Below are 57671 nucleotides of genomic sequence, written 5' to 3'. Positions count from 1 at the left end.
CACCATGGCCGCGCCCGAACATGACGAAGCCTCGGGTCATGCCCTGGCCGAAGCGCAGCATGCGTTTGAACTTGCCGACGGCTACACCGCCCGCGCCCGCGCCGAAGCCTTGCTGCTCGGCCTGGGGTTCAGCATGGCCGAGTTGCGCAAGCCGGTAATGCAGTTCTCCGGCGGTTGGCGTATGCGGCTGGCCTTGGCGCAGGCGCTTTTCGCGCCCAGCGACTGTCTGCTGCTCGACGAGCCGACCAATCACCTCGACCTGGACGCCCTGGTCTGGCTGGAGCAATGGCTGGCGCGCTATCCCGGTCTGCTGCTGGTCATTTCGCACGACCGCGAATTTCTCGACGCGGTGTGCCGCGTCACCGTGCATCTCGACGGCGGCAAGCTCACCCGCTACGGCGGCAATTACACCCTGTTCGAAGAGCAGCGCGCCGAAAAACTCATGCAGCAGCAGGCGGCGTTTACCCGCCAGCAGCAAGACATCGCGCGGCTGACGCGCTTTGTCGAACGCTTCCGCGCCAAAGCGACCAAGGCGCGGCAGGCGCAGAGCCGCATGAAAGCGCTCGAGCGCATGGAGCGGCTGGCGCCGGTCTATCTGAGCGGGGCGCTGCGCATTGAACTGCTGGAGCCGCTGAGCCTGCCGCAGCAGTTGCTCACCTTGAGCGAGGCCGACTGCGGCTACGGCGATCCGCCGGTGTTGCGCTTGGTGGCGCGCGAAATCACCGGTGGGCTGCGCATCGGCATTCTGGGGGCGAACGGGCAGGGCAAGTCCACGCTGGTGAAAACGCTGGCCGGGGTGTTGCCCCTGCGGGCCGGGCACCGCCGAGAAGGCAAGGGGTTGGTGATCGGCTACTTCGCGCAGCAGGAAGTTGATGTGCTGCGGCTGGATGAGTCGCCGCTGCAGCACATGCAGCGACTGGCGCGCGACATCGCCCCCAACACCACGGAGCAGGAATGGCGCAACTGGCTCGGACGCTATCAGTTCGACGGCGACATGATGACCCGCGCCTGCGGCAGCTTTTCCGGCGGTGAAAAAGCGCGGCTGGCGCTGGCCCTGGTGATCTGGCGCAAACCCAATCTGCTGCTGCTCGACGAGCCGACCAACCACCTCGATCTCCCCACTCGCGAAGCACTCGCCATGGCCTTGCAGGACTTCGCGGGCACAGTGCTGCTGGTGTCGCACGACCGGGCCTTGCTGCGCGCCACCTGCGACGCATTCTGGCTGGTGGCCGACGGTCAGGTTCGAGATTTCGACGGCAGTCTCGACGACTATCAGCAATGGGCGCTCTCGCGCACCGCGCAGCGGCAAAGCGCGGCGCAGGACAAGCCGAAGCCGCCCGGCGCCGCCGCAGAAGAACCCTTGCCCGCCGCCGACCGCAAAGAAGCGCGCCGCCAGCAGGCCGAGCAGCGGCAGCAGCGCGCGCAACAGCTCAAGCCGGTCAAGGCCGAGTTCACTCGGGTCGAACAAGAGCTGCGTCAGCTCGAAGCCGAACGCACCGCTATCGAGGCCGCGCTGGCGCGCCCGGATACGCCAGCCGCCGAACGGGTAGAGCAGGGGCGGCGGCATCACGCCCTGGCCGAGCGCATCGGCGCGTTGGAAGAGCGCTGGCTCGAACTGGGCGAACAGCTGGAGTCTTTGCAATCGGTTTGAGAGCCCCCAGACCTGTCGCTTTCGCGCCAGGCCCCCCGAGGGGGATGAGGCCCGCGGCTCCAAGCTGCCCTGCGGCAGCTTGGACGGAGCCGAATCCGAGCGGCTTGCAAGCCGCGAGGCGGAGAAAACTTGGGACGGCCCTACGTTTTCTCATGCGCGCCCGCCGCGAAATTTGATCCATGCTGATATGCGAACGTTTCTATCCGAGTAAATTACTCGGTTGTTCATTCACCTCAGCGCTGACCTGTCTGCGCGCCATCCCGGAGTTCCCATGAAACAAACCCTGCTGCAGGAAAAATATCCCGTTTACGTTGCCGAAGTTTCCAAATCCGAAACGCGTTACACCACGGTCGATGAAGTGGTGGCGTATTTCAAGGAAAAGATCGCGGCCAACCCCAAGGTGAAATTCATCGCCGTGTTCGACCATTTCGAACACACCACCAACATCGGCGGCACCATTGCGCCGGAGATCAAAGCCGCAGCCGAAGTGATTTTCTGCTTCGGCATCGCGCTGCCCAACCCCATGGTGCTGGCGGTGCGTCCCCGTTCCATCGGCATTGCCGATATGGGCGACAAGTTTGTAGTCACCTTCCTCGAAGCGCCGATGGCTCCTGCCAACGAAGCCATGGAAGCCTGGACCAAGGGCCTGCACAACAAAGATTGATGCCGGCTCCGGCCCTTTCAGCCTGACCAAGGCGCCGCGCGACTGCGAAGTCCGCGGCGTTTTTTTGTGTGCCGAAAAACTACCCTGGAGCCCTGCGAGCAGCGCGCCACAACAGCACGGCAAAGCAGCTTGCCGCGATCGCCAATCCCGTGGTGTTGCCCATCCAGAATCCGGCGGCGCCTTGTAGCGCGGGCGGGGTGATACCTAGCGTGTTGAATCCCAGCAGATAGCCGCCCCCCAGGCCGACGCCCCATAGCGACAGCGCGTACAACATACTGGGCAGCAGAGCGATGTGATATGAGCGCAGGATGAAGGCGCTGGTGGACTGCACCGCGTCGAACACCTGATAGAGCGCGATGAACAGGAAAAGGTGATAAGCCACGGCCTGCACCTGCGGGTCGGAGGTGTACCAGCCGATGATGCGCCCGCGTTCCAGCCAGACGACCAGACCGATGATGACGGAGAGCAACGCAGCAGCCCCCACGCCGCTCCAGGCCGTGTGCCGCGCGGCCCGGGTATGGCCGGCGCCCAGATGCTGGGCCACTACCGAGCCCGTAGCGATGGAAATGGACAGCGGCAACATATAGAGCACGGTGGCGAAGTTGGCGGTGATCTGGTGGGCCGCCAGCACGGTGTCTCCCAGCCGTGCGATGAACAGCGCCATGAAGGTGAAGGCCGACACTTCGACCAGCAGGCTCAAGCCGATCGGCCCGCCCAGACGCAGCAGATGGGCTTGCGCCTTCCAGTTTGGCCACTCCCAGCGCGAGAGGGCGGCATAGGGGCGCAGCGCGGCGCTGTAGCGGTGCTGCAGCAGCGCCACGGCAAGCAGCCCATATTGAGTCAGCACGGTGGCGGCGGCGCAGCCCTGCGCGCCCAGCGGCGTCATGCCATGCAGGCCAAATTGCCCGGGCAGTAGAAACACGGCATTGAGCAACAGCTTGACGCCCAGGCCCCCGATCTGCAGCGCGGCGGTGAGCAAGGGGCGCGAAATGGCTTGGCTGAGCGCGGCGTGCACCCGAAAGGCGAGAGCCGCCGGCAGGCCGAGAGCGAGAATCGCCAGATAGCGATCAACCGTCGCATCGCGCGCCTGCCCGGTCAACGCCAGCAGTGGCTGCGGCCAGAGCAGCACCGCGATACCCAGAGCGCAAAGACCTCCGGCCAGCCAGAGTCCCTGGCGGAAACTGGCCCCCACCGCGCCGGGCTGACCCGCCCCGAATCCGCGCCCGAGCGTGGGCAAGAGGGATTGGGTGACGCCGGAGAGCGAGACGAATAAGGTGATGTAAATTGCCTGCCCGATGGACAGAGTGGCCAGACTGGCCGTGGAGGCGAAGTGCCCCAGCATCACCGTATCGGCCACACCGAAGCCGATGACGGCAAGCTGGCCGATGAGCACACTCACCGCCAGCCGAAACAGATTGCGCAGAGGACGCATGGGAAGCGACTCAGGGGCGTGAAGGCGCGAGACGTTGGTACAGATAGAGCGTGCCGCCGCGATCCCCCGGACGGCCGCCGCGCCAGATCAGACGCCACTGCGACGCAGGCAGCGGCGCGCGGGCGCCTAGCGCATAGGTGCATTGCGCCGTGCGCGAGGCGGAGAAATCGAGTCGGCTCCAGTAGCCGATCAGCGCCTGCGTGGTCAGATCGATGGCCACAGGCTGCAGGCAGGGCGAGCCGACCTGCATCGATAGCGCGCTGGCGCTCTGCACCGCATGCGCGACCTCGCGCCCCACGTTGCGGTAGGTGCTGGCATAGTTCAGAACCGGCATCCACAAGCTGCCCACCAGCACCCAGGCCAGGGTCACGCCGCTGGCCGACAACACCATGCCCTTCCACAAGGGGTGACGGTGGCGGCCGGTACGCCAAACAACCACCGCACCCCAGGCCAGAGTGGCGAACAGCGAGATCGTCAGGGCGACGGGGTCGAGACTGAATTGAAAGCCCGGCGCCAGCCGTGCAATATTGGCGGCCGGCTTGGCCGGCCAGCCGATAAACATGGCCAGCCACATGACCCAGACCACCAAGGCCAGCAGGCTGTAGAACAGCACGGCAAACCAGTCGATCGCTGCCAGGCCCGCGCGGCGCAACACCGGCAGCGCGAATCCCGACAGAATGGCCAGGGGCGGCAGGGCCAACAGAAAAACCTTGTCGTTGTTGCCCAGCGCCAGTGCGCTCAGCAAGGCCAGGGCTGCAAGAGCCCAGGCGGGCCGCAGATGCCAGGCCATCAGGGACTCACGCCAGCGCCACAAACCCCATGCGGCCAGCGGCCAGGCCGGCCAGGTGAACCACAGCCCGATGCGAAAGAAGTTGGCCAGAGTATCCAGATCAGGCCATTTGCCTCGCAGCATCCACCCCATCTGCGATTCGGCCCACAGTGCTGACAACACACCGATCGCCAACGCCAGCATGAGTGCCCAGTTGGCGCGGCGTAGACTGCCCCACAGCACGAGACCGAGCGTAAAACTCAGCAGCAGGGCAAACCATCCCGCCGCCGTCAGCGCCAGACACAGCAAGCCCGTGGCGATCAGACTGGCCGATTTCCAGGGTTTCCGCGGCAGCAGTGATACCCCCAGCAAGATGCCGCTCACCGCGGCGAGTTGCACGACCTGGGTCGAGGCTTCGTGACCGCGCCCCAACAGCCCCAGTGTGGCCAGCAAGGTCAGCAGCACGCCATCGGCAATGGCGCGGGCATAGTCGTTGGGAGCGATGGGCGGACCAAACGCGGGCCGCACCGGTTGGGCGTCGTCGTGGCGGGCGAAGTGAAAGGCGGCGTACCACGTCAGACTCATGCTCGCCGCTAATGCCAGCATGAACGGCAGCCGCGACGCGAGCACCGGTCCCAGCCAGGAACCCAGGAGTTGTATCGATCCCGCCCCCAGCCAGTGGGCCAGCCAGCCGCCACTGACCGCCTGCCCGTAAAGCGTGGGATGAAACCAGGACGTGAGACCCTGCGCCATCTGCCACATCACCGCAAAACTCAGGCCATCCGTGCGCCAGGGATCGCGACCGATGAATCCCGGAAGAAGGTAGGCCGCACACAGAAGCAGAAGCAGCGGCCGCGACAGTTTGCCCACCGCACCGGGCTGCAGCGAGGGGCGCGCCGGCGGTCTGCGGGTCTGTCCGTGAGAAAACGGCGAACTCATGGCGAGTGCGGTAGCGGATGAGAAGGGCGGATGCGTGGGAAACAACAACGGGCAGCCAGGCTGCCCGTTGTGCGGTGAAACTCAGGGGTTGCTGCGTACAACCCCGTGGCGCGAAAGGCGCGCGATGCGCCTCAGGCTTTGCCCGCGGCCTTGGCGAACTTCTGGCGGAACTTCTCGACGCGGCCGCCCAGCGTATCGATGCTCTTTTGTTGACCGGTATAGAACGGATGCGATTCGGCGCTGGTTTCCACCTTGTACAGGGGAACCTCACGGCCGTCGTCGAGCTTGATGGTTTCGCGGGTCTGCGCGGTGGACGAGATGAGAATCTGCGAACCAGTGGACAGGTCGAGGAAGCAGACTTCGCGGTACTGGGGGTGGATTCCTGATTTCATGGGGGTTCCTTGGGTAACGATCTTGACGATCAAACGCTAGCCGCCGACGCCTGGGCTTGTTGCAAACGAGCGCTGCATGCGGCTGTTGCAAACTGTCGGTACTTGGCAAAACGCAATATTGTCGCAGATTTTTCGGGCGATCAACCGCCTCGGCGCATCAGATCGAAGAATTCGGCGTTGTTCTTGGTCTGCTTCATCTTGTCGAGCAGAAATTCCATCGCCTGAATCTCGTCCATGGGATAGAGCAGCTTGCGCAGAATCCAGGCTTTTTGCAGGATTTCGGGCTTGAGCAGCAGTTCCTCGCGGCGTGTGCCCGAGCGGTTGATGAGCATGGCGGGATAAACGCGCTTCTCCGACAGACGGCGATCCAGATGGATTTCCATATTGCCGGTGCCCTTGAATTCTTCGTAGATCACTTCGTCCATGCGGCTGCCGGTATCGACCAGCGCGGTGCCGATGATGGTCAGCGATCCACCCTCTTCGATATTGCGTGCCGCGCCAAAAAAGCGCTTGGGGCGTTGCAGGGCGTTGGCATCGACCCCGCCGGTCAAAATCTTGCCGGAGGTTGGAATGACGGTGTTGTATGCCCGCGCCAAGCGAGTGATGGAGTCGAGCAGAATGACCACATCTTTTTTCAGTTCCACCAGACGCTTGGCTTTTTCGATCACCATTTCGGCGACCTGCACGTGCCGCACGGCGGGCTCGTCGAAAGTGGAACTGACCACTTCTCCCCGCACCGAGCGCTGCATTTCGGTCACTTCTTCCGGGCGCTCGTCGATCAACAGCACGATGAGCACCACTTCAGGATGATTGTTGGTGATGGCATGCGCAAGCGCCTGCAGCATCACGGTCTTGCCGCTTTTGGGCGGGGCGACCAGCAGGCCGCGCTGCCCCTTGCCGATCGGGGCCACGATGTCGATCACACGGCCGATGATGTTCTCTTCCCCCTTGATGTCGCGCTCCAGACGCATGTGCTCCGTGGGGAACAGCGGCGTGAGGTTCTCGAACATGATCTTGTTCTTGTTCTCCTCCGGGGTCACGCCGTTGACGCGGTCGACCTTCACCAAGGCAAAGTAACGCTCGCCATCCTTGGGCACACGCACCTCGCCCTCGATGGAGTCGCCAGTGTGCAGATTGAAGCGGCGGATCTGGCTGGGCGAGATGTAGATGTCGTCGGGTGACGCCATATAGCTCGACTCGGGCGCCCGCAGAAAGCCGAAGCCGTCCGGCAGAACTTCAAGGCAGCCGTCGCCGAACACCTGCTCGCCAGTGCGGGCGTGCTTTTTGAGGATGGCAAACATCAGTTCCTGCTTGCGCAGGCGGCTGGCGTTTTCAATCTCGAACGACTGCGCCATTTCAAGCAGCTTGGAGACGTGCGTCGCTTTGAGTTCGGACAGATGCATGATGAAAAACTCGGGAAGGGGAGGCTGCGCAATATCCGTCGTCAGACGGTGCGTGCATCAGAGCAGCACGCGCAAGCAGCTAAAAGAATCGTGAGGGAATGTGGGCCGTGCCTAGGGTGCACGGCGGGGTGTCACGGCGATTGAATTGCCTGGCGCGGCGGTTCAACCTGACTGTTGCGCGGTGCGATGCTTGAGGATTGCGAACTGCACCGCGCGATAAAAATTATAGATGGGCGTCGACGAAAGCCGTCAATTGGGACTTGGAGGCAGCGCCCACTTTGTTGCCAGCCAGTTCGCCGTTCTTGAACAGCAGCAGGGTGGGAATGCCACGAATGCCGAACTTGGCGGGGATGCTGCGGTTCTCGTCCACATTGACCTTCATGATGGCGAGCTTGCCCTGGTATTCGCTGGCCATCTCGTCGAGCGTGGGCGCGATCATGCGGCAAGGCCCGCACCACTCGGCCCAGAAGTCCACGAGAACGGGAACGCCGGACTTCAGCACGTCTTGCTCGAAATCGGCGTCATTGGTGTGTTTGATCAGTTCGCTAGCCATGGTCACCTCGATAGAAAGATTTGATGGGGATTTTGACACAAGTTGCCGCTGTGGCGCTGAACGCGTGTGGTGGTTACGGAATCAGCGCTGCGACAAAAAGCCTTTGGGTTGCCGATGAACAAGCGCGCATCAGACGCAGCGGGCAGGCAAGAGTGTTGGGGTGACGAGCCGTTCCCCCGGCACTCACGGTGAACGGCTGTGGCTGCTCCGTTCCCGACCTGACCAAGTTCACCGCGCCGCGATGCGAGGCGGCCCGTCAATTGACATTGTAGGGGTAATCGCAGGGCCATCACTGCAGCGCGTGTGGCGGGGCGCTGAGTCAATCGCCCGTTTCTTCCATCAACGCCCGCGCCTGGGCGATTTGGCCGCGATAGGCCTCGAAAATCTTGCGCAGTGCGGTCTGCATGTCGGCCTTGGGCGCCCAGTCGAGGTCGCGCATAGTGTTGGTGATTTTGGGCACGCGGTTCTGCACGTCCTGATAACCCGCGCCGTAATACGCGCCAGAGCTGGTTTCCACCACCTTCACGTTTTTGGCCGATTCGGCGTATTCGGGCATGTCGGCAGCTAGGCGCAACATCATGTCGGCGAGTTCGCGCACCGAATGATTGTTGGCCGGATTGCCGATGTTGTAGATCTGGCCGCTGGCCACGCCGTTTTTGTTTTCGATGATTTTCATCAGCGCGTCGATGCCGTCGTCAATGTCGGTAAAGGCGCGTTTCTGGTGGCCGCCATCGACCAGGCTGATGGTTTCGCCGCGCACGATATGACCCAAGAACTGGGTGACGACGCGGGAGCTGCCTTCCTTCGCCGAAAAAATATTGTCCAGTCCGGCGCCGATCCAGTTGAACGGGCGGAACAGGGTGTAGTTCAGGCCGTCCTGCTGGCCGTAACCGGCAATGACGCGATCCATCAACTGCTTGGAGCAGGCGTAGATCCAGCGCGGCTTGTTGATCGGGCCGTAGACCAGCGGCGAATTCTCCGGGTCGAATTCGGCATCTCCGCTCATGCCGTACACCTCGGAAGTGGACGGGAACACCAGATGCTTCTTGTGTTTCACCGCGGCGCGCACGATGGGCAGATTGGCCTCGAAGTCGAGCTCGAACACCCGCAGCGGCGCCTTCACGTAAGTGGCCGGCGTGGCGATGGCCACCAAGGGCAGGATCACGTCGCACTTGCGCACGTGGTACTCGATCCACTCCTTGTTGATGGTGATGTCGCCTTCGAAAAATTTGAAACGCTTGTTGGCGGTGAGGTCTTCCACGCGGTCGGCGTTCATGTCCATGCCGTACACCTGCCAGTCGGTGGTGGCGAGGATGCGCATGGAGAGATGATGACCGATGAAGCCGTTGACGCCGAGGATGAGGACTTTTTTCATGATTGCTGTGTTGCGAGTTCCGAAATTTGTAGATCGTTCAGGGGAATGCCAGGTTGATCGGCATCCCATAGTTCGACGATGTGGAGTGCACCGCCATCGCCGGTTCGGGCCAGGAGTTGCCCCTCTGCGATATGCAGGCCGACCGTACTTTTGTCGGCGATTCGCGCACGCAGTGATGGTGATGCGATGCGGGCGCGCGCCACGATGAAACGCCGGCCCAGGTGATTGAAAAATGCGCCGGGGTAGGGCGGGGCCACGGCGCGGATGAGGTTGTAAACCGATTGAGCTGACTGGTTCCAGTCGATGCGACCGTCTTCGGGCTTGCGACCGCCGAAATAACTGCCGACGGACAGATCGTTGCGGCGACGCGGCACTTCCCCGCGCATCAACTGCGGCAGGACGTTCCACAGCGCGATTTCGGCGGCCACGGTGAGCTTGTCGAACACCTCCTTGGCGGTGTCGTCAGGCAGGATGGGTACGGCCTGCTGCGCGACGATGTCGCCCGCATCCGGCTTGGCTTCCATCAGATGCAGGGTGGCGCCGGTCTCGGTTTCGCCGTGCAGCACGGCCCAGTTCACCGGAACCCGGCCGCGGTATTTGGGCAGCAGCGAGCCGTGCATATTGAGCGCGGCGATTTTTGCGGCGGCCAGCAACCGCGCGGGCAGCATGCGGCGGAAGTAGAAGGAAAACAGATAGTCGGGCGAAAGCGCCGCGACCCGGTCGATCAGGGCCGCGTCAACTACGTCGTCCACATAGACCACGGGAATGCCGGCTTCTGCCGCCACGTCGGCCACGCGATCGAACCACAGGGTTTCGGTCGGGCTGTCCGGGTGGGTGACGACCAGTTGCACCTGCACACCCCGCGCGAGCAGCGTTTTGAGGCAGCGCACGCCGACGTTGTGATAGGCGAAGACGACGGCGTTCACGGCAGCGGGGCGGGGGTTTGTTGCGCGGCGTTGGCCGCCTGCGCGATATGCGGCACGAACACGCCGGGCTCGGGGGGCAGATCCTGCAACACGGCCTGCACCAGATAACGCGGACGTCCGCGCACCTGCTCATAAATGCGGCCGATGTATTCCCCCAGCAGGCCGATGCTGAACAGCACCACGCCGAGCAGGAAGAAGGTAATGGCGAACAGGGTGAATACCCCCTGTACCTGCGAACCTTCGACGAAGCGCTGCACCATGAGGTAGAGGAATAGCGCGCCCGAAGCGAGCGACAGCAAGATGCCGGAGTAAGACATGAGCTGCAGCGGCACCAGAGAAAACCCGGTGACCAGATCGAAGTTCAGCCGGATGAGCTTGAACAGTGAGTATTTGGACTCGCCCGCCTGCCGCTCTTCGTGCGCCACTTCGATTTCGGTGGGTTTGAGGGCGAAGGTGTAGGCCAGCGCGGGCACGAAGGTGTTGGACTCGGTGCAGCGATTCACCGTGTCCACGACGTCGCGGCCGTAGGCGCGCAACATGCAGCCCTGGTCGGTCATGCGCACGCTGGTGATTTTTTCGCGCGTCCAGTTCATCGCGCGGCTGGCATAGCGGCGAAACCGGCTGTCCTGGCGCATGCGGCGAATGGTGCCGACATAGTCGTAGCCCTCGCGCATTTTGGCGACGAGTTTGCCGATCTCTTCGGGCGGGTTCTGCAGATCTGCGTCGAGGGTGACGACGATAGGCGCGCGGGTGTGCTCGAAGCCCGCGAGGATGGCCATGTGCTGACCGTAGTTGCCGTTGAACAGCACCACGCGGGTGACATCCGGGCGCAGACGTTGCTGCGCGGCCAGCAGCGCGGCCGAGCGGTCGCGGCTGCCGTCGTTGACGAACAGAATTTCGTACGGCTCGTTCAGCGCATCGAGAGCGGGGTAGAGGCGGGCGAACAGCGCGGCGAGTCCGGCCTCTTCGTTGTAGACGGGAACGACCACCGAAACGGCGGGGTGAGCATGCAGAGTCATAGGCCGAATTGTCGCAGCACGGCGTCGAGGGCGTCAGTTACCCGGGTCACATCGCTGTCTTGCATGCCGGGAAAAAGCGGCAAGGTGAGAATGGAAGCGCCCACGGTTTCGGCGTGTGGAAAGTCGCCGGGTTGGAAGCCGCGCTTGCGGTAAAGGCTGAACAGGTGGATGGGCGGATAGTGCACGCCGGTGGTGATGCCGCGGTCTTTGAGCGCCTGCATCAGGGCGGCGCGTTGCACTCGCGGCGGCGGCACGATCTGGAACATATGCCAGTTGCTCTGAATGAAATCACGCGGCGGCAGTTGCACGCCCCTGGCCTCGACGCCCAGCGCATCGAACGCTGCGAAATAACGCTGCGCCAGATCGCGGCGGCGGGCGTTGAAGCGTTCGACGTGCTGCAACTGCCCCCAGCCCACGCGCGCGGCCACGTCGGTGAGATTGGACTTGCCGCCAACCACATCGACGTCCATGCCGTCCAGGCCGCTGCGCTGCACGCCTTGCAGGCGCAGGCGGCGGGCCAGATCGACGTCGGCGTCGGCAGGAAGCACCAGACAGCCGCCCTCGATGGAGGTGATGTTTTTGTTCGGATGGAAGCTGAACGAGGCAAAGTCGCCAAAGCTGCCGATGCGCTGGTGTTTCCACAGACTGCCGATCGCCTGAGCCGCGTCTTCGATGACGCGCAGACCGTGGCGGGCGGCGATGGCATAGATCGCATCCAGGTCGGCGGGCAAGCCGGCGAGGTGAACGGGCAGGATCGCCCGGGTGCGCGCCGTGATGGCCGCTTCGATGCGGTTGGCGTCGATATTGCGGGTGGCGGGATCGATGTCGACAAAAACCGGCGTGGCGCCCACCGCCAGGACCACATTGCTCGTCGCCACCCAGGACAGCGGCGTGGTGATGACTTCATCGCCCGGGCCGACGCCCAGCAGCCTGAGCGCGATCTCCATGGTGACGGTGCCGGAGGTATAGGCGAGTACCGGGCGTCCGCCGAAGTAATCGGACAGCGCCTGCTCGAAGCGAGCGCACCAGGGGCCGGTGGTGATCCACCCCGAACGCAGCACTTCGACGACACCGGCAATGGTGTCTTCGTCGATTTCCGGGCGGGTGAAGGGAAGCATGTCTTGCGGATTCATACAGTTGAATTCAGGCTCGGGCGACGATGATGACACCCACGATGATCACGGCAATGCCGACGAGTTTCTGCGCGGTGAGCGCTTCGCCGAACAGCCACCACGCGGCAAAGGCGGTCACCACATAGCCGAGCGACAGCATGGGATAGGCGATGGAGACCTGCACCCGGGTGAGCGCCAGGATCCACACCACCACGGAGACCGCGTAGAACGTCAACCCCAGCAGAATCTGCCATTGCAGGGCGAAGTGCAGTCCGGCGTGCCAGATATTGCTCGCGGTGAAGCTGAAGCGCCCCACGGTTTCGGCCCCAGATTTGATGAGCAACTGCGCCGCCGCGTTGAGCAGCACGCCGGTGAGCACCAGGCCAAAGGCGACCGCGCTCATCGCTGGGCTCCGGCTTCAGCTTGCGGGGAAACCAGCGACGGCCCTGCGTTCCAGTCTGCGGGCAGCCGCGCCGCTGCCGCTTGGGCGGCCGCGCCGTAGTCTTGCCCCGGTTTGGCGATGACGACGAAGCGGGAAGTGCGATAGATCACCGTCATCGGCATATGCAGCGCCTGCAGCGCGGGCAGGGTGGACGGCGACATCAGCGCCAGAGGCTGCTTGTCCGCGTTCCAGCGCCGGGCGAAATCGGCGTAGGTCGGCACCCACAGACCGGGCTGCTGCGTGATGCCGAAATGCAGCTCGCCCTGATATTCGACCAAGGTGACGGTGCGGTCGAGGTAAAAGGGCAAAGTCTGGTCATAAGTGCCCACAGCGTAGAACGGCTGACCCGGCAGAATCCAGGGCCGGATGGCGTGGACCACATCCTTGGTCGACGCGGTGCGGCCCAGAATCTGGAACTGCTGGATGCCCAGCGAGAACCCCAGCGTCATCGCCACGCTGACCAGCAGCACGGCCGCGGTGCGCCGACCCTGCGCCTCCCAGCGCCAAGCCACAAGCCCGCTGATCAGCGCCGCCGCTGCGGTGCCTTCGAGCCACCAGCCGAACTGCTGATACAGCGCGCCGGGCGTGGTGGCGTTGCCCAGTCGGTGCAATTGCGTGAAGCCGATCACCGCCGCCAGCCCGAGCAGCGCCAGCAGAGCAAACTGCCAGCGCAGGACTCTGGGCCGCGCCCGGTCGAGATAGTCGCCGATCAATAGTGCAATGGCCGGGAAGATGGGCAGGATGTAAGACGGCAGCTTGGATTTGGAGATGCTGAAAAACACAAAAATAAACACCGCCCAAATCACCAGCATGCCTTGTGCATGCAGGGTGCGCCCCTGTGCGCTGCCAAATGCCGCACCGCGCTGCGCGGGCCGCGCCGCGCCGCGCCAGAGGGCGGGAACAAGACTGCCCAGCCAGGGCAGCACGCCCAGGATCAGGATGGGAAAGAAGTACCACCACGGACCGGGACGTTTGAGTTCGCTGGTGAGAAATCGGGTGAACTGCTGATAGATGAAAAAGTAGTCGAAAAACTCGGGATTACGCGCTTGCACCCAGACGAACCAGGGCGCGGCAATGGCCAGAAAAATGAGCAGACCGCTGACGATATAGAGCCGCGTCCACAGCTTCCAGTCGCGGTAAATCAGGGTGTAGAGCACCAGCGCGGCGCCGGGCAGCAGAATGCCGATCAGTCCCTTGGACAGCACGGCAAGCGCCATGAAGGCCCAGGTGGCCCACATCCACCAACGGGTCTGGGCGCGACTGGCACCTGGCCGCTGCGCCAGCAGAAAGGCCATCAAACTCGCGGACATGGTGGCTGCGGTGCCCATGTCCAGCGTGTTGATGTGGCTCATCGCGTTCCAGTAAAACATGCTCGCCAGCACGCCAGCGGCAAACACCCCGGTGCGCCGGTTGAACAGCCGTGTTCCGGCCCAGCCGGTGAACAGCACCGTGAGCAGGCCGGTGAGCCCTGTCCACAGACGCGCCTGCCATTCGCCGAAGCCGAACACTTCATAAGTCACCGCAGTCGCCCAATATTGCAGCGGCGGTTTTTCGAAGTATTTGAAACCGTCGAGCCGGGGCGTGACCCAGTCGCCCGTCACCACCATTTCCCGCGGAATTTCGGCGTAGCGGCCTTCGTCAGTCGGAACCAGATCGCGCCAGCCCAGCGTGCCCAGCCAGAGAACGACGAGGGCGGCAAACATCAGCCAGGTCAGGCCGCGGCCGGGGCCGGGGCCGGTGTCTGAATCGGAAAAATCTTGTGTGGATTGCGACATGGAGCAAGCGTGTTCTGTGCAAGGCCGGGAGCCTGGCGGATAGCCGAGCATGGTAACGGGCTGTTCCTTGCGCGCCACTGAGGGTCGGTGCTGCAATGCAGAGCAGACGAAACTGAACCGGAGACTCCCATGACCTGGCCCACCCATGATGTGACCAATCAAGCCCCGCCCTTGCAGGATTACAACCTGTTCACTGCCGATCCCGCGCTGCGCGAGGCGCTCGCCCGTGCTGGCGGCGGCTGGGCGGAGGAGCAACTCACGCGCCAGGGCGCGGAGCTTGGCACCGCCGCCAGCTACGAGCAGGGGCGACTGGCCAACCAGAACACGCCGGTTCTGCGCGCTTTTGATGCCAGGGGCTTTCGCCGCGACCAGATCGAGTTTCACCCGGCCTGGCATGCGCTGATGAGCGACATCGCCCGGCGCGGCCTGCACACCGGCCCTTGGGCGCAGCCGCAGCCGGGGGCGCATGTGGCGCGGGCGGCGGGCTTCATTCTGCAAACGCAGATCGAAGCCGGGTCGATGTGTCCCACCACCATGACCTACGGCGCGATTCCCGCGATGTCGCGCGACGCCTTGCTGGCGCGTGACTGGCTGCCCACGCTGATGCGCCCGGAATACGACCCGCGCGATCTGCCGCTGGCGCAAAAGCGCGGCGGCCTGATCGGTATGGGCATGACCGAAAAGCAGGGCGGGTCGGACTTGCGCAGCAACACCTCCCGCGCCGAACCCGACGGCGCGGGCGGCTACCGCCTGACTGGGCACAAGTGGTTTTTCTCCGCGCCGCAATGCGATGCCCATCTCGTGCTCGCGCAGACCGCGGGCGGCCTGAGCTGCTTTTTCGTGCCCCGCTGGGCTCCGGACGGCAGCAAGAACCCGGTGCTGATCCAGCGACTCAAAGACAAACTGGGCAACCGTTCCAACGCCTCGTCCGAAGTGGAATTTCAGGGGGCTTGGGGGCATCTGCTCGGCGAAGAAGGGCGCGGTGTGCCGACCATTCTGGAAATGGGCACCTACACCCGGCTGGATTGCGTGCTTGGCACCACCGGGCTGATGCGCCAGGCGCTGAGCCAGGCGGTGCACTACGCGCGGCACCGCCAGGCTTTCGGCGCCGCGCTGATCGACCAGCCGCTGATGCGCAATGTGCTGGCCGACATGGCGCTGGAGGTCGAAGCCGCCATCGCGCTGGCCCTGCGGCTGGCGCAGGCCTTCGACTCGCAGCACGACGAGGCGCAGTCGCTGCTGCGACGCCTGCTCACGCCGGCGGGCAAATTTCGCATCTGCAAACGCGGCGCCGAACTCGCAGCCGAGGCGATGGAGGTGCTGGGCGGCAACGGCTATGTCGAAGATGATGTGCAGGCGCGCATCTACCGCGAGATGCCGGTGAACTCCATCTGGGAAGGATCGGGCAATGTGATGTGTCTGGACGTGCTGCGCGCTCTGGGTAAAAACCCGCGCACCGCCGACGCCCTGATGGCTGAACTCGCCCCGGCGCAGGGGCGCAACGCCCATTTCGACGCGCACCTGCAGCGCTTCTCAGCGGCTCTGCGTGATACCGATGCGCTGCAATCGCGCGCCCGGGCGCTGACCCACGACCTCGTGCTGGCCGTGCAGGCCGCTTTGCTGCTGCGTCACGCGCCAGAGCCGATCGCCCAGGCTTTCTGCGCATCCCGGCTCGGGGGTGAGTGGGGTGGGGGCTTCGGCACCTTGAGTAAGGCGACGGATTTCGATCTGCTGCTCAGTCGGGCGCTGCAAACGGCGTGAGCAGAGATCTCAAGAAGCTCGCCGGGCCGCCCCAGAGCTTCTTGCCCCTTGAGGGGAGAGCCGAGCGAAGCGAAGGTTTTCGGGGTGGTCTCAATTCAAAATGCGGAACTTGATCGGCACCAGCACCCAGGACGTGATCGACTGACCGTTGCGCGTGGCGGCCACAAAGCGCCATTGCGCCACGGTGGTTTCGGCGGCTTCGTCCAGCCGCGAATAGCCGCTGGACGACATGAGCTTGATCTGCAGCGGGCGCCCATTCGGGCCCACCTGCACCTTGAGCAGGGCCGTGCCCTCCTCACCCAATTGGCGCGACAGCCGGGGATAAGGCGGCGGCGGATTGTCGAGATACTCCGCCTTGTACGACGCCGCAGTCTCCACGACGGGCTCGGGCGCAGCGGAGGCCGCCGCCGCGGGATGGGGCGGGCCAGGTGCCACTGTCGGCGTGGCGACCTGCGGGGCCGCACTGGGCGCGGCAGTTTTCGCCGGGAGGTCGGGGGCAGGAGGGGCCTCAGACGCTGCGGTCGGCTCGATCGACGGCGTGTTCGCGCGTGGCAACACTGGCTTCGGCGGCTGCGGGCGCTGGGATATCGTTGGAATCTGCGAGGTCGGATGCGGCGGAGCGGGTCGGGTGAAGTGCTTTTTCGGTGGGGCGGGCTGCGTTTTTTCGGGCGGCGGCACGGCCGCAGCCGCCTGGGGTGGCGCAGGGGGCCGCGCGGCAGGCAGCGGTGCTTTCTGCAAGGTGATCCATTCAATCCGCTGTTCCGGCTTGTTGGGCGCCTGGGCGGGCGTGAACACCAGCCAGGCGAGCAGCAAGGCGTGCGCGAGCAGAACGCCGAACGCGAGGGCGAGCAGGGGGATGGGCCGAGGCGGGGGCGTCAGAGAGGGAAGGGTGTTCATTACGACAAGTCGGCGTGTCCGGGCGCTTTGAGCGGCCCCTGGGCCGGGCTAGGCCCAGCCCGCCCCTACGTGGGGATCAAGCGAACTTGGGCGGCCCAGCGTTTCCTTGAGACGCTGCGCAGACGAACCGCATGAATATAATCTGACAAATTTTGTGCGCCTGAAGTGTTGCCGCCCTGCGGTGACCCCCAAGGGGCGTGATGGTCGGGCAAATTGGCCTCACAGCTATTTGCTCGCCGCCCCCAGATTGTCGGCCAGGCTGGCGATCCATTCCAATATCCGGGCGCTCACCGGAGAATTCTCATGCTGTCCATGCTGCCCAAAGCCGTTCTGGTTCTCGCCGACGGCTCGATCTTTCGCGGCCTTTCCATTGGCGCGAGTGGGCAAACGGTTGGCGAAGTGGTGTTCAACACCGCGATGACCGGCTATCAGGAAATCCTGACTGATCCCAGCTACTGCCGCCAGATCGTCACCCTGACTTATCCACATATCGGCAACGTCGGCGCCAATGCACAGGACGTGGAAGCGGCCCAGGTGCATGCCGCCGGGCTGATCATCAAGGATCTGCCGCTGCAGATGTCGAACTATCGCGGCGAACAGACGCTCGACGCCTATCTGCGCCAAAACGGGACGGTCGCCATCGCCGGGATCGACACCCGCAGGCTGACGCGCCACTTGCGCACCGAGGGCGCGCAGAGCGGCTGCGTCATTGCCCTGGAGGCGGGGCAAGACATCACCGATGCGGTGATTCAGACGGCGCTCGAAGGCGCGCGCGGCTTTGCCGGTCTGGCCGGTCTGGATCTGGCCCGCGTCGTCACCACGCCGCAACCCTACGAGTGGACGCAGACCGACTGGTCGCTGGAGCGAGGTTATGGCGACATGACCCAGCCCCTGCGTCATGTCGTGGCCTACGACTTCGGCGTGAAGTTCAACATCCTGCGCCTGCTGGCGGCACGCGGCTGCCGCGTCACCGTGGTGCCCGCGCAAACCTCTGCCGCCGACGTGCTGGCGCTGCGGCCCAACGGCGTGTTCCTCTCCAACGGCCCGGGCGACCCCGAACCCTGCGATTACGCCATTGCCGCGACCCAGAGCATCATCGCCGCTGACATGCCGACCTTCGGCATTTGCCTCGGCCATCAGATCATGGGGCTGGCCGCTGGCGGCAAGAGCTTCAAGATGAAATTCGGTCATCACGGCGCCAATCACCCGGTCAAAGACCTCGATAGCGGCCGCGTGTCCATCACCAGCCAGAACCACGGTTTTGCGGTAGACGCGGCCAGCCTGCCCGACACCGTGCGCACCACGCATGTCTCGCTGTTCGACGGCACGCTGCAAGGGCTGGCCTGGAAAAACAAACCGGCTTTCTGCTTTCAGGGCCACCCCGAAGCCAGTCCCGGGCCGCATGACATCGGCTACCTGTTCGACCGTTTTGTCGCTCTGATGGATCGCGCCTGAGACTGCCCATGGATCACATGTTCGGCGTCGTCAATCTGTGGACCTATGTGCTCGGGGTGATTTTCATCGTCCTGCTGCCGGGGCCGAACTCGCTCTATGTGCTGAGTGTGGCGGCGCAGCGCGGAGTGCGCCAAGGCTATCGGGGGGCGTTCGGGGTGTTTCTGGGCGACACGGTGTTGATGGTGCTGGCCGCAGCCGGGGCAGCCTCGTTGCTGGAAACCAATCTGGCCCTGTATCACCTGGTTCAGGCGGCGGGAGCGCTGTATTTGGGTTGGCTGGGCGTCAATATGCTGCGCGCGGCCTGGAAGCGCTGGCATACGCCTGACACCGGGCTGCATGCCCAGGCGCCGCAGCCTCATGCCCACCCCGCGCAGGCCGGAAAGAGGCTGGAAAACCCGTTTCAAAAAGCCTTGTTCATCAGTCTGCTCAACCCCAAGGCGATTTTGTTTTTTGTGTCGTTTTTCATCCAGTTCGTCGATCCGCATTACCCGCATCCGGCGCTGTCGTTTCTGCTGCTGGGACTTATCGTCCAGTTCTTCAGCCTGCTCTATCTGTCGGTGCTGATCTTTGGCGGCGTGCGTGTGGCGGATGCCTTCCGCCGCCGCCGACGCCTTTCCGCGCTGACGATGGGCGCGACCGGGGCCGGATTTTTCGGCTTCGGCGTGAAACTGGCGCTGGCGGCCACCGCAAGAACACACTGATTTTTCACCTGATTCAACCGCATAAAGAGACTCGCCCATGCCCAAGCGCAGCGACATTAAAAGCATTCTGATCATCGGGGCCGGCCCCATCGTCATCGGCCAGGCCTGCGAGTTCGACTACTCCGGCGCCCAGGCCTGCAAGGCGCTGCGCGAAGAGGGCTACAAGGTCATTCTGGTCAACAGCAATCCGGCGACCATCATGACCGACCCGGAAACGGCCGATGTGACCTATATCGAGCCCATCACCTGGCAGGTGGTCGAGACCATCATCGAGAAAGAACGGCCCGACGCCATCCTGCCGACCATGGGCGGGCAGACCGCGCTGAACTGCGCGCTCGATCTGCATCACAACGGGGTGCTGGGCAAGTACGGGGTGGAGCTGATCGGCGCCAAGCCCGCGGCCATCGACATGGCCGAAGACCGTCAGAAGTTCAAGCAGGCCATGACGCGTATCGGTCTGGGTTCGGCGCGTTCGGGCATTGCGCATACCCTCGAAGAAGCTTGGGGCGTGCAGAAGACCATCGGCTTCCCTGTCATCATCAGACCCAGTTTCACCCTGGGCGGCACCGGCGGCGGCATCGCCTACAACCCTGAGGAATTCGAGACCATCTGCAAGCGCGGCATCGAAGCGTCGCCCACAAACGAGTTGCTGATCGAGGAATCGCTGATCGGCTGGAAAGAGTTCGAGATGGAAGTGGTGCGCGACAGCGCCGACAACTGCATCATCGTCTGCTCGATCGAAAACCTCGACCCGATGGGCGTGCACACCGGCGACTCGATCACCGTCGCCCCGGCGCAGACCCTGACCGACAAGGAATACCAGATCATGCGCAACGCCAGCATCGCGGTGCTGCGCGAAATCGGCGTGGATACCGGCGGGTCAAACGTGCAGTTCGCGGTGAATCCCAAGGACGGACGGCTGATTGTCATCGAGATGAATCCGCGAGTGAGCCGGTCTTCGGCGCTGGCGTCCAAGGCCACGGGCTTTCCGATCGCCAAGATCGCCGCCAAGCTGGCGGTCGGCTACACCCTCGACGAACTGCGCAACGACATCACCGGCGGCGTCACCCCGGCCTCATTCGAGCCGACCATCGACTACGTGGTCACCAAGGTGCCGCGTTTTGCCTTCGAGAAATTCCCGCAAGCCGACTCGCGTCTGACCACGCAGATGAAGTCGGTCGGCGAGGTCATGGCCATGGGCCGCACGTTTCAAGAGAGTTTCCAGAAGGCGCTGCGCGGGCTCGAAGTGGGCGTCGATGGCATGAACGAAAAGACGCAAGACCGCGAGGTGCTGGAGAAGGAGCTGGGCGAGCCCGGCCCCGAGCGCATCTGGTATGTCGGCGACGCCTTCGCGCAGGGCATGAGCCTGGACGAAGTGCACCAGCTCACCCGCATCGACCCGTGGTTTCTGGCGCAGATTCAAGACATCGTGCAGACCGAGCTGGAGCTGGAGCGCAACTTCACCCTCGATCAGCTCGATCGCGAGCATCTCTACGCGCTCAAGCAAAAGGGCTTCTCTGATCGCCGTCTTGCCAAGCTGCTGCACACCACCGAGACGGCGGTGCGCAGCCGCCGTCGTTCGCTGCAGGTGCGGCCGGTGTTCAAGCGGGTCGATACCTGCGCGGCCGAGTTCGGCACGCAAACGGCCTATCTCTACTCGTCCTACGACGAAGAGTGCGAAGCCGCGCCCACCACGCGCAAAAAAATCATGGTGCTCGGCGGCGGGCCCAACCGTATCGGCCAGGGCATCGAGTTCGACTATTGCTGCGTGCACGCGGCACTGGCTATGCGGGCCGACGGCTATGAAACCATCATGGTCAACTGCAACCCGGAGACGGTGTCGACCGATTACGACACCTCCGACCGACTGTATTTCGAGCCGCTCACGCTGGAAGACGTGCTGGAAGTCGTCGATAAGGAGCGGCCGACGGGTGTGATCGTGCAGTATGGCGGGCAGACGCCGCTCAAGCTCGCACTCGATCTCGAAGCCAATGGCGTGCCCATCATCGGCACCAGCCCGGACATGATCGACATGGCCGAAGACCGCGAGCGCTTCCAGCACTTGGTCGAACAACTCGGCCTGCTGCAGCCGCCCAACCGCACCGCGCGCTCGGAAGCCGAAGCGCTGACCAAGGCCGAGGAAATCGGCTACCCGCTGGTGGTGCGTCCCAGCTATGTGCTGGGCGGCCGCGCCATGGAAATCGTGCACGAACAGCGCGACCTCGAGCGCTATATGCGCGAAGCGGTGAAGGTGAGCCATGACTCTCCGGTGCTGCTCGACCGCTTTTTGAATGACGCCATCGAATGCGATGTCGATGCCATCTGCGACGGCACTGAGGTGTTCATCGGCGGGGTGATGGAACACATCGAGCAGGCCGGTGTGCACAGCGGCGACTCGGCTTGCTCGCTGCCGCCATACTCGCTGTCAGCGGCCACAGTGGCACGCATCAAGGAGCAGACCGTCAAGCTCGCGCATGGCCTCAAGGTCGTCGGCCTGATGAACGTGCAATTCGCCATTCAGCAACTCGACGGGGAGGATCGCATCTTCCTGCTGGAAGTGAACCCGCGGGCTTCGCGCACCGTGCCCTTTGTCTCCAAGGCCACGGGATTGCAACTCGCCAAAATCGCCGCACGCTGCATGGCCGGACAGACGCTGGCGCAGCAAGGCATCACCAAGGAAATCACGCCGCCCTACTACTGCGTGAAAGAGGCGGTGTTTCCGTTCAATAAATTCCCGGGCGTCGATCCCATCCTCGGGCCTGAAATGAAATCGACGGGCGAAGTCATGGGTGTGGGCCGAACCTTTGGCGAGGCCTTCGTCAAGTCGCAGCTCGCGGCCGGTACCCGCCTGCCCGATCCGCAGGCCGGTGGCAAGGTGTTTTTGTCGGTCAAGCAAAGCGACAAGCCGGACGCCGTTGAAGTCGCGCGTCAGTTGGTGGCCATGGGTTTTGGCGTGGTGGCTACCCGCGGAACCGCGGCCGCCATCGCCGAGGCGGGGGTGGAAGTGCAGGTGATCAACAAGGTCACCGAGGGGCGCCCGAATATCGTGGACATGCTCAAGAGCAACGAGATCGTGCTGGTGATCAACACGGTGGAAGAGCGCCGCAATGCCATCACCGACTCGCGCGCCATCCGCACTTCGGCGCTGGCCGCGCGGGTTACGACCTACACCACCATTTCCGGCGCACTTGCCGCGGTCGAGGGGATGAAACAACTGCAGAAAATCGCGGTTTACCCCTTGCAATCATTCGCAAACGCGTAAAATCTGTTCCATCTGAGCACCGCACCCAGGCGATTCGACGCCGCAGGCTGCGGTGCTCGTTTTTTTCCTGGTTTAACGGAGGCCCAATCATGGCGACCCCCATGACGCGCAAAGGCGCGGAACAACTCAAGCAAGAACTGCATCGTCTCAAGACCATCGAACGACCCGCGGTGATCCAGGCCATAGCCGAAGCGCGCGCGCAAGGCGATTTGTCTGAAAACGCCGAATACGACGCGGCCCGCGACAAGCAGGGCTTTATCGAAGGCCGCATCGCCGATATCGAGGGCAAGCTCGGCACAGCGCAGATCATCGATCCGAGCGAACTGCAGGCCGACGGCCGCGTGGTGTTCGGCGCTACGGTGGAACTGAGCGACGAATCCAGCGGCGACGAAATCACCTACCAGATCGTGGGCGATGACGAAGCCGATCTCAAGCAGGGACGCATTTCCATCAACTCCCCCATCGCTCGGGCGCTGATCGGCAAAGAGTCCGGTGAAGTCGCGCAGGTCGCCGCGCCGGGTGGCGTGCGCCACTACGAAATTCTTGCCGTGCACTACCGATGAGCAGTCTGCGCACCCGCTGGTTTCTCGCCGCGCTCTGGCTGGGCGGCATGGTGGCCGTCGGCCTCATTGGCGCACCTACGGCGTTCGCCACGGTGCCCGAGAAAATGATCGCCGCCGCCGTGGCCAGTCGCATGTTCTACCTCATGGCGCTGGCCGCCATCGTTTTCGGCGTGCTGATTGCCGCGCTCGAACGGTTTGCCGACAAAAAGGTGATGTCGGCAGATCTGCTGCTGCCGCTGGGTGGCGTGTTTTTTGCCGTCCTGGGCGAGTTCGGCGTAGTGCCTCGGTTGCTGCAGGCCGCCTATAGCCATTCGCCGCAAGCAGGCATGTGGCACGGTATCGCCAGTCTGGTGTTCGCCCTGCAGGCCCTGTGTGTGGCGGCATATGTGTGGCGGCTGCCAACACGCCGCAAAACGGCCTGTAACCTCTTTTGAACGCGTTTCAGCCGCGAGACGATTTTTTCACGCTGGTCTGGCGCGGCTTGGCGCGCTTAACCTTCCCAGTGGCCGAAAGGCGCTGATTGCCCAGCAGGGTGACACGCTTGACCTTGGCCCGGTGTGTCGGGCTGCTGGCAGGCACGACCACTTTGACGGTGCGGGGCGATTTGCCGCGCTTGGCAACTTGCGTTTCTTCTCCAGGCGCCTGCCGGGTTTCTTTCGGGCGTGGCCGGTACAACACCAGCAGTTTGCCAATCGCCTGCACAGGAGCGGCTCCCAACGTGTCGCAGATGGTGTGTTGCATGGCCAGGCGCGCCGCGGCATCGTCACCGAACACGCGCACCTTGATGAGTTCATGCGCCTTGAGCGCCACGTCGATTTCCGCCAGATTGGCCGGATTGAGCCCTTGCTCGCCGATCATCACGACGGGTTTGAGCCCATGTGCCTGGGCGCGCAGGCTGCTGCGAAAGGGCGGAGTGAGTTCCAATGGGGTCATGATTGCCAAGCGCGTCGCAACATCTTTGTGCGCGCATTTTGAAGTCTTAATCCGCTATTGTCCTTGAAGAACCCATGTCGAGTGCGAAGAAAAACAAATTCAGCAAAGCCTGGCTGCAGGATCATCTCAACGATCCCTATGTGAAGATGGCGCAGCGTGAGGGCTATCGAGCCCGCGCCGCCTACAAGCTCAAGGAAATCGACGAGGCCGAGGGGCTGTTGCGGCCCGGGCAGATCGTGGTCGATCTGGGCAGCACGCCGGGCTCGTGGTCGCAATATGCGCGCAACCGGCTGATGCGTGGCGGCGCGGTTCAGGGCACTATTTTGGCGCTGGATTTGCTGCCCATGGAGCCCGTGCCCGATGTGCATTTTCTGCTGGGTGACTTCCGCGAAGAGGCGGTGGTGAATCAGTTGGAGGCGCTTCTCGAAGGGCGCAAGGTCGACGTGGTGTTGTCCGATATGGCGCCCAATCTCACCGGCATTCCGTCGGCCGATGCGGCCCGAATCGAACATCTGAGCGAACTCGCCCTGGACTTTGCGCAGCGCTGGCTGCAACCCCAAGGCGCGATGGTGATCAAGACCTTTCACGGCAGTTATTACAGTCAGATCGTGAAGGCTTTCAAGCTGGTATTCCAGCAGGTGAAGGCGGTCAAGCCGCAAGCATCGCGCGACAAGTCGGCGGAAACTTTCATCCTGGCGCGAACGCTGAAAAAGTCGGCTGCGTAAGCGCTCAACGTGATTGCAGCCACCGCGACAGACTTGCTATTTGTCAAATTCGATCAGATTGACGGAATCAATAGCCCATTTTGTCGGATCGGTTTTCCACAATCGCTGCGCCCCGCCTCTTGAAATGCCTAAAATGCGCTGCATGTCTTGCATCTGCGCTTGCCCTGTTTCAGGAGGTTGGTTTTGAATAATCAATGGTTTTCCAAAATTGCGATCTGGCTGGTGATCGGTCTCGTACTGTTCACGGTGTTCAAGCAGTTCGATCGTCCCCAGCAGACCGCAGATGCCGTGAGCTACACCCAGTTCATGCAAGACGCGAAAGCCGGGCGCATCAAAAAAGTCATCGTGCACCAGAGCGGCATTCTGGACGTCACGACCACGGAAGGGCGTCGTTTCAATCTCACCTCTCCCGGCGACCTGTGGATGGTGGGCGATCTGGTGAAAGACGGTGTCGATGTCGTCGGCGCCCCGCGCCAGGAGCAATCGTTCCTGACGCAGATCTTCATTTCCTGGTTCCCGATGCTGTTGCTGATCGGCGTCTGGGTGTACTTCATGCGCCAGATGCAGGGCGGTGGCCGTGGCGGTGCGTTCAGCTTCGGCAAGTCCAAGGCCCGTCTGCTCGATGAATCGAGCAACAACGTAACCTTTGCCGACGTCGCCGGTTGCGACGAAGCCAAGGAAGACGTGAAGGAACTGGTGGATTTTCTCAAAGATCCGCAGAAATTCCAGAAACTTGGCGGGCGCATCCCTCGGGGCGTGCTGCTTGTCGGCCCGCCCGGTACCGGCAAGACGCTGCTAGCCAAGAGTATTGCGGGCGAAGCAAAAGTGCCGTTTTTTACCATCTCGGGTTCTGACTTTGTCGAAATGTTCGTCGGCGTGGGTGCGGCCCGTGTGCGCGACATGTTCGAGAACGCGAAAAAGCACGCGCCTTGCATCATCTTCGTCGATGAAATCGACGCCGTGGGTCGCCATCGTGGCGCTGGTCTGGGCGGCGGCAACGATGAACGCGAGCAGACCCTCAACCAGATGCTGGTGGAGATGGACGGCTTCGAGACCAATCTCGGGGTGATCGTGATCGCGGCGACCAACCGGCCCGACATTCTCGACCCGGCGCTGCTGCGTCCTGGCCGCTTCGACCGGCAGGTCTATGTCACGCTGCCGGATATCCGCGGTCGCGAGCAGATTCTGCAAGTGCATATGCGCAAGATTCCCGTGGGCACCGATATCCGGGCCGACATTCTGGCGCGAGGCACTCCCGGATTCTCCGGCGCCGATCTGGCCAATCTGGTCAACGAAGCCGCTCTGTTCGCCGCCCGCCGCAGTGCGCGAGTGGTTGAAATGGAAGACTTCGAACGCGCCAAAGACAAGATCATGATGGGTGCGGAGCGCAAGGGCATGGTCATGCCGGAAGAAGAGCGCCGCAATACGGCTTATCACGAGTCGGGCCACGCGCTGGTTGCCATGATGCTGCCTAAGACCGATCCGGTGCACAAGGTCACCATCATTCCGCGCGGCCGCGCACTGGGCGTCACCATGCAGTTGCCTGAGACCGATCGCTACAGCATGGATCGTGACCGCATGCTCAACATGATCTCCGTGCTGTTCGGCGGCCGCATTGCCGAAGAAGTGTTCATGAATCAGATGACCACGGGCGCTTCCAATGACTTCGAACGCGCCACGCAGCTGGCACGCGACATGGTCACGCGCTACGGCATGACCGAGTCGCTGGGCCCCATGGTTTACGCGGAGAACGAAGGCGAGGTGTTCCTCGGACGGTCGATTACCAAGACCACGCATGTTTCGGAGCAGACCATGCAGAAGGTCGATTCGGAGATCCGTCGCATCATCGACGAGCAGTACGCGTTGGCTCGTCGGCTGATCGAGGAAAACCAGGACAAGATGCACGCCATGGCGGCAGCCTTGCTCGAATGGGAAACCATCGACTCCGATCAACTGGCCGACATCATGGCGGGCCGCGAGCCCCGTCCACCCAAGCTGCCGCCCAGCAGCGGCCCGACGTCCGCCCCGCGTACGCCCTCGGCGCCCGCAACCGGCGCTGCGCCTGACGCCCCTTCAGCGACGGCGGCCTGATTTTCGGGCTTCACTGGCGGTATTCATATTCAGCTCGCTACAGCGAGTTCAGCAACGGCCCGGTCTAAAACCGGGCCGTTTTTTTTAGGAATCATCTCCGATGGCAAATCATTGGCAAGCAGGGCGCTTCACCCTGCAATTGCATCGGCCCCTGGTCATGGGCATCGTCAACGTCACGCCGGATTCATTTTCCGATGGCGGGCAGCATGCGGATGCGGTGCTCGCCTTGCGACATGCACAGACTTTGGTGGAGCAGGGGGCCGATATTCTGGATATTGGCGGCGAGTCGTCCCGCCCGGGCTCTCCGCGGCTGAGCCATGCGCAGGAATGGGCGCGCATCGCCCCGGTCTTACAGGAGACCGTGCGCTGGAACGTCCCGGTTTCGGTGGATACTTACCAACCCGAAACCATGCGCCGGGCACTCGATCTGGGCGCGGACATCATTAACGATATTCACGCTTTGCAGCGGCCGGGCGCCCTCGAAGTGGTCGCCGCTTCAAAGGCCGGGGTCTGTCTCATGCACATGCAGGGCGATCCCGCCAGCATGCAGCAGGCGCCGCACTATGCGGACGTTTTAGGCGAAGTCCGGGAATTTCTGTGGAGCCGTGTCGCTGCGGCCGAGTCGATGGGTATCGACCGATCCCGCATCGCCCTCGATCCGGGGTTTGGCTTTGGCAAAACGCTGGAACACAATCTGACTCTTGCGAAAGGTTTACCTGCGCTCGCGCAATCGGGATACCCGCTGCTGGTGGGACTTTCGCGTAAATCGATGATCGGCGCACTGACGGGGCGCGATGTGGGCGAGCGTCTGCCGGGCAGCTTGGGCGCAGTGCTGGCTTGTGTGGCAGCGGGTGCGCAGATCGTGCGCGTCCACGACGTTGGGCCGACATGCGACGCGATTAAAGTGTGGAACGCCATGCGCGCCTGAGTTCGGGCTTGCTCAAGCGCGCACAACAATCGCATAACAACCTTTGGGAGAAGGAATGAGCAGACAGTATTTCGGCACCGACGGCGTCCGTGGCCATGTGGGCAAAAGCCCGATCGTGCCAGAGTTCGGCATGCGCCTGGGGCATGCCGCGGGCAAGGTGTTGCGCAGCCAGGGCGTCGGTCGGCCGACGGTGTTGATCGGCAAGGACACACGCATCTCGGGCTATATGCTCGAAGCTGCGCTGGAGTGCGGCTTCATTGCCGCCGGTTGCGATGTGGTGCTGGTCGGCCCATTGCCTACGCCCGGAGTGGCCTATCTCACCCGGGCGTTGCGCCTGGATCTCGGGGTGGTCATCAGTGCATCGCACAATCCGTTTGCCGACAATGGCATCAAGTTTTTCTCGGCGGGCGGCAGCAAGTTGCCCGATGTATGGGAGCTGGAAGTGGAAGCAACCCTGCCCGAGGCCGAGGGCTGCGTGCCCTCCGAGCAACTCGGCAAGGCCCGCCGACTCGATGATGCCGCGGGGCGCTACATCGAGTTTTGCAAAAGCACATTTCCTAATCACCTCACCCTCAAGGGCCTGCGGCTGGTAGTGGACTGTGCGCATGGCGCGGCCTATCACATCGCGCCCGCGGTGTTTCATGAACTGGGGGCCGAGGTCATTTCCATCGGGGCGCAGCCCGATGGTTTCAATATCAACAAAGAGGTCGGCGCAACGGCGCCGGATGCGCTGATCCGCGCCGTGCGCGCCAACCAGGCCGACTACGGCATCGCCCTTGATGGCGACGCCGACCGCCTGCAACTCGTTGACCGCCACGGCCGCCTGTTCAACGGTGACGAGTTGCTTTATCTGCTGGCGATGGATCGCAAGCCCGCTGGAGTAGTTGGCACGCTGATGACCAATCTCGCGGTGGAAAAAGCGCTTGAGCAGCAGGGCATGGAGTTCGTGCGCGCGGCCGTTGGCGACCGCTATGTGCTCGAAGAACTGCTCGCCCGCGGTTGGCAGCTTGGCGGCGAAGGCTCTGGTCACATGCTGCTGCTCGATCGGCATACGACAGGCGACGGCATCGTGGCCGCGCTGCAGATGCTTGAGCTTGTCGTGCGAACCGGTCGCAGCCTGAGTGAGCAATTGCAGGCCGTCCAACTGTTTTCGCAGACGCTGCTCAACGTCAAGCTGCCGCCCGGGCTCGACTGGAAGACCCACGCCGGCTTTGCCCAGGCCCGCGCCGAGGCGGAACACCAGATCAATGGCAGCGGGCGGATTTTGATCCGCCCTTCCGGAACGGAGCCGGTGCTGCGCATCATGGTCGAGCATCCTGTGCAGGAACAAGGTGCGCGAGTGGCCTCCGCTCTGAAAGCCGCCTTGCTGGAATAAATGGCGGGTGCGGGCTCCTCAGGGCCGGGCTAAGGTATTGATTTTCAATGAACCAGTTGTGAGAGTCGTAACAAGGCACATCACATCACCAAGTTGTCACATTGGACGTCTGAAATGATGCCTAGCCCCGCGATTTTTGAGCGGGAATTGCCACTTCGGAGAAAACAATGTCCTTGAATCTGTCTCGCCGTACCCAGCTCAAAGCCGGTCTGGCGGTTGCTGGTCTGACCCTCGCTTCTGGCCTTTTCGTCGTGCCCGCGCAAGCCGCTCAGGTCACTCTGCTGGAAACCGGCTCTACGCTGCTGTACCCACTGTTCAACATCTGGGTGCCCGATTACACCAAAATGCACTCAGAGGTGAAGATCACCACCCAGGGTACCGGCAGCGGCACCGGCATCGCAGAGGCGATCTCTGGCGTGGCGCAGATCGGCGCTTCCGACGCCTATATGGCCGACGCACAGATCAAGCAGAACCCCAACATCCTAAACATCCCGCTGGCGATTTCGGCCCAGACCATCAACTACAACATTCCCGGTCTGAACAACAAACACCTCAAGCTCGACGGCCCCGTACTGGCCGGCATTTACGACGGCAGCATCAAGAACTGGGATGACCCGGCCATCAAGGCGCTCAACCCCGGCGTCAAGCTGCCCAACCACACCATCGTGCCGATTCACCGCACCGATGGCAGCGGCGACACTTTCATTTTCAGCCAGTACCTGTCGTTCTCCACCCCCAAGTGGAATGACAGCGTGGGCTTTGGTACCTCGATCTCCTGGCCTGCCGTGCAGGGCGGTGTGGGCGCCAACGGCAATCCCGGCATGGTGGAGGCTTCCCAGAAGACGCCGTACTCGGTGGCTTACATTGGCGTGAGTTTCCACAAGGAAATTGCCAAGGCGGGTCTGGGCACAGCGATGATCAAGAACAAGGCGGGCCATTTCCTGCTGCCCACGGCCAAGACCGTCGGCGCAGCCGCATCGGGTCTGATCGCCAAGACCCCGGCGGACGAGCGCATCAGCCTGGTGTTCTCTGAAGGTGCGGATTCCTATCCCATCATCAACTACGAGTACGCCATCGTCAATTCCAAGCAGGCCAATCCAGAAACCGCCAAGGCCATCCGCGAGTTTCTCGGCTGGGCGGTAGAAAGCAAGGGCGGCAATGCGGCCAAGTATCTGGATCAGGTGCGCTTCATCGCGTTGCCGACTCGGATCCAAGAGCTGAGCAAGGCCCAGATCGCCAAGATTCAGTAAGCGGTTGGCGTGTTGCGGCATCCGGTCTGCCTGATCAGGGCAGACCGGATGTCTGTTTTGGTGCTGTTTTGAATCGACTTGCCATGCGCGTCTTTCGTCCCGGATTGCTTGCTGTCTCGACTCTGATTCCTCTGGCCCTGCTGGCGGTATTGGTATTTCTCACCACTTACTCCTGGCCGGCGATCCAGTTCAACGGACTGCATTTCCTGACGACCGAGACCTGGAATCTGGGCAATCTGTATTCCAATCCTGTCAAACGCGACGGCTACGAGGTGGCCGTCGGGGCCACCTATGGCATCTGGGTGTTTATCGTGGGCACCCTGGCAAGTTCGGCCATTGCCTTGATTCTGGCCGTGCCCGTGGGCATTGGCGTCGCCCTGTTTCTGAATGACTATGCGCCGCAGAAATTGCGCGGCGCCTTCGCTCAGGTCGTGGAGCTGCTGGCCATGGTGCCCAGTGTGGTCTATGGCTTGTGGGGTTTGGAAATCCTGGCCCCTCTGGTGCTCACGCACATTGCGCCGTTTCTGGAGAGAGTGCTGGGTTTCATTCCCTTTTTCTCCGGCGCAGCGACCAGCGGCTATGGGTTGCTGACCGCAGGGCTGGTGTTGGCCATCATGGTGCTGCCTGTGATCACCAGCACGCTGGTAGAGGCGCTCAAGCGTGTGCCCAATGAGCTGCGCGAGGCGAGCTTCGGCCTGGGCGCCACCCGGGCAGAGGTGCTGCTCAAAATTCTGTTGCCCGCCGTGCGCGTGCCCCTGATCGGTGCGGTCATTCTGGCGCTCGGCCGTGCTCTGGGTGAAACCATGGCGGTGCTCATGGTCAGCGGCGGTGCCTTGAACTATCTGCCCGACACGATTTACAGCCCCATCACCAGCATGGCGGCTTTCATCGCTTCTCAACTCGACAGTGCTTTGCAAGATCCCAGCGGCATGGCCGTGCGCTCGCTGGCGGAAATTGCCCTGGTGCTGCTCATCATCGCGGTCATCGTCAATGTCATCGCTCGCCTCCTCACCAGCCGGATCCACATCCATCGTGTTTGAACGTGCCCGTCGACTGCAACGTCGGCGCAGTTTGTTCAACGTGTTCTTTGCTGCGCTCTGCGTGGCGGCGTTCGCCATCGTGGTCGTGCCGCTGTTCGACATTCTGTGGATGACCTTGGTCAAAGGCGGGGCGGCGCTTTCGCCTGCGCTGTTTACGCAGGTGACCAACGGCATCAGTGGCGGTCTGCTCAATGCCATCGAGGGCACCTTGGTGCTCAGCGGGGGTGCATTGTTGTTTGCCGCTCCCATCGGCGTGCTGTCTGGAATCTATTTGAGCGAATACGGTAACGGGCGCTGGGCGTACATCGTGCGATTTCTGGCCGACGTGCTCACGGGCGTGCCGTCCATCGTGCTGGGTTATTTCGCCTACGTCACGTTGGTGGTCGGCCTGGGCTGGCAGTTCTCGGCGCTGGCGGGCGCCATCACTTTGGCCATCATGATCATGCCCTACATCGCACGGTTCACCGAACTGGCCATGCGGCAGAATCCCACCAGCCTGCGCGAAGCCGCTTATGCCTTGGGCTGCAAGGAGCATCAGGTCGTGCTGCGCGTGTTGCTGCCCGCCGCGCGTTCGGGGGTGATCACCGGAGTGCTGTTTGCCCTGGCCATCTCTGTGGGTGAAACCGCACCACTGATCTACACCGCAGGATGGTCCAACTATCTGTGGAACGGCCATCTGACGCAGGAGCCGATCGGCTACCTCACCTATGTGATCTGGAGTTTCATCAATCAGCCTTTCGCTTCGGCGCATGCGCTGGCGTATGCCGCGGCGTTCCTGGTGGTGACGATGGTGTTGGCCATCAATCTGGTGGCAAGGGCGTTCCTGACGTCAAAGCGGCCCATCTGATCCCGCGGCTTGGGGTCGATCTGCTCACCTGCGTGACTGACACGAAAATGTCATATTCGTGTCCTAAAGTGACAGCAACCGTCATAAAGGCGCGTTGCTTCAATCACTTCTGCATTACTTTTTGCCTCACCTCAGGGAGCTAACTCAATGAAAATCATCGTCAAAAGCCTGCTGGCTTCGGCCCTTCTGGCTGCCACCTACAGTGCCAACGCGCTGGAAATTTCGGGCGCAGGCGCCACGTTTCCCCAACCCGTCTATGAAAAATGGGCTTATGAATTCAACAAGGCCGGCATGGGCAAGGTGAACTATCAAGGCGTGGGCTCGGGTGCCGGCATCAAGCAGATCAATGCCAAGACCGTTGACTTCGGCGCATCCGACATGCCGCTGACCGATGAAGAACTGGCCAAGGGCGGTCTGATTCAGTTCCCGACCGTGATGGGCGGCGTGGTGCCCGTGGTCAACATTGCTGGCTTGAAGTCCAACGAGATGAAGCTCAGCGGCGCGCTGCTGGCCGACATCTACATGGGCAAGATCACCAAGTGGAACGATCCGGCCATCGCCAAGCTCAATCCCGGCGTGAAGTTGCCTGACGCGCAGATCGCTGTCGTGCGCCGCGCCGATGCTTCCGGCACCACCTTCATTTTCTCCAACTACCTGTCCAAGACCAACACCGAGTGGGCTGAGAAGTACAAATTCGGCACCACGGTCAACTGGCCGGTCGGCACGGGCGGCAAGGGCAATCCGGGCGTGGCGGGCTTTGTGAGCCAACTGCCCAATTCCGTCGGGTATGTGGAGTACGCCTACGCCAAGCAGAATCCCAAACTCGTCGTGGTGGATCTGATCAACAAGGCGGGTAAGGTTGTCAAGCCCTCGATCGACGCCTTCAAGGCCGCGGCTGCTGGTGCTGACTGGTCCAAGACGTTTTACCAAGTGCTAACTGACCAGCCGGGCGACGCCTCCTGGCCGATCACTAACGCCACCTACATCCTGGTGCACAAGACCGCTGACAAGCCGGAGAAAACTGCCGACGTGTTCAAGTTCTTCCAGTGGGCCTACAAGGATGGCGATAAATACGCCGAGGCGCTCGACTACATCCCCATGCCCGAGCAGGTGAAGACTGCCATCTACAAAGAGTGGACGAATGTGAAGTCCGCTAGCGGCCAGCCGGTCTGGAAGTAATTCGGCGAGTAGCAAATCCCTCGCGGTGATCACCGCGGGATGTCACAGGCCCGGGCGGAGTGTTTTGCCCGGGCCGGTTTGATCGAAGGATTTACAGTCATGGCCGCAGGCTATCCCGCAACCCCAATGAACGCAAGCTCCAAAGTAGCTCTCGGCGAGCCCGGTGCAGGCCAGAAGCGCACGCACAGCCCGATCGGCGATGTGCTGTTTTCCGGTATGGCGCGCGCTGCTGCCATCATCACCCTGGCGACCCTGGCGGGCATCATCGTGTCGCTGTTCATCGGCGCATGGCCGGCCATCAAGGCGACTGGTTTCGGTTTTTTCACCAGTTCTACCTGGAACCCGACGGACGAGCAGTACGGCGGGTTCTCCATGATTTACGGCACGCTGATCACCTCGCTCATTGCCCTGCTGATCGCGGTGCCCGTGAGTTTCGGCATCGCCCTGTTCCTCACAGAACTGTCTCCCATCTGGCTGCGTCGGCCTCTGGCTACGGCTATTGAGTTGCTGGCGGCCATACCCTCCATCGTTTACGGTATGTGGGGGTTGTTGGTGTTTGCGCCTTTGTTGGCCAACTATGTGCAGGCGCCTCTACAGAATCTGTTGGGTGGCGTGCCCGGCGTCGGTTTCCTGTTTCAGGGGGCGCCGGTCGGTATCGGTCTGCTGTCGGCGGGCATCATTCTGGCCATCATGATCATTCCCTTCATTGCCTCGGTGATGAAGGATGTATTCGAAATCACGCCGCCCATGCTCAAGGAATCGGCCTACGGCATCGGCTGCACCACCTGGGAAGTCGTGCGCAACGTGGTGCTGCCCTACACCAAAGCCGGTGTGATCGGCGGCATCATGCTCGGTCTGGGGCGCGCCCTGGGCGAGACCATGGCGGTGACCTTCATCGTGGGCAATACCAGCGCGTTCAGCTCGTCGCTGTTCGCCCCAGCCAATACCATCACCTCGGTGCTGGCCAATGAGTTTGCCGAGGCGGGGCCGCTGCATCAGTCTGCCCTGTTCTATTTGGGGCTGGTGCTGTTCTTCATCACTTTTGTCGTGCTGGCGCTGTCCAAGCTGCTGCTGGCTCAACTTGCCAAGGGCGAAGGAACCCGCACATGAGCGCCACTACTTTGCCTCAAACCCCCAGAAGCGACTTTCGCCAGCGTTTTTTCGGTCGTCGCAAGATGACCAATATCGTGGTGCTTACGCTTTCGTTGGCAGCGATGGCGTTCGGCATGATATGGCTGCTCTGGATCCTGTACTCGGTGCTGCAACTCGGCATCGGCGGTCTGAGTCTGGCGACCTTCACCGAGATGACCCCGCCGCCTATGACCGACGGCGGTTTGCTCAACGCCATCTATGGCTCGGTGGCGATGACGCTTGTCGGCACCCTGCTGGGTACGCCGCTGGGCATCATGGCGGGGGTGTACCTGTCGGAATACGGCGCCAACGGCTGGCTGGCCAAGGTGACGCGTTTCATCAACGACATTCTGCTGGCGGCGCCGTCCATCATCATTGGTCTGTTCGTCTATGCCCTGATCGTGGCCAACACCAAGACATTTTCGGGTTGGGCGGGGTCGATCGCTCTGGCGCTGCTGGTGGTGCCCGTGGTGGTGCGCACGACCGAGGACATGCTGCGCCTCGTGCCGGGTTCGCTGCGCGAGGCCGCTTATGCCTTGGGCACGCCGAAGTGGAAGGTGATTTCCGCCGTCATTCTGCGTGCGGCGCGCGCCGGGGTGCTGACCGGCATCATGCTGGCCGTGGCACGCATCACGGGCGAAACCGCGCCGCTGCTGTTCACCGCGCTCAACAACCAGTTCTTCAATGCCGGTTTGTCACAGCCGATGGCCAACCTGCCGGTCACCATCTACAACTATGCGATGAGTCCTTACAGCAACTGGCAGAGTCTGGCCTGGGCTGGCGTGTTGATCATCACCTTCGGTGTGCTTGTCATTAACGTGACCGCACGCATTCTGATTCGTCAAAAACATTGAGAGCCACATCATGAGCGCTGTCGCCGAAACCCTTCAGTCCCCGGCTTGCATGACGGTCAAAAATCTTGATTTCTATTACGGGAAATACAAGGCGATCAAGAACGTCAATATGGAAATCGCCAAGAACAAGGTGACGGCCTTCATCGGCCCGTCCGGTTGCGGCAAGTCCACGCTGCTGCGCATTTTCAACCGCATGTTCGAGTTGTATCCCGAGCAGCGCGCCGAGGGCGAAATCTTGCTCGACGGGCAGAACATCCTCACCTCCAAGGAAGATGTGTCGCTGGTGCGCGCCAAGATCGGCATGGTGTTCCAGAAGCCCACGCCTTTCCCGATGTCGATCTACGACAACATCGCCTTCGGCATCAAGCTGTACGAAAAACTGCCCAAATCCGAACTCGATGACCGGGTGGAGTGGGCGCTGACCAAGACTGCGCTGTGGGGCGAAGTGAAGGACAAGCTGCAGCAAAGCGGCATGAGCCTCTCCGGCGGTCAGCAGCAGCGCCTGTGCATCGCGCGTGGCGTGGCGATCAAGCCGGAGGTGCTGCTGCTCGACGAGCCGACCTCCGCGCTCGACCCCATCTCCACGGCCAAGGTGGAGGAACTGGTGATCGAACTCAAGCGCGACTACACGGTGGCCATCGTGACCCACAATATGCAGCAGGCCGCTCGGGTTTCCGATTTCACCGCGTATATGTATCTTGGCGAGCTCATCGAGTTTGGCGAGACCAATCAAATCTTCCTCAAGCCGAAGAAGCAGGAAACCGAGGACTACATCACCGGTCGCTTCGGTTGATTGATTCGGTTGAATTCTTTTGCTGATTGTTGATGAGCTTCACGCCACTCGCCGTTGCCCAGCGTCTGGCATCACATTTTGTTTACCGGGACCCGCACCATGGATGACAAACCCCATCTGTCGACACAGTTCGACGCTGAAATCAACGCTGTATCCACCCGTGTGCTTGAAATGGGCGGGCAGGTTGAATCGCAACTGGCGCAGGCCATCTATTCCCTGCGCCACCTCGATGTCGAGGCCGCGCGCACCGTGCTTCAGGTCGAGAAGCGGGTGAACCAGATGGAGGTGGATATTGACGCCGACATCACGCAAATCATCGCCAAGCGCCAGCCCACGGCGCGTGATCTGCGTTTGCTGGTGGCCATCTCCAAGGCCATCGCCAATCTGGAACGCGCCGGTGACGAGGCGGCCCGCATCGCCCGCATGGCGCGCGACATTGTCGAATCGGGCACGCCCATGACCATCGGCATCAGCGATCTGCAGCATGCATCTGATCTCGCCATCGAGCAAATGCGCAAATCGCTCGACGCCTTCGCGCGTCTTGACGAGAAGGCGGCGGTTGACATCGTCGAATCCGACTTCCGTATCGACGAGGAGTTTGATGGCTTCACCCGCAAGGTCATCACCTATGTGATGGAAGACCCGCGCGCCATTTCCACCATGCTCGATCTGATGTTCGTGGCCAAGGCCATCGAGCGCATAGGCGACCATGCCAAGAACATCGCCGAGTTGGTGATCTATATCGTGCGCGGCACCGATGTGCGGCACAACAAGGAAGCCTTCCGCGAAGTGGCGGGCTCGCTTGGATCCGCGCTTTGATTCAGCGTTTTGTTCTGAAAAGCACCCTGCCATGAGTCTGTCGAGCAATATTCTGATCGTCGAAGACGAGCCCGCCATCGCCGAATTGCTGGCGATGAATTTGCAGCATGCCGGCCATTGCCCCATTCGCGCTGGCAGTGCCGAAGAGGCGCTGCGGGTCATTCGCGACGTGTTGCCCGATGTGCTGTTGATCGACTGGATGCTGCCGGGCATGTCGGGCGTGGCGCTGGCGCGGGCCTTGCGCACCGATGCGCGCACCAAGGCCATTCCCATCATTATGCTCACCGCCCGCAGCGAAGAGGGCGACAAAGTGCAAGGGCTCGACGCCGGGGCGGACGACTACATCACCAAGCCGTTCTCACCCAAGGAACTGCTGGCCCGCATTCGCGCCGTGCTGCGCCGTCGCGCGCCGCAGCTCACTGCCGAGCAGGTACAGATCGGCGGGTTGTCTGTCGATCCGTCCAGCCGGCGCGCCTTGTTCAAGAAGCCTGGAAGCGAGCCTCTGGAAATCCGGTTGGGGCCCACCGAGTTCAAGTTATTGCACTACCTCATGGCGCATCCCGAGCGAGTGCACAGCCGGGGTGCGCTGCTCGACAAGGTGTGGGGCGACCACGTGTTCATCGAAGAGCGCACGGTGGACGTGCACATCAAGCGTCTGCGCGAAGCGCTGTCTCCGGTGCAATGCGCCGAGATGGTGGAAACGGTGCGCGGAGCGGGCTATCGCTTTACCGCACAGTCGCGCTCACCGCAGGTCTCGGCTGCCTGAGATAGCCACACTCAGGTTCCCCACTGAGGTAGCCCGCCCAGGTCGCCGCTTGATGCCGCCCGGCCGAAACGGGCTTCGTCTGCTTTACAGTGTGATTCGATACAAGTACGACACCTGAGCGCAGCCTTTCGCTCATTTCCCCATGATCTCTGTCGCCTGGCGCATCTCCCTTATTCTGCTGCTGGTTCTGGTGGCCGCAGGGGTTGGGGCTTTGATCGACGGGCGCTCTGGCGCCATGGTGGCGGCGCTGCTGGTGCTCATCGGCGCGGTGGCGCGTGATTCCATCGCGCTGTCGCGATTGATCCGCTGGCTCAAGGCGCCCGAAGTGACACCGGTGCCCAATGGCTCTGGCGCCTGGGCCGAAGTGTTTTACCGGGCATCGCGTCAATTGCGGCTGTGGACGGGGCGTCTGGGCTACGAGGAGTCCAAGCTGCACCGCTTCATCGAGGCGCTGCAGGTCTCGCCCAACGGGGTGATTCTGCTCGATGAAAACAACCAGATCGACTGGTGCAACGCCACTGCGGCGCAGCACTTCGGTCTGGACGCGCAGCGCGATCTTCGCCAACATGCGGTGCACCTGATTCGCACCCCCGAGTTTGTCGCCTATCTCCAGGCGGCGCACTTTCACGAGCCCTTGCACATGCACCGCGCAGGTTCTCGGTCGCAGTTCACGCTGAGCGTGCAGGTCTTTCCTTATGGCGATCAGCAGAAACTGCTGCTGTCGCAAGACATCACGCAGCTCGAGCGCACCGAGTCGATGCGGCGCGATTTCGTGGCCAATGTGTCGCATGAGATCAAAACCCCGCTGACCGTGCTGGGGGGGTTCGTCGAAACCATGCGCGACATGCCGCTCGACGAAACCCAGCGCCTGCGCGTGCTCGACATGATGCAGACCCAGTCCGACCGCATGCGGCATCTGGTGGACGACCTGCTTGCGCTGGCGCGGCTGGAGGGCGATCCCTATCCTCCGACCGAAATGGTCATCGACATGCCGTCGATGATGACGCAGTACCAGAACGAGGCGCTGGCGCTGTCGGGCGGAAGGCATCAGATCAAGATGGAAGCGCGCACCGATCTGTGGGTGCGCGGTAGCCCGCAAGAGCTGCATTCCGCGCTCTCCAATCTGGTCAGCAACGCGGTGCGCTACACCCCGGACGGCGGCACCATCAGCCTGGCATGGGACGCCGTTTTGATCGACGGCCAGCCTCGCTACGCAGAATTCAGCGTGAGCGACACCGGCATCGGCATTGCCGCGGAGCATATTCCGAGGCTGACCGAGCGCTTCTACCGTGTCGATCGTGGACGTTCGCGCGAGTCTGGCGGTACCGGGCTGGGGCTGGCGATCGCCAAGCATGTGCTGGTGCGGCATCAGGCCGAACTGCTGGTGCACAGCACCCCCGGCAAGGGCAGCCGGTTTGTGGTGCGCTTCCCGGCCGCCCGGCTGGCCCCCGCAGGCACACCCTCTGCAGGACGTGCCGCGGAGGTTTCACCTAAAGACGGCGCGCTCAAGGCTGCCTGAAACACCGTCTAATTTTTGCGTTCCAACCGCGAGTGCATCAGCACCTGATGGCAGCTCAGGCGGCTGCGTGAGCCGCGCGGACGGTGGTAATTGCCCTCGCTGTCCATCTCCCAGGCGTTGCCCGGGTGTTGCCACTGCATGCGTAGACCCTCGCGGATGACCTGCGCCTTGATCTTGTTGTCGAGCAAGGGCACGGCGATTTCGACCCGGCGAAGCAGATTGCGCTCCATCCAGTCGGCTGAGGAGATATAGACCTCGGCTTCGCCGCCGTTGTGGAAGTAGAACACCCGTGAATGTTCGAGAAAGCGGCCGATGGTCGAACGCACCCGAATGTTGTCGGACAAACCTTCTACGCCCGGGCGCAGCATGCAGGCGCCGCGCACCAGCAGTCGCACTTCCACACCCGCCTGTGAGGCGGCATAAAGCGCCTCGATCACTGTGGGTTCGAGCAGTGCGTTGATTCGCGCCCAGACGCGTGCGGGCTTGCCGCTGCGCGCATGGTCGGCCTCTCGTGCGATGGCGGCCAGCACATTGGCATGCAGGGTGAACGGGGCCTGCCACAGCCGCCTGAGTTCCTGCGCCTGGCTGGAGCCGGTGATTTGCAGAAACACGCGGCGCGCGTCTTCGCAGATTTCCGGGTTGGCCGTCATCAGGCCGAAGTCGGTGTAAAGCCGCGCGGTGCGGGCGTGATAGTTGCCAGTGCCCAGATGCGCGTACATGCGCAGCACCTTGCGGCCGGTGCCTTCGGCGGCTTCGCGGCGGACGATGAGCAGCATCTTGGCATGGCACTTGAAGCCGACCACGCCAAAGACCACATGCGCGCCCGCCGCCTCCAGCCGCGACGACCAGTTGATATTGGTTTCTTCGTCTAGCCGCGCCATCAATTCCAGCACCACGGTGACTTCCTTGCCATTACGCGCCGCTTCGATGAGGGCGTCCATCAGCTCGGAATTGCCGCCGGTGCGGTAAATGGTCTGCTTGATGGCGACCACGAACGGATCGCGCGCGGCCGTCCTCACCAGATCGACCACGGGAGCGAAGGCATCGTAGGGATGGTGCAGCAGGATGTCGCGGGCCCGGATGCGATCGAAGATCTCGGTATCCACGCCGGGCCAGTCTCGCGGTAGGGCGGGCAGATAGGGGCTGAACAGCAGTTGCGGCTCGTTGACGTAGTCAAGAATTTCCTGCAGTCGCACCAAGTTCACCGGGCCGTCCACCCGGTAGCAGTCTTGCGGCACGATATTGTTTTCGCGCAGCAGGCGGTCGATGACGGCGTGCGGGCAATCGGCCGCCACTTCCAGCCGCACCGCATCGCCGAAGTGCCGGGCGCGTAGTTCGCCTTGCAGTGCGGCGCGCAGATTGGTGATGTCGTCGTCGTCGATGAACAGTTCGCTGTTGCGGGTGACGCGAAACTGATGCACGCCGAGCACTTCGAGTCCCGGAAACAGTTGCCCGGCAAACGCCTGCATGCACGACGACAGCAGCATGAACCCGTATCGCGCGTCGCACAGCTCCGGCGGCATGGGCACGACCCGGGGCAAGGTGCGCGGGGTTTGCACCACGCCCAGCTCGATATTGCGGCCGAAGGCGTCGGTGCCGCCGAGTTGCACGGCGAACACCAGGTTCTTGTTGATGACGCGGGGGAAGGGATGCGCCGGATCGAGGCCGATCGGCGTGAGCAAGGGCGAAACTTCGGTCTCGAAATAATGCTGCGCCCAGGCGCGCTGCGCATCGGTCCAGTCGGGCAGGCGGTACAGGCGGATGCCCTGCTTGTCGAGTGCCGGCAGCACGGCCTGTTGCAGCACGCGGTACTGGTCGGCAATCAGGGCGTGGGCGCGTTCGGAAATCTCGGTCAGGGCTTTGCTGACGAGCATGCCATCAGGCGTGCGTGAAGCCGGGTCGGCTTCCAGCATGTCTTGCAGGGTGGCGACGCGGGTTTCAAAAAACTCGTCCATATTGCTCGACACGATGCTGAGAAACCGCAACCGTTCGAGCAGGGGATTGGTGTCGTCGAGCGCCTGAAACAGCACACGGCGATTGAATTCGAGAGTGCCCAGCTCACGATTGAGCAGGCGAGGTGCGGTGGCGGGATGGGACATGAATGACTCTAGCGGAGAAGCGACTGGCATTTTGCCAGTGCCGGGAACAAACCGAGCGAGAATGACGGTTTAGCATGAAATCTTGATGACATTTTTCAAAAACCTGTCATCAAACCAACGTTCAATTGCTGCTTATGCCCAACCTGCTCAATCAACACCTTGCCGCCGTCGATCTTGGATCGAACAGTTTTCGCATGCTCATCGGACGGGCGCAGGACAGTGCGGCGGGGGTGCAGGTCTATGCCATCGACTCCTTGCGCGAGCCGGTGCGTCTGGCAGCGGGGCTGGACGACAAAAAGTATCTGTCGGAAGCCGCGCAGCAAATCGCGTTGCAAACCCTGCAGCGCTTCGGCGAGCGCCTGCGCCAGTTTCACCCGGACCGGGTGCGGGCCGTGGCCACCAACACGGTGCGCGTGGCCAAGAATGCGCCGCAGTTTCTGCAGCGCGCGCAGGCGGCACTGGGGTTTCCGATCGAGGTCATTGCCGGGCGGGAAGAGGCGCGGCTGGTCTATATCGGTGCGGCGCATTCGGTCTCGGTGGTGCAGGGCAAGCGCCTGGTGGTCGACATCGGCGGGGGCTCGACCGAGTTCATCATCGGCCAGGGCTATGAGCCAGGGATGATGGAGTCGCTCTACATCGGCTGCGTGTCGATGAGCCAGCGCTTTTTTCCGGGCAATCAAGTGGACGAGACCACCATGCGCGCGGCCGAGATTGCGGCGCGCAAGGAGATTCAGATCATCGCCGCCGACTTCAAGCGCAATGGCTGGAACCATGCGGTGGGTTCCAGCGGTACGGCGCGCGCCCTGGCCGACATGATCGGCGGCAGTGGCTTCAACCCGCCCGACCAGCCGGGCGACATCACCTTGCAAGGGCTGCGCGAACTGCGTCGCACCTTCGTGCGGGCGGGCAATCTCAACAAGCTGCGCATGGAGGGGCTCAAACCCGACCGCGTGCCGGTGGCGGCCGGGGGGCTAGCCATCATGCTCGGCGTCTTCGAGGAACTGGGCATACAGTCGATGGAAGTGACGGATGCCGCGCTGCGCCTTGGTGTGCTCTACGACCTGCTCGGGCGCGAGCAGTCGCAAGACATGCGCGAAGTCACCGCCCTGCAGTTCACGCAGCGCTACGGTGCCGATGCCCAACAGGCGCGACGGGTCGCGGAACTGGCCCTGCGGCTCTATTCGCAGTTGCGCCCCAACGCCACCGAAGCCGATCAGCGCCTGCTGCGCTGGGCCGCTCAGTTGCACGAAATCGGCCTGTCGATTTCGCACAGCGCTTATCACAAGCATTCGGCTTATATCGCGGCCAACGCCGATATGCCGGGTTTCTCGCGCGGCGAGCAGGCGGCGCTGGCGCAACTGGTGTTGACTCACACCGGCAAACTGAAAAAACTCAGCGCCACTGATCTTGAAAACATTGATCTCGACGCCGTCCTGGCGCTGCGTCTGGCGGTCATTCTGGCGCGCAACCGCACCACGGTTGACATCGATGGACTGCATCTGCGTTACCAACCGGCTGGAGTGAAGCTTTCCGGCCTGCGGCCGCCGCTCGATATCGTCGCCCCGGAGCCCTGGCTCAAAGGCAATCCGCTGACCGAATACAGCCTGCGGCAAGAGGCCGCCGAGTGGACGCGGCTGAACTGGAACGTCGCGTTACAAAGTCCTTCTTGATCGCGCCATACCTGCCGCGTAATGTTTGAGCACAAGCCGCAAAAGCGGTACTGAGCTACAAACTGGAGCTGACGATGCAGATCATCCTCACACGGCATGGTGAAGTTGAAGGCATTCATCCCGAGCGTTTTCGCGGGCGTATGGAACTGGAGTTGACCGCACTGGGTCGCCAGCAGGCCAAGGCGGTGGCGCAGCGCATTGCGGCCGAGTTTTCCCCGCAGGCGGTTTACACCAGCCCGATGGGACGCTGCCGCGAAACCGGCGCCGACATTGCCGCAGCCTGCGGCCTGAGCGCGCAGGTGCTCGAAGGGGTGAACGATCTCGACTACGGCCAGTGGCAGTGGAAGACGCACGAGGAGGTGAAGGCAGCGCATCCGCAGACCTACGCCTTATGGAAAAGCGCGCCGCAGTGGGTGCGCTTTCCCGGCGGCGAGTCGCTGCAGGACTTGGCGCTGCGCACTGCCGACGGCCTGAGGGCGTTGCTCCCGCGCCATGCCGAGCACACCGTGGTGCTGGTCGGGCACGACAGCGTCAACCGCGCGCTGCTGCTGCACGCGCTCGATCTGCCGCTATCGGGCTACTGGCGCATCACGCAAAAGCCTTGCTGCCTCAATCTTTTCAGCGTGGATGCACAAGGCAAGGTCGCGCTGCAACTCGTCAACGACACCACGCATCTGCGAGGCTTGGCATGAAATCCGGCGGCGATTCGCAGTGCCCGTTCTGCCAGGACATGCCCTGGGTGCTGCGCAACGAACTGGGCTTTGCGGTGTATGACCGCACGCCCGTCAACCCGGGGCATCTGCTGCTCATTCTCTTTCGCCATGTAGCCGACTGGTTCGACTGCACCCCGCAGGAACATCAGGCGCTGCTCGAACTAGCTGCTCAAGGCCGCGCTCTGCTGCTGCGCGAGCACCGGCCGGATGGTTTCAATCTGGGCGTGAATTGCGGTCGCGCGGCCGGGCAGAGCATTTTCCATGTGCATCTGCACCTCATCCCGCGTTACGACGGCGACATGGACGAGCCGCTGGGCGGTGTACGCGGCGTGATTCCGGCGCGGCAGAAGTATTGAGCGATTGCATTTCGAAGCAACCTTGAGCGCCCCGGACATTGACCCTGCGCATTTCATGGCCTAAATTCAAATCAACAAACGGCGATGGAGTTCGCCGTGCAATTGCCTCAATAGGGGTTTCGCCCCAGGCTGATGACTCCTACCCATGTTCCGGTTGACCCGCTGCCCGTGCAGCGGGCGCCGCCTTCAGGGAGGAGTTGCGGATGTTTACATCCCCATTGATCAGGAGTGTCTTGCCGCAGGCGCAAGACGGGGCTTCAGCCCAGCGCCCTCGGTCCGCGCAAAAACAACTCATGCTTCCGCTTTGTTCGCAGCGCCTGTGTCTGCTGGGGCGTCGGTTCGTGCTTGCCAACATCTGAAAGGAGTTCCGTATGTCTTCGATCTCATCCTCTCTTCTTGGCCGGGTTGACGCGCGCCTGTCCCATCTTCCGCTGCCCTGCAGTGTGGTGCTGCCGGGCGGGCAGCGCGTGGGCCCGAGCAATGCGCAAATCGAAATGCGCCTGCGCGACAAACGCGCGCTATGGCACATCACCACCGGGCAGATCGGCAAACTGGCTGAAGATTATGTCGAGGGGATGGTGGACATTCTGGGCAATCTGCGCGACCTCATGCGCATCGCTCCGGTGCTGCTCGACGACGACCCGCGCAACGAGCCTTCGGCCGCCACCGCGCGGATGTGGCACGGCTTGCGCCGCACCCTGTGGGAGCACAGCCACCACAGCCGCGAAAAAGACGCCGCACAGATTCAGAGCCATTACGACGTGTCCGACGATTTTTATGCCCTGTGGCTCGACCCGCGCCGGGTATATTCCTGCGCCTACTTTGCCGAGCCGTCGATGACCCTGGCGCAGGCGCAGGAAGCTAAGCTCGATCACATCTGCACCAAGCTCATGCTCAAGCCGGGCGAGCACTTCATCGACATCGGCGCAGGGTGGGGCGGGCTGCTGTTGTGGGCCGCCGAGCACTACGGCGTGGACGCGACCGGCATCACCCTGTCGAAGAATCAGTACAACCATGTGAACCGGCTGATCGTCGAAAAAGGCTTGCAGGGACGAGTGCGCATGTTGCTGCAGGACTACCGCGATGTGGACGAATCGCAGCCCTTCGACAAGGTGGCTTCAGTGGGCATGTGCGAACACGTTGGCCGCCCGAATCTGCCGCTGTATTTCAGCAAAATCCGCCGCCTGCTCAAGCCGGGCGGGCTGGTGATGAATCACGGCATCACCGCCGGCGGGGTGGACAACAGCCAGCTCGCCGGCGGCATGGGCGACTTCATCGAGAAATACATCTTCCCCGGCGGGCAGCTCGTGCATGTCAGCGTAATGGCCGAGACCATGACGCGCGGCGGCCTGGAGCCGCTTGACCTGGAGTGTCTGCGGCCGCATTACGCCAAAACGCTGTGGTACTGGGTCGATGCGCTCGAAGGCCATCTCGACGAAGCTCGCCGCGTGCTGGGCGAGCATGCGGAGAAGACCTTGCGCGCTTACCGGCTGTACCTCGCGGGATCGGCCATGGGCTTTGAGCAGGGGTGGATTTCGCTGTTCCAGATTCTTGGAAGCCGTCCGGATGGCGTGGTGGAAGACCGCATCGACTGCGACCGCCTGCTGCGGGCCCGGCAGTCCGAGTATCCGTTCAACCGTAGCTACCAGTATGCGGGCAAGGCAAGCGCAGGCTCGGCAGTCGCGGAGAAGCCGCAAGTCGTTGCGGCGCCGGTCGAAGCGCAGACGGCGTAGTTGCGCGTCATTTTGCGAGTGCGGCGGCGCGGTTTCGCGCCACCGATGTCCACCCTTCAGGGAGAGGCCATGCCTGCTTCAGACGCTCTTATTTCTTCGATTCACGCGCAGGAAATTCTCGATTCCCGCGGCACGCCGACCGTCAAGGCCACGATCACCCTGCAGTCGGGGGCGCGCGCCTCGGCGGCGGTGCCTTCGGGGGCTTCCACCGGCAGCAACGAGGCGGTGGAACTGCGCGACGGCGACCCGACGCGCTATTTCGGCAAGGGGGTGCGCAAGGTGATTGCCCATATCGAGGGCGAAATCGCCGAGGCGCTCAAAGGGCGCGACGCGTGCGATCAGGCCGCGATCGACGCGGCGCTCATCGCGCTCGACGGCACGCCCAACAAGGCGCGTCTGGGCGCCAATGCACTGCTGGCGGTGAGCATGGCCGCCGCCCGCGCCGCCGCGCTGGTGCGCGGTGAGCCGCTGCATCGCAGCTTGTGCGACAAGCCGTCGAGCCTGCTGCCCATGCCCATGTTCAACGTGCTCAATGGCGGCCTGCACGCACCGGGCAGCAGCCTGGATTTTCAGGAGTTCATGCTCGTGCCGATGGGGGCGCCGAGTTTCAGTGAGGCCGTGCGCTATGCCGCCGAGACCTATCACGCCATCAAGGAGTTGCTGATCGCGCAAGGACATTCCACCGCGGTGGGCGACGAGGGCGGCTTCGCGCCCAAGCTGATGGGCGGCAATCAGGCGGCCTGCGAGCTGATGGTTCGCGGCATGGAGCGCGCGGGCTATCGGCCGGGAGAAGATCTCGCCATTGCGCTCGACCCGGCCTCGATCTCGTTCTATAAAAATGGCCGCTACCACCTGAGCCGCAGCGGCAATCAGGTGCTCGATAGTCAGGAGATGGTCGAGCTGTATCAAGGTTGGCTCAACGTCTTTCCGATTGTCTCGATCGAAGACGGCCATGCCGAGGACGATTGGACCGGCTTTGCTGCGATGACGCGTCAACTCGGCGGTCAGATTCAGATCGTCGGCGACGACAACTTCGTCACCAATACCCGCATCATCCAGCGCGGCATCGACGAAGGTACGGCCAATGCCTCGCTCATCAAGCTCAATCAGATCGGCACGGTGAGCGAGACCATCGCCGCGGTGCGCCTGTGCCAGAAAGTGGGCTGGGGCTCGGTGATGTCGCACCGCAGCGGCGAGACCGAAGACGCCTTCCTGTCCGACTTTGCCGTGGCCGTGGGCGCGGGGCAGATGAAGTCGGGCGCAACGGCGCGCAGCGAGCGGCTGGCCAAGTACAACCGGTTGATGGAGATCGAAGCCGAGCTGGGTGATCGGGCCGAATTCGTCAACCCCTACCGTTGAGGCCCGGTATGACGGGCACGTCGGGGTTTCACAGCATCGTCTATCCCTCCCCGGAGCAGGAGGCCGCGCAGTCTCGCCCCGATCTTCGTGATGTGTTCCACGACTTGTTCTTAGAGGCGATTTTCATGGGGGCTTACGGCAGCTTTGCCCCGCGCGAAAAACCGTCGCTCTATGTGGTCCATCAGGGAGATGACGAAGCACCCTATCGCGCCGAGGTGCTGGCTTTGTTGCAGGCGCTGTTCGGCACGCCCTTGCATGAGCTGAGCGTGGTGCAGTACCGTCAGGCCGCGCTACGCGACCTGAAACAGGCGCCGCTGCTCAAGGGCATGCGCGCGTTTCAGCGCGGCATGCAAGAGTTGCGCACCTCGCTGCGTCGCGCAGAAAAAGCGGATTACGCCGCCGAGGGGCAGCGCTGGTTTGTGGACGCCGCGCTGGTTTACGGCCATGCGCTGCAAGCCCTGCATCAGACGCTGGTCGGCGCCGAGCTGCAGTCGCAGGCGCTGAAATCCTTGCGCCATCATGTGGCCGACTTGCTGACCTCGCCCGCGTACACCGAGCGCATGAAGGAAGCGCAGGCTTTGACCCAAGCGCTGGCGCAGGTGCGCTACGCCTTTCGCTTAGACGGCACCGCAGTCACCGTGCTGCAAGACCCGCAGGAGCCGGACTACAGCGCCACCATCGCCGATACCTTCGCGCGCTTTCGCCAGGGCGAGGTCAAAGACTACCGGGTGCAGTTCAACCCGGCCTCGCGGTTGAACCATGTGGAAGGGCAGATCCTCGACCGTGTCGCCCTGCTGCACCCGGAGGTGTTCGAGCGGCTGGCGCAGTTTCGCAGCGCGCAGGAAGGTTTTGCCGAGGCCCGCATCGTGCGGCTGGACCGCGAGCTGGCCTGGTATCTGTCCTGGATCGATTACACCCAGCGCTTCGAGCGCGCCGGACTACCGCTGTGTTTTCCCACCCTCAAGCTCGAACAGGGCCATATCGACGCCCGCGAGGCCTACGACATGGCGCTGGCCTGGCAATGCCTGGATGCGCAAAAACCGGTGGTGTGCAACGACATGGCGCTGCAGGGTGACGAACGCATGATGGTGGTCACGGGCCCCAACCACGGCGGCAAGACCACGTTGGCGCGCACCTTCGGCCAGTTGCACCACATCGCCTCGCTGGGTTTGACCGTGGCCGCGCGCAGCGCCAGCTTGTTGCTGCCCGACCAGATGTTCACTCACTTCGAGCGGGTCGAAGACATCAACAATCAGCGCGGCAAACTGCAGGATGATTTGGTGCGCATGCACCGCATTCTGGCTGCGGCCACGCCGCACAGCCTGGTGCTGATGAACGAGATCTTTTCGTCCACCACGCTCGAGGACGCAATTTGGCTGGCGCGGCGCGTCATGGCGCGGCTCGCGGCCATTGGCGCGGCCTGCGTGTTCGTCACCTTTCTCGACGAGCTCTCCACCTTTGATGCGCACACCGTGAGCATGGTCGGCACGGTCGATGCCCAAGACCCGACCCTGCGCACCTTCAAAGTGGTGCGGCGCGCCGCCGACGGCAAGTCTTACGCGCTGGCGCTGGCGCAGAAATTCGGCGTCACCCGGCAACAACTGCTTGAGCGTATTTCCCCGTGAAAGCCCATCTGCTGTTTCCCGACCGCGACTTCGATCCCAAGGCCGATCCGCCGCTGCAATGGCCCGAGCTGGCGCAAGACCTGGAGGTCGATACCCTGCTGGGCGCCATGGCCGAGGGTGACGCTTTTTTGCTCGACGTGGTGGCGCGCACCCTTATGGCCGCCAGCGGCGCGGGAGATGCCCGCGTCATCGCCTACCGGCAAGCGGCATTGCAGGATGCGCTCGACCACCCCGAACAGGTGAGGGCGCTCTACGCGCTGGTGGTCGAAGCCATCGACAGCCGCAAGAAGCATCTGTTCGGCCTGGGGCTGTTCGGGCGTTATCCCAGTTTCAACCTGCGTGGCGCGGTCGAACTGCTGCAGACCTTTGTGCAATACCTGCGCCGCCTGCGTCAGCAGGCCGACGCGCTGAGCGGCAGCTTCCGCTCCGACGCCTTCGGCACGCTGTTCGAAAGCCTCAAGCGCGACATCAGCGATGACTATTTCGACACGGTGCAGGAGCATCTGGAGACGCTTCGATTCCGGCATGGCGTGCTGCTCAGCTCGGGCCTTGGCCCAGGCAATGCGGGCAGCGGCTATGTGCTGCATGCAGGCAATGGCAGCCGTCCCGGCTGGCTGGCGCGGCTGCTGCACCAGGCCCCGCCGCAATACACCTTCCGCTTGGCCGAGCGCGACGAGGCGGGCGCGCAGGCGCTGTCTGAACTGGTCGATCGCGGCATCAACGACGTGGCCAACGCCATGGCGCAGGCCACCGATCATGTGCTGAGTTTCTTTGAGCTGCTGCGCGCCGAACTGGGCTTTTACGTCGCCTGCCTCAATCTGCAACAGCGGTTGGCGGCGCTGGACGTGCCGTTATGCATCCCTACGTTCAAGCCGATCGGCGCCTTGCAATTGCGCACGCAGGCGCTGCGCGACCCCACTCTGGCACTCACCCTGCAACGCGCCCCAGTGGGCAATACGCTCGATGCAAACGGCAAGAACCTGATCGCCGTGACCGGGGCGAACCAGGGCGGCAAGTCCACCTTTTTGCGCTCCGTCGGGCTGGCCCAGCTCATGCTGCAGGCCGGTCTGTTCGTCGCGGCCGAATCGTATGACGGCGAGCTGGCCAGCGGTCTGTTCAGCCACTACAAGCGCGAGGAGGACGCTGGCATGCAGGGCGGCAAGCTCGACGAAGAGCTCGACCGCATGAGCGTGATGGCCGATCAGATTCGCCCCGGCGCGCTCTGGCTGTCGAACGAGTCGTTTGCCTCGACCAACGAACGCGAAGGCTCCGAACTGCTGCTGCAGACGGTCGATGCGCTGCGTCAGCGCGGCATCAAGGTGGCGCTGGTCACGCACCTGTTCGACGCTGCAAGGCGGCTGCAAGGCCAGAACGCCGATCAGGTGCTGATGCTGCGCGCGCAGCGCCGCGACGATGGCAGCCGCAGCTTCCGGCTCGAAGCGGGTGAGGCGCTACAGACCAGTTTCGGCGCCGATCTTTACGCCGAAGTCTTCGGGCCGGATGAATCCTGACCGTCCTGTCAATCGGCCCTGTCTGTTTGGCGATGGGTTTGAAGCAGGGACTGGGCGCGGGTACGCACCGCGTGCGCCGGATGCTGCTCAGCCAGCCGCTGCAACGCGGCTTTGAGCAGCGGGTCGGCTGTGGGCATCTCGGCCAGGCTATGCAGGATTTCCAGCCCCTCGATCACATCGCCGTCATGCTCCAGTGCACAGTCGGCCAGCGCCCTGATGGTGCGCGGATCGGCCTGTTTGCCCAGCGCGATGATGGCGCCCATGCGCGTTTCGCTCAGGGGATGGTGCAAGGCGTGGATCAGACGGTCGGGGTAGTGCGTGTGCCGCGCGTAATCGTCGAGGTTGGTGCCGCAGTCGGGACAGACCTGGGCATCGAGCGGAATTTCGGCAAAGCACCAGGTGCAATACTGAAAGGCGCTGCGCTCGCCCATGAAAAACGCTCCAGGCCAGAACGCGATATGCGGGTCGACGACGTTGAATTTTCTCGGCTGAACTTGGCGCCTCATTGACAGCCGCACTGCGCCGACCAATAGACGATGTGGCCCGGCGACACCATTTCCTGAATGCGCGGCAATACCGACTCGACCACTTCCGGCTCATCGAAAAACTCCAGTACCAGCGGCAGATGGACGTTGAGCCGCAGCAGGTCGTCGGCATGCACTTCGCCCTTGCTGCCGAAGCCGGCCACGCCGCGAAACACCGTGACGCCGTGGACTTTATGCTGCTCGTGCAACAGCTTGAAGATCGAGCGCATCAGGTCGTGGTGATCGGTGTCCTTGTCGCCTTCTTTGATATAGACGCGAACCATGGTGACGGATTTGGCGCTCATGCTGAGACTCCCATATTGCGTGACAGAAAGGCGCCGAAAATGGCCGCTGCGATCGACAGCACGACCGAGGCGCCGATATACAACCCGGCCTTCACCATCTCGCCGTTTTCGATCAGATTGAGCGATTCCAGCGAGAAGGTCGAGAAGGTCGTGTAAGCCCCGAGACCGCCGGTGAGAATGCCGGTGCGCAACTCAGGGCTGACGTTGATGCGCTCCAGGGTTTCGAAAAACAAAAAGCCCATCAGAAACGAACCGAGCACGTTGATCGACAGCGTGGCAAAAGGGAACGAGCGTCCCAGCATGCCCTGAACGACGATGCTCTGGCCGTAGCGCGCAAACGCGCCGATGATGGCGAAGAGGGCGATATACACATAAGTCATAGATAGATCCAACAAGGCGAAGAAGAAAAGACGGCTGTGACATCAACACAGCCCAAGCGCGGGAAATACCGGCTCAGCCTGGACTCCACACCAGCACCAAGCCGAAAACCACCAGCAACAACACGCCGATATAGGCCAGATAGGCGTTCATCAGCCCGTTCTGCAGGAACCGCAATTTGCGCGCCAGCCATTGCACTGCCTGAACCGCAGGGTTGAACAACAGCGGGCCGAACAGCGGCGCCTGCGAATAGTCGAACTGCAATTCTTTCAGGAAATAGGCCTTGCCCTCGAACTGCCGCGCCACCGCGTTTTGCGGTCGGTAGATGAAGTTGTAGAACACCCGCAGTGCGTTGGAGAACGACAGCGCCGTGGTCGCCCCGGCGTGCGCGGCGTAGTCCTCGCCGCCGCACCACAGCGGCGCACGGCGCACGGCATAACGGCGCCGCCCCCATACCAGGGCCAGCGGAATGAGGGCGAGCAAGGGCACGACGATTACCAGCATGGCCGGGGAGATGAAGGCGAACCCGGCCGACAGCGGCACCAGCAGCCAGTCATGCGTCATCTGCTGCGGGGCTTGCGCGGCGGGCCAGGCCGAGGCGGCCATCTGCGGCAGCCAGAACACCAGGCTGACGGCGAACGCGGGCACGGCCAGGCCGGTGATGAGCACGGCTCCCCGTTGCAGCGAGGTGAGCGCGGTCTGGTGTTTGCGGTGCTGCGCGGCGTGTTCCTCGTTCTGCCCGAGCAGGCCGACGCCGAACAGCTTCACCATCGTCGCCAGCGCAATGGCCGCGGTCAGCGCCATGCCGGCACCAGCCAGCGCCAGGGCGATGCGCGAACCATCGGTCTTGAGGGTGAAGTCGTGGAACAGGCTTTGGAACAGATACCACTCGCTGACGAAACCCGCGGTGGGCGGCATGGCCGCCAGACTCATCGCGCCGAACACCGCGCCTAGACCGAGGGTGAGCGGCGCATGACGCAGGATGGCGCTTTGCCGCAAGTGATGGTCGCCCTGCAGCGCGGCGGCGGCATCGGCGCTGAGAAACAGCGTGCCCTTGGCCAGGCTGTGGCCCATGAGGTGCAGCATGCCCACCGTCCAGGCCAGGGCCGAGAGGGCGTCTTGTCCGCCGGCGCGGAAGATGAGAGCAGCCCCCAGCGCGGTGACGGCGACCCCGGCGTTTTCGGCGGAGGAGAAGGCGAGCAAGCGCCGCCAGTCGCTCTGCTGGAAGGCATAGAGAATCGCCAGAATGGCGGTGAACGTGCCTGCGGCCAGCACCACCACGCCGAACGCGGCCAGCCAGGGCGGATGGCCCATCCACTGCAGCAGCGCGCGGCCGAGGGCGAAGTAGGCCGCGTTCATCACCACCCCGGACATCAGCGCGCCGCTGGCGCCACTGCCGCTGCCGTAGGCGCCGGGGTACCACTCGTAAAACGGCAGCAGCCCGAGCTTGGCGCCGAAGCCCGCCAGCCACAGCAGGCCGAGGAAAAAGGCCGAAGCCACGCCCCACTGCGTCCATTGCAGCGCGTAGGTGCCGAAGGCCAGGCTTTGGCCCAGCATGAGCACGGCCAGCAGCAGCGCCACGCCGCCGACTTCGAGCAGCGCGAGCATGAACAGATTGTCGCGCCCGGCCTGCACGCTGCGATGGTCGGCCAGCAGCATGAGCGCGCCGCCGAAGCCCATCACTTCCCAGGCGATGAGAAAGCTCGCGCCGTCCTGCAAGCCATACACCCCGAGCGCCCCGAGCAGCGACAGCGCCGCACCAGCGGCCCAGCCACGGGCGTGCCCCGTGCCGCCAAGCAGGCTGGCGAAAAAGGCGGGCAGCAGCGCGGGCAGCATCAGCCAAAGTGCGGCGGCATCGGGCTGAAACACCACTGGCGAGTTGCCCAGCAGCAGCAAGGTCTGGCTGGCGCCGCCTTCGGGCAGGCCCCACAGCGCGCCGAGCGCCGCCAACGCGCAGCCCGCTGCCAGCAGCAGACGGGGCAGGGCGGTGCCGATGAGCAGATCGGCCAGCAGCGCCAGCAACCAGGCCAGCGCGGCCAGGCCGAAAGCGGTCAACGAGACGGAATCAGTCAGATTCATGAACGCCTCCGTGCACCCGCTGCGGACTGCGCCGCAGCAGCAAAAGCAGGGCTTCGATCAACGCCGCCGGATTGGGTGGGCAGCCGGGCAGCCACACGTCCACCGGCAGAATGCCGTCCAGCCCCTCGTGGCAGGCATAGCCGCCGCCATTGGTGCCGCCCCCGGTGGCGCAAGTGCCGGCGGCCATGACCCAGCGCGGCTGGGGCATGGCCTCATAGGTACGCAGCAGCGGCTCGCGCATGGCGGCAGTCACCGGGCCGGTGACCAGCAACAGGTCGGCAAACCGCGGCGAGGGTGTGAAAAAAACGCCCAGGCGATGCAGGTTGTAGAAGGGGTTGAGCAGGGCCTGCAGCTCGCTTTCGCAACCGTTGCACGAACCGGCGTCCACATGGCGGATGTGCAGACTTTTGCCGAAACCTTTCATCGCTTGCGCGAGTTCGGCTTCTTTCGCGGCGTCGGGGTTCGTGGGGGCGGCTTGGGCGGGGTTGAGCAGATCGGACTTGTCGCGCACGCCAAACGCCCAGTCATGGCTGACGCTGAACGCGCCTTCCGGGCAGACCTCGGTGCAGAGCTGGCAGCCGACGCAGCGGGCGTAGTCGAGCTGAATCGCGCCCGCTTCGCTGCGCGTAATGGCCGAGGCCGGGCAGGCCGCGACGCAATCGCTGCAGCCGCTTTGCTCGCTGGAGCAGCGCGTGGCATCGAAGCGCGGCAGGCCGAGCACGCCCTCCTGCCCGTCCGGGCCGGGGCGCTCGGGCCAGGGGGTGGTGGCGCGGCCTTTTTGAAGGCCAAACCAAGTCCATACAGGCATGGTGGCTCTCCTCTTTTTAGCGATCAGCGCCCGCGATGGACAGGCCGAAGCTGGCCTCGTTGATGGCGTAATCCATCATGTTGCTGTCCTCCACAGTGAACGGAAACACCCGCCAGTTCGAGAACGACGGCTCTTTGATTTTCACGCGCTGCAGCCGGGTGCGGTCTTCGCTGAGGTGCACGGCGTAAAGCAGACCGCCGCGCGTGGCCTCCACCCAACCCAGCCCTTCGCCCTGCGGATCGGCGTCTTCCATCACGTCGAAGCGCAGCACCGCGCCCGGCTTGGTGCGGCCGATGGTCTGGCGGATGATGGCCAGCGATTCGCGGATTTCTTCCATGCGCACCAGCGCGCGCGCGTGGGCGTCGCCGCCTTGCTGCACGGGCACCGAGAAGCGCACTTTCTCGTAGTTGGCGTAGGGATGATCGCGGCGCAGATCGCGGTCCAGGTTGCTGGCGCGCTCGATCGGGCCACAGGCGCCCTGGTCGAAGGCCACCTGGCGCTCCAAGCGGCCCGTGGTCATCAGCCGGTCGAGGTGGCTGCGGGTGTTTTCCAGGTGCTGCAGATAGCGGTCGATCTCGTCGTTGACGCTGTCGAGCGCCTTGTCCAGACCCGAGATGTCGAGGTCGCGGCGCAGGCCGCCGGGGGTGATGAGCCCGCGCAGAAAGCGGCTGCCGGTGAGTCTGCCGTTGATCTGCTTCACCCGCTCTTCAAGCAGATGCCCTTCAGCCTCGCCGACCTTGAGCGTGGTGGTCTTGGACAGATGGCCGAGATAGTGCAGATGGTTGTACAGACGCTCCAGCTCGGCCAGGACGACGCGCAGATAGCGGGCGCGCGGCGGAGCCCGCCAGCCCATTGCGCCCTCCACGGCCTGGGCATAGGCCAGCGCATGCGCCACCGAGTCGATGCCGCTCACGCGCTCGGCCAGCACTGCGCCCGACGCCAGAGTGGCGCCTTCAAAGCGACCTTCCATCGCCCGGTGCTTGTAGAACAGCCGCGGGTGATAGTGCAGGATGCCTTCGCCGATGTAGAAAAACAGAAACTGCGCCGACTCCACAATGTCGGCCCGCACCGGCCCGAAAGGCAGGCGCTGGATGTCCGGCCCCTGCACATGCGGCACGATGGGCGGCAGCGGCGAATAGTCTCTTGCCGGGGCCGCGGGGTCGAAGCCAGACGCCAGGGGCGCCGGATCGCGCGGCTCGCCCTCGTGCAAAACCAGCGGGTTCGGTTCGGGATGACCTTCGAAGCGCAGGCCGTACAAGTCCATCATCTCGCGCTCGTACCAACCCAGCAGCGGCAGCTTGTTGGCCAGCGACGGCAGGGTGCGGTCATCGGACCTGACGCGCCAGACCTTGTAGGGCTGGTTCGCGCCCTGGCTGAGCAAACCGCCGGGCCGCCCCAAGGTTTGCTCGCCCCCTTGGTGGGCAGGCGCCGCTTGCGGCGCCGTGGGGGCGCTACTGACGTAGATCACTTCCAGGCCGCCGTTGCCGCAGCCGCAGGCGTAGGCCATTTGCATGCGGCCGTGGGCGCTGGGCGTATCGCCCAGTTCGGTGAGCAGGCTGTCGGCCGCCGTCAGCAGTTCGGCGGGGCTCAGGCGGGTGGTGTCGCAAAAACGCATCTCACACCCCTCCCAGTTGCGTGGCGATGCCCGCCAGATGATTCCAGATCGGCGGCAGCCACCACAGGCCGAGCAGCAGGATGGCGGCCAGCGCCACCGCCATCGGCGCCACATGCACGAATTTCAATTTCAGATGCGGCTCATGGTCGGGGCGCGGGCCGAAGAACATGGCGCGGAAGTGGTTGAGAAAACCGATGAAAATGACGATGAGCAGCACCGCCATCAGCCAGACCGCCCAGGGATTGGCGCTCTGCATGCCGCCGCGCAGGATGGTGAGTTCCGAAAGAAACAGCCCGAACGGCGGCGCCCCGGTGATGGCCACCGCCCCGGCCAGCCAGATCGCGCCGCTGCGCGGAAAGAAGCGCAGCACGCGGCGAATCTTGGCGATGTCCTTGCTCTCGTAAGCGTGCATCATGTTGCCCGCGCCGAAAAACACCAGCGATTTGGTCAGCGAGTGGTTGAGCATGTGATAAAGCGCGCCGATCACCCCCAGCGGCCCGCCGAAGCCGAAGCCCAGCGCGATCACTCCCATGTGCTCCACACTCGAATACGCCGCCAGCCGTTTGACGATGGTCTGTCGGCTGATGAACAGCGCCGCCACCAGCAGGCTGAAGGCGCCCAGTACGACCAAGGCGGTGCGCGCCATCGTTTCAATGGACGTGCCTTGCAGAATGTGCAGATAGCGCACGATGCCCAGCATGGCGCAGTTGAGCAGCGCGCCCGAGAGCATGGCCGAGACCGGAGCCGGGCCTTCGCTGTGCGCATCCGGCAGCCAGGTGTGCATGGGCGCCAGGCCCACCTTGGTGCCGAAACCCACCAGCACCAACAGGAAGGAAAGCATCAGGAGCAAGGGCTCGGCCTTGGGGGCGATGGCGGCTAGGTTGGCCCAGCTCATGTCGTACACCGGGCCGAGGATGAAGGTGCCGGCCCAGTAAAACAGTACCGTGCCCAGCAGCGCCAAACCCAGCCCGGCGGAGACGATGACGATGTACTTCCACGCCGCCTCAATGCTTTCGGGCGCGCGTTGAAAGCCCACCAGAAAGGCGCTGACGATGGTTGTGAGGTCGATGGCGATCCAGTACAGGCCGGGATTGTTCTGCGCTGGGGCGAAGAACATGGTCAGCGCGAACGCGGCGAACAACGAATAGAAGCGGTGCAGCCGCGCCTGCTCGCCGTGCATCCAGCGCATATAGCCGATGGCGTACACGCTGGCCAGCAGATACACGATGGCCAGGCAGAACATCACCCACACGCCGAAGGTGTCGAGCAGCAGGTAACGGTTCAGCGCGGTGATGGGCTGACTCGGCGTGGCGATGAGCAACACGACGACCAGCACGAAGTCGATGATGGCCGCGGCGAGGTTGAGCGCTTCGGCCACCCGGCTATTGCGCGACACCCAACTCCCCGCCATCGCCAGCGCGGTGACGATCCAGATGGCATACAGGGCGTTCCAGATCATGGCCTCACCCCACCAGCCTTGTGAGTTCGCGGCTGCTCGTGGTGCCGATTTCCTTGTGCAGGAAGCGGATCAGCATGCCGAAGGTGGAGACGATGA

Annotated in this window: 51 protein-coding genes, 1 other RNA gene and 1 riboswitch (2 of these 53 only partly in view); of the genes, 29 read left to right on the top strand and 23 right to left on the bottom strand. The window is 63.2% G+C overall.

From position 1 onward, the window contains the following. A protein-coding gene (locus tag B3H47_RS10025) for an ABC-F family ATP-binding cassette domain-containing protein (RefSeq protein ID WP_286986893.1) crosses the window boundary here: on the top strand, positions 1-1651 show its 3' portion. It extends 299 nt beyond the left edge of the window; the window shows 1651 of its 1950 coding nt (coding positions 300-1950); the start codon falls outside the window, past its left edge; it ends in the stop codon at positions 1649-1651. A gap of 271 nt (positions 1652-1922) precedes the next feature. Next, on the top strand, positions 1923-2315 hold the full coding sequence (locus tag B3H47_RS10020) for a DUF6858 family protein (protein ID WP_013106127.1): 393 nt from the start codon (positions 1923-1925) through the stop codon (positions 2313-2315). Positions 2316-2394: 79 nt separating this feature from the next. Here the strand turns inward: B3H47_RS10020 and B3H47_RS10015 are convergent, their stop codons facing one another. The 12 genes from B3H47_RS10015 to B3H47_RS09960 form a co-directional block, all read right to left on the bottom strand. Beyond that, positions 2395-3747: an MATE family efflux transporter gene (locus B3H47_RS10015; RefSeq protein WP_286986892.1), complete on the bottom strand. Its 1353-nt coding sequence runs from the start codon at positions 3745-3747 to the stop codon at positions 2395-2397. Between the two features lie 10 nt (positions 3748-3757). Further along, complete coding sequence (locus B3H47_RS10010; RefSeq protein ID WP_286986891.1) at positions 3758-5455, bottom strand: hypothetical protein; 1698 nt, start codon at positions 5453-5455, stop codon at positions 3758-3760. Positions 5456-5586: 131 nt separating this feature from the next. Then, complete coding sequence (locus B3H47_RS10005; protein WP_013106124.1) at positions 5587-5847, bottom strand: type B 50S ribosomal protein L31; 261 nt, start codon at positions 5845-5847, stop codon at positions 5587-5589. A gap of 140 nt (positions 5848-5987) precedes the next feature. Beyond that, complete coding sequence (rho, locus tag B3H47_RS10000) at positions 5988-7250, bottom strand: transcription termination factor Rho (RefSeq protein WP_013106123.1); 1263 nt, start codon at positions 7248-7250, stop codon at positions 5988-5990. A gap of 223 nt (positions 7251-7473) precedes the next feature. Further along, positions 7474-7803: a thioredoxin TrxA gene (gene trxA, locus B3H47_RS09995; protein WP_013106122.1), complete on the bottom strand. Its 330-nt coding sequence runs from the start codon at positions 7801-7803 to the stop codon at positions 7474-7476. Between the two features lie 159 nt (positions 7804-7962). Next, positions 7963-8061, bottom strand: an RNA gene (gene ffs / locus B3H47_RS09990) — signal recognition particle sRNA small type. Positions 8062-8122: 61 nt separating this feature from the next. Next, on the bottom strand, positions 8123-9178 hold the full coding sequence (locus B3H47_RS09985; protein ID WP_013106121.1) for a bifunctional UDP-4-keto-pentose/UDP-xylose synthase: 1056 nt from the start codon (positions 9176-9178) through the stop codon (positions 8123-8125). Beyond that, positions 9175-10104, bottom strand: a complete 930-nt coding sequence (locus B3H47_RS09980) for a formyltransferase (protein ID WP_286986890.1) — start codon at positions 10102-10104, stop codon at positions 9175-9177. The genes B3H47_RS09985 and B3H47_RS09980 overlap by 4 nt, the downstream gene beginning before the upstream one ends. Further along, entirely contained in the window at positions 10101-11123 is a 1023-nt protein-coding gene (locus B3H47_RS09975) for a glycosyltransferase (protein ID WP_286986889.1), read from the bottom strand. The genes B3H47_RS09980 and B3H47_RS09975 overlap by 4 nt, the downstream gene beginning before the upstream one ends. Beyond that, positions 11120-12256: a DegT/DnrJ/EryC1/StrS family aminotransferase gene (locus B3H47_RS09970; RefSeq protein ID WP_286986888.1), complete on the bottom strand. Its 1137-nt coding sequence runs from the start codon at positions 12254-12256 to the stop codon at positions 11120-11122. Before B3H47_RS09970 ends, B3H47_RS09975 begins: the two co-directional genes overlap by 4 nt. Positions 12257-12266: 10 nt before the next feature. Continuing rightward, positions 12267-12638, bottom strand: a complete 372-nt coding sequence (locus B3H47_RS09965) for an SMR family transporter (protein WP_013123352.1) — start codon at positions 12636-12638, stop codon at positions 12267-12269. Further along, positions 12635-14452, bottom strand: a complete 1818-nt coding sequence (locus B3H47_RS09960; RefSeq protein ID WP_286986887.1) for a glycosyltransferase family 39 protein — start codon at positions 14450-14452, stop codon at positions 12635-12637. Before B3H47_RS09960 ends, B3H47_RS09965 begins: the two co-directional genes overlap by 4 nt. A 129-nt stretch (positions 14453-14581) precedes the next feature. Between B3H47_RS09960 and B3H47_RS09955 the strand changes: the two genes are divergently transcribed. Then, a complete protein-coding gene (locus B3H47_RS09955) occupies positions 14582-16213 on the top strand; it encodes an isovaleryl-CoA dehydrogenase (RefSeq protein ID WP_286986886.1) in 1632 nt (543 codons plus the stop codon). Positions 16214-16303: 90 nt separating this feature from the next. Here B3H47_RS09955 and B3H47_RS09950 read toward each other — a convergent pair whose 3' ends face one another. Beyond that, on the bottom strand, positions 16304-17110 hold the full coding sequence (locus B3H47_RS09950) for an energy transducer TonB (RefSeq protein ID WP_286986885.1): 807 nt from the start codon (positions 17108-17110) through the stop codon (positions 16304-16306). 303 nt (positions 17111-17413) lie between these two features. On the opposite strand from B3H47_RS09950, the gene carA reads away from it, so the two are divergent. The 5 genes from carA (at position 17414) to B3H47_RS09925 (ending at position 23525) form a co-directional block, all read left to right on the top strand. Next, positions 17414-18565 (top strand): glutamine-hydrolyzing carbamoyl-phosphate synthase small subunit, encoded by a 1152-nt coding sequence (carA, locus tag B3H47_RS09945; protein WP_286986884.1) that lies wholly within the window; start codon positions 17414-17416, stop codon positions 18563-18565. Between the two features lie 8 nt (positions 18566-18573). Next, a complete protein-coding gene (gene leuE / locus B3H47_RS09940; protein WP_286986883.1) occupies positions 18574-19266 on the top strand; it encodes a leucine efflux protein LeuE in 693 nt (230 codons plus the stop codon). Positions 19267-19303: 37 nt separating this feature from the next. Next, entirely contained in the window at positions 19304-22528 is a 3225-nt protein-coding gene (carB, locus tag B3H47_RS09935; protein ID WP_286986882.1) for a carbamoyl-phosphate synthase large subunit, read from the top strand. A gap of 89 nt (positions 22529-22617) precedes the next feature. Continuing rightward, positions 22618-23091, top strand: coding sequence for a transcription elongation factor GreA (greA, locus tag B3H47_RS09930; RefSeq protein WP_013106110.1), 474 nt, complete (start codon positions 22618-22620; stop codon positions 23089-23091). Next, complete coding sequence (locus B3H47_RS09925; protein ID WP_286986881.1) at positions 23088-23525, top strand: DUF4149 domain-containing protein; 438 nt, start codon at positions 23088-23090, stop codon at positions 23523-23525. Before greA ends, B3H47_RS09925 begins: the two co-directional genes overlap by 4 nt. Before the next feature lie 7 nt (positions 23526-23532). Here B3H47_RS09925 and B3H47_RS09920 read toward each other — a convergent pair whose 3' ends face one another. Further along, positions 23533-24024 (bottom strand): YhbY family RNA-binding protein, encoded by a 492-nt coding sequence (locus B3H47_RS09920; protein WP_286986880.1) that lies wholly within the window; start codon positions 24022-24024, stop codon positions 23533-23535. Between the two features lie 74 nt (positions 24025-24098). On the opposite strand from B3H47_RS09920, the gene B3H47_RS09915 reads away from it, so the two are divergent. From B3H47_RS09915 to phoR, 14 genes are all read left to right on the top strand, one after another. Further along, positions 24099-24749 carry an RlmE family RNA methyltransferase gene (locus tag B3H47_RS09915; RefSeq protein WP_286986879.1) on the top strand — a complete coding sequence of 217 codons (651 nt, stop codon included), beginning with the start codon at positions 24099-24101 and terminating at the stop codon, positions 24747-24749. Between the two features lie 183 nt (positions 24750-24932). Further along, complete coding sequence (ftsH, locus tag B3H47_RS09910; RefSeq protein ID WP_013106106.1) at positions 24933-26840, top strand: ATP-dependent zinc metalloprotease FtsH; 1908 nt, start codon at positions 24933-24935, stop codon at positions 26838-26840. Positions 26841-26940: 100 nt separating this feature from the next. Next, a complete protein-coding gene (gene folP / locus B3H47_RS09905; protein WP_286986878.1) occupies positions 26941-27768 on the top strand; it encodes a dihydropteroate synthase in 828 nt (275 codons plus the stop codon). A 55-nt stretch (positions 27769-27823) separates the two neighbouring features. Next, entirely contained in the window at positions 27824-29143 is a 1320-nt protein-coding gene (gene glmM, locus B3H47_RS09900) for a phosphoglucosamine mutase (RefSeq protein ID WP_286986877.1), read from the top strand. 167 nt (positions 29144-29310) lie between these two features. After that, a complete protein-coding gene (gene pstS / locus B3H47_RS09895) occupies positions 29311-30393 on the top strand; it encodes a phosphate ABC transporter substrate-binding protein PstS (protein WP_286986876.1) in 1083 nt (360 codons plus the stop codon). Between the two features lie 83 nt (positions 30394-30476). Continuing rightward, a complete protein-coding gene (pstC, locus tag B3H47_RS09890; protein WP_286986875.1) occupies positions 30477-31433 on the top strand; it encodes a phosphate ABC transporter permease subunit PstC in 957 nt (318 codons plus the stop codon). Next, positions 31426-32280: a phosphate ABC transporter permease PstA gene (gene pstA / locus B3H47_RS09885; RefSeq protein ID WP_286986874.1), complete on the top strand. Its 855-nt coding sequence runs from the start codon at positions 31426-31428 to the stop codon at positions 32278-32280. Before pstC (B3H47_RS09890) ends, pstA (B3H47_RS09885) begins: the two co-directional genes overlap by 8 nt. A 147-nt stretch (positions 32281-32427) precedes the next feature. Beyond that, positions 32428-33459 carry a phosphate ABC transporter substrate-binding protein PstS gene (pstS, locus tag B3H47_RS09880; RefSeq protein WP_286986873.1) on the top strand — a complete coding sequence of 344 codons (1032 nt, stop codon included), beginning with the start codon at positions 32428-32430 and terminating at the stop codon, positions 33457-33459. Between the two features lie 126 nt (positions 33460-33585). After that, entirely contained in the window at positions 33586-34569 is a 984-nt protein-coding gene (gene pstC, locus B3H47_RS09875; RefSeq protein ID WP_286986872.1) for a phosphate ABC transporter permease subunit PstC, read from the top strand. Beyond that, positions 34566-35444, top strand: a complete 879-nt coding sequence (gene pstA / locus B3H47_RS09870) for a phosphate ABC transporter permease PstA (protein ID WP_286986871.1) — start codon at positions 34566-34568, stop codon at positions 35442-35444. The genes pstC (B3H47_RS09875) and pstA (B3H47_RS09870) overlap by 4 nt, the downstream gene beginning before the upstream one ends. Before the next feature lie 10 nt (positions 35445-35454). After that, a complete protein-coding gene (gene pstB / locus B3H47_RS09865) occupies positions 35455-36237 on the top strand; it encodes a phosphate ABC transporter ATP-binding protein PstB (protein ID WP_286986870.1) in 783 nt (260 codons plus the stop codon). A gap of 99 nt (positions 36238-36336) precedes the next feature. Then, positions 36337-37056 (top strand): phosphate signaling complex protein PhoU, encoded by a 720-nt coding sequence (gene phoU, locus B3H47_RS09860; protein ID WP_013106099.1) that lies wholly within the window; start codon positions 36337-36339, stop codon positions 37054-37056. 37 nt (positions 37057-37093) lie between these two features. Then, positions 37094-37822, top strand: a complete 729-nt coding sequence (gene phoB, locus B3H47_RS09855) for a phosphate regulon transcriptional regulator PhoB (RefSeq protein ID WP_172979069.1) — start codon at positions 37094-37096, stop codon at positions 37820-37822. A 142-nt stretch (positions 37823-37964) separates the two neighbouring features. Next, positions 37965-39341 carry a phosphate regulon sensor histidine kinase PhoR gene (gene phoR / locus B3H47_RS09850; RefSeq protein ID WP_286986869.1) on the top strand — a complete coding sequence of 459 codons (1377 nt, stop codon included), beginning with the start codon at positions 37965-37967 and terminating at the stop codon, positions 39339-39341. Between the two features lie 8 nt (positions 39342-39349). Here phoR and ppk1 read toward each other — a convergent pair whose 3' ends face one another. After that, positions 39350-41440, bottom strand: coding sequence for a polyphosphate kinase 1 (gene ppk1, locus B3H47_RS09845; RefSeq protein ID WP_286986868.1), 2091 nt, complete (start codon positions 41438-41440; stop codon positions 39350-39352). Positions 41441-41574: 134 nt separating this feature from the next. Here ppk1 and B3H47_RS09840 point away from each other — a divergent pair, with 134 nt between their 5' ends. The 7 genes from B3H47_RS09840 (at position 41575) to B3H47_RS09810 (ending at position 50407) form a co-directional block, all read left to right on the top strand. After that, a complete protein-coding gene (locus B3H47_RS09840) occupies positions 41575-43110 on the top strand; it encodes a Ppx/GppA phosphatase family protein (RefSeq protein ID WP_286986867.1) in 1536 nt (511 codons plus the stop codon). Positions 43111-43184: 74 nt separating this feature from the next. Next, on the top strand, positions 43185-43802 hold the full coding sequence (locus tag B3H47_RS09835; RefSeq protein ID WP_286986866.1) for a histidine phosphatase family protein: 618 nt from the start codon (positions 43185-43187) through the stop codon (positions 43800-43802). Continuing rightward, positions 43799-44179: an HIT family protein gene (locus B3H47_RS09830; protein WP_286986865.1), complete on the top strand. Its 381-nt coding sequence runs from the start codon at positions 43799-43801 to the stop codon at positions 44177-44179. Before B3H47_RS09835 ends, B3H47_RS09830 begins: the two co-directional genes overlap by 4 nt. Before the next feature lie 71 nt (positions 44180-44250). Next, a riboswitch (Fluoride riboswitch) is annotated at positions 44251-44328 on the top strand. Positions 44329-44550: 222 nt separating this feature from the next. Further along, positions 44551-45912, top strand: coding sequence for a class I SAM-dependent methyltransferase (locus B3H47_RS09825; RefSeq protein WP_286986864.1), 1362 nt, complete (start codon positions 44551-44553; stop codon positions 45910-45912). Between the two features lie 69 nt (positions 45913-45981). Then, positions 45982-47271 carry a phosphopyruvate hydratase gene (gene eno / locus B3H47_RS09820; RefSeq protein ID WP_286986863.1) on the top strand — a complete coding sequence of 430 codons (1290 nt, stop codon included), beginning with the start codon at positions 45982-45984 and terminating at the stop codon, positions 47269-47271. A gap of 8 nt (positions 47272-47279) precedes the next feature. Beyond that, positions 47280-48896 carry a MutS-related protein gene (locus tag B3H47_RS09815; protein ID WP_286986862.1) on the top strand — a complete coding sequence of 539 codons (1617 nt, stop codon included), beginning with the start codon at positions 47280-47282 and terminating at the stop codon, positions 48894-48896. After that, positions 48893-50407, top strand: coding sequence for a MutS-related protein (locus B3H47_RS09810; protein ID WP_286986861.1), 1515 nt, complete (start codon positions 48893-48895; stop codon positions 50405-50407). The genes B3H47_RS09815 and B3H47_RS09810 overlap by 4 nt, the downstream gene beginning before the upstream one ends. Before the next feature lie 8 nt (positions 50408-50415). Here the strand turns inward: B3H47_RS09810 and B3H47_RS09805 are convergent, their stop codons facing one another. From B3H47_RS09805 to B3H47_RS09770, 8 genes are all read right to left on the bottom strand, one after another. After that, positions 50416-50913, bottom strand: coding sequence for a hypothetical protein (locus tag B3H47_RS09805; protein ID WP_286986860.1), 498 nt, complete (start codon positions 50911-50913; stop codon positions 50416-50418). After that, positions 50910-51236 (bottom strand): DUF190 domain-containing protein, encoded by a 327-nt coding sequence (locus tag B3H47_RS09800; protein ID WP_286986859.1) that lies wholly within the window; start codon positions 51234-51236, stop codon positions 50910-50912. Before B3H47_RS09800 ends, B3H47_RS09805 begins: the two co-directional genes overlap by 4 nt. Beyond that, entirely contained in the window at positions 51233-51616 is a 384-nt protein-coding gene (crcB, locus tag B3H47_RS09795; protein ID WP_013123322.1) for a fluoride efflux transporter CrcB, read from the bottom strand. The genes B3H47_RS09800 and crcB overlap by 4 nt, the downstream gene beginning before the upstream one ends. Positions 51617-51689: 73 nt before the next feature. Further along, positions 51690-53693, bottom strand: coding sequence for a proton-conducting transporter membrane subunit (locus B3H47_RS09790; protein ID WP_286986858.1), 2004 nt, complete (start codon positions 53691-53693; stop codon positions 51690-51692). Further along, complete coding sequence (gene nuoB / locus B3H47_RS09785; RefSeq protein ID WP_286986857.1) at positions 53680-54501, bottom strand: NADH-quinone oxidoreductase subunit NuoB; 822 nt, start codon at positions 54499-54501, stop codon at positions 53680-53682. Before nuoB ends, B3H47_RS09790 begins: the two co-directional genes overlap by 14 nt. Positions 54502-54517: 16 nt before the next feature. Then, positions 54518-56116 (bottom strand): NADH-quinone oxidoreductase subunit C, encoded by a 1599-nt coding sequence (locus B3H47_RS09780; RefSeq protein ID WP_286986856.1) that lies wholly within the window; start codon positions 56114-56116, stop codon positions 54518-54520. Between the two features lies 1 nt (position 56117). Continuing rightward, positions 56118-57575 (bottom strand): proton-conducting transporter membrane subunit, encoded by a 1458-nt coding sequence (locus B3H47_RS09775; RefSeq protein ID WP_286986855.1) that lies wholly within the window; start codon positions 57573-57575, stop codon positions 56118-56120. A gap of 4 nt (positions 57576-57579) precedes the next feature. Beyond that, positions 57580-57671 carry the 3' portion of a hydrogenase gene (locus tag B3H47_RS09770; protein WP_286986854.1) on the bottom strand. The gene runs 589 nt beyond the window's last position, so 92 of the gene's 681 nt are visible here — the last part of the coding sequence; the start codon falls outside the window, past its right edge; its stop codon occupies positions 57580-57582.

It is taken from the genome of Thiomonas sp. UBA7699, assembly GCF_002482605.1.
Classification (GTDB): Bacteria; Pseudomonadota; Gammaproteobacteria; order Burkholderiales; family Burkholderiaceae_C; genus Thiomonas; species Thiomonas arsenitoxydans.
Note: the sequence above shows the minus strand (reverse complement) of the source record. Positions and strands in the feature narration are given on the sequence as shown.

Excerpts from the sequence above, each read along its gene's own strand:
- phoU (WP_013106099.1), top strand. The coding sequence starts at position 36,337 with ATGGATGACAAACCCCATCTGTCGACACAGTTCGACGCTGAAATCAAC.
- B3H47_RS10015 (WP_286986892.1), bottom strand. The coding sequence starts at position 3,747 with ATGCGTCCTCTGCGCAATCTGTTTCGGCTGGCGGTGAGTGTGCTCATC.
- B3H47_RS09815 (WP_286986862.1), top strand. The coding sequence starts at position 47,280 with ATGACGGGCACGTCGGGGTTTCACAGCATCGTCTATCCCTCCCCGGAG.
- B3H47_RS09790 (WP_286986858.1), bottom strand. The coding sequence starts at position 53,693 with ATGAATCTGACTGATTCCGTCTCGTTGACCGCTTTCGGCCTGGCCGCG.
- B3H47_RS10005 (WP_013106124.1), bottom strand. The coding sequence starts at position 5,847 with ATGAAATCAGGAATCCACCCCCAGTACCGCGAAGTCTGCTTCCTCGAC.
- pstC (WP_286986872.1), top strand. The coding sequence starts at position 33,586 with ATGAACGCAAGCTCCAAAGTAGCTCTCGGCGAGCCCGGTGCAGGCCAG.
- crcB (WP_013123322.1), bottom strand. The coding sequence starts at position 51,616 with ATGACTTATGTGTATATCGCCCTCTTCGCCATCATCGGCGCGTTTGCG.
- B3H47_RS09975 (WP_286986889.1), bottom strand. The coding sequence starts at position 11,123 with ATGACTCTGCATGCTCACCCCGCCGTTTCGGTGGTCGTTCCCGTCTAC.
- ppk1 (WP_286986868.1), bottom strand. The coding sequence starts at position 41,440 with ATGTCCCATCCCGCCACCGCACCTCGCCTGCTCAATCGTGAGCTGGGC.
- rho (WP_013106123.1), bottom strand. The coding sequence starts at position 7,250 with ATGCATCTGTCCGAACTCAAAGCGACGCACGTCTCCAAGCTGCTTGAA.
- trxA (WP_013106122.1), bottom strand. The coding sequence starts at position 7,803 with ATGGCTAGCGAACTGATCAAACACACCAATGACGCCGATTTCGAGCAA.
- pstS (WP_286986876.1), top strand. The coding sequence starts at position 29,311 with ATGTCCTTGAATCTGTCTCGCCGTACCCAGCTCAAAGCCGGTCTGGCG.
- pstB (WP_286986870.1), top strand. The coding sequence starts at position 35,455 with ATGAGCGCTGTCGCCGAAACCCTTCAGTCCCCGGCTTGCATGACGGTC.
- B3H47_RS09835 (WP_286986866.1), top strand. The coding sequence starts at position 43,185 with ATGCAGATCATCCTCACACGGCATGGTGAAGTTGAAGGCATTCATCCC.
- folP (WP_286986878.1), top strand. The coding sequence starts at position 26,941 with ATGGCAAATCATTGGCAAGCAGGGCGCTTCACCCTGCAATTGCATCGG.
- B3H47_RS09925 (WP_286986881.1), top strand. The coding sequence starts at position 23,088 with ATGAGCAGTCTGCGCACCCGCTGGTTTCTCGCCGCGCTCTGGCTGGGC.
- glmM (WP_286986877.1), top strand. The coding sequence starts at position 27,824 with ATGAGCAGACAGTATTTCGGCACCGACGGCGTCCGTGGCCATGTGGGC.
- B3H47_RS09800 (WP_286986859.1), bottom strand. The coding sequence starts at position 51,236 with ATGAGCGCCAAATCCGTCACCATGGTTCGCGTCTATATCAAAGAAGGC.
- nuoB (WP_286986857.1), bottom strand. The coding sequence starts at position 54,501 with ATGCCTGTATGGACTTGGTTTGGCCTTCAAAAAGGCCGCGCCACCACC.
- pstA (WP_286986871.1), top strand. The coding sequence starts at position 34,566 with ATGAGCGCCACTACTTTGCCTCAAACCCCCAGAAGCGACTTTCGCCAG.
- B3H47_RS09955 (WP_286986886.1), top strand. The coding sequence starts at position 14,582 with ATGACCTGGCCCACCCATGATGTGACCAATCAAGCCCCGCCCTTGCAG.
- B3H47_RS09970 (WP_286986888.1), bottom strand. The coding sequence starts at position 12,256 with ATGAATCCGCAAGACATGCTTCCCTTCACCCGCCCGGAAATCGACGAA.
- B3H47_RS09985 (WP_013106121.1), bottom strand. The coding sequence starts at position 9,178 with ATGAAAAAAGTCCTCATCCTCGGCGTCAACGGCTTCATCGGTCATCAT.
- B3H47_RS10020 (WP_013106127.1), top strand. The coding sequence starts at position 1,923 with ATGAAACAAACCCTGCTGCAGGAAAAATATCCCGTTTACGTTGCCGAA.
- B3H47_RS09830 (WP_286986865.1), top strand. The coding sequence starts at position 43,799 with ATGAAATCCGGCGGCGATTCGCAGTGCCCGTTCTGCCAGGACATGCCC.
- B3H47_RS09965 (WP_013123352.1), bottom strand. The coding sequence starts at position 12,638 with ATGAGCGCGGTCGCCTTTGGCCTGGTGCTCACCGGCGTGCTGCTCAAC.
- B3H47_RS09920 (WP_286986880.1), bottom strand. The coding sequence starts at position 24,024 with ATGACCCCATTGGAACTCACTCCGCCCTTTCGCAGCAGCCTGCGCGCC.
- eno (WP_286986863.1), top strand. The coding sequence starts at position 45,982 with ATGCCTGCTTCAGACGCTCTTATTTCTTCGATTCACGCGCAGGAAATT.
- carA (WP_286986884.1), top strand. The coding sequence starts at position 17,414 with ATGCTGTCCATGCTGCCCAAAGCCGTTCTGGTTCTCGCCGACGGCTCG.
- pstC (WP_286986875.1), top strand. The coding sequence starts at position 30,477 with ATGCGCGTCTTTCGTCCCGGATTGCTTGCTGTCTCGACTCTGATTCCT.
- B3H47_RS09915 (WP_286986879.1), top strand. The coding sequence starts at position 24,099 with ATGTCGAGTGCGAAGAAAAACAAATTCAGCAAAGCCTGGCTGCAGGAT.
- B3H47_RS09825 (WP_286986864.1), top strand. The coding sequence starts at position 44,551 with ATGTCTTCGATCTCATCCTCTCTTCTTGGCCGGGTTGACGCGCGCCTG.
- B3H47_RS09775 (WP_286986855.1), bottom strand. The coding sequence starts at position 57,575 with ATGATCTGGAACGCCCTGTATGCCATCTGGATCGTCACCGCGCTGGCG.
- carB (WP_286986882.1), top strand. The coding sequence starts at position 19,304 with ATGCCCAAGCGCAGCGACATTAAAAGCATTCTGATCATCGGGGCCGGC.
- pstS (WP_286986873.1), top strand. The coding sequence starts at position 32,428 with ATGAAAATCATCGTCAAAAGCCTGCTGGCTTCGGCCCTTCTGGCTGCC.
- B3H47_RS09840 (WP_286986867.1), top strand. The coding sequence starts at position 41,575 with ATGCCCAACCTGCTCAATCAACACCTTGCCGCCGTCGATCTTGGATCG.
- B3H47_RS09805 (WP_286986860.1), bottom strand. The coding sequence starts at position 50,913 with ATGAGGCGCCAAGTTCAGCCGAGAAAATTCAACGTCGTCGACCCGCAT.
- B3H47_RS10010 (WP_286986891.1), bottom strand. The coding sequence starts at position 5,455 with ATGAGTTCGCCGTTTTCTCACGGACAGACCCGCAGACCGCCGGCGCGC.
- phoR (WP_286986869.1), top strand. The coding sequence starts at position 37,965 with ATGATCTCTGTCGCCTGGCGCATCTCCCTTATTCTGCTGCTGGTTCTG.
- greA (WP_013106110.1), top strand. The coding sequence starts at position 22,618 with ATGGCGACCCCCATGACGCGCAAAGGCGCGGAACAACTCAAGCAAGAA.
- leuE (WP_286986883.1), top strand. The coding sequence starts at position 18,574 with ATGGATCACATGTTCGGCGTCGTCAATCTGTGGACCTATGTGCTCGGG.
- B3H47_RS09950 (WP_286986885.1), bottom strand. The coding sequence starts at position 17,110 with ATGAACACCCTTCCCTCTCTGACGCCCCCGCCTCGGCCCATCCCCCTG.
- B3H47_RS09780 (WP_286986856.1), bottom strand. The coding sequence starts at position 56,116 with ATGCGTTTTTGCGACACCACCCGCCTGAGCCCCGCCGAACTGCTGACG.
- B3H47_RS09960 (WP_286986887.1), bottom strand. The coding sequence starts at position 14,452 with ATGTCGCAATCCACACAAGATTTTTCCGATTCAGACACCGGCCCCGGC.